52 protein-coding genes, 1 pseudogene and 1 riboswitch (2 of these 54 only partly in view) are annotated in these 57,671 nt (G+C 43.3%); of the genes and pseudogenes, 20 read left to right on the top strand and 33 right to left on the bottom strand.

What is annotated here, in order from left to right; all coding sequences use genetic code 11:
- Together guaC and MHH86_RS30515 are read left to right on the top strand one after the other, a co-directional pair.
- Positions 1-471, top strand: partial view of a GMP reductase gene (gene guaC / locus MHH86_RS30510; protein WP_036682307.1) — the final stretch only. The gene continues 513 nt to the left of window position 1, outside the view; the window shows 471 of its 984 coding nt (coding positions 514-984); its start codon lies off the left edge, out of view; the stop codon is at positions 469-471.
- 135 nt (positions 472-606) lie between these two features.
- Entirely contained in the window at positions 607-1,497 is an 891-nt protein-coding gene (locus MHH86_RS30515; protein WP_036682309.1) for a diacylglycerol kinase family protein, read from the top strand.
- A 106-nt stretch (positions 1,498-1,603) separates the two neighbouring features.
- On the opposite strand, the gene MHH86_RS30520 is transcribed toward MHH86_RS30515, so the two are convergent.
- The 3 genes from MHH86_RS30520 to MHH86_RS30530 all read right to left on the bottom strand — a co-directional run bounded on the left by MHH86_RS30520 (position 1,604) and on the right by MHH86_RS30530 (position 4,157).
- Complete coding sequence (locus MHH86_RS30520; protein ID WP_342479575.1) at positions 1,604-2,785, bottom strand: multidrug effflux MFS transporter; 1,182 nt, start codon at positions 2,783-2,785, stop codon at positions 1,604-1,606.
- Positions 2,786-3,057: 272 nt separating this feature from the next.
- Positions 3,058-3,594 (bottom strand): DUF2798 domain-containing protein, encoded by a 537-nt coding sequence (locus MHH86_RS30525; protein ID WP_036682312.1) that lies wholly within the window; start codon positions 3,592-3,594, stop codon positions 3,058-3,060.
- Complete coding sequence (locus MHH86_RS30530) at positions 3,591-4,157, bottom strand: TetR/AcrR family transcriptional regulator (protein ID WP_076222395.1); 567 nt, start codon at positions 4,155-4,157, stop codon at positions 3,591-3,593. The genes MHH86_RS30525 and MHH86_RS30530 overlap by 4 nt, the downstream gene beginning before the upstream one ends.
- A gap of 415 nt (positions 4,158-4,572) precedes the next feature.
- Between MHH86_RS30530 and MHH86_RS30535 the strand changes: the two genes are divergently transcribed.
- A complete protein-coding gene (locus tag MHH86_RS30535) occupies positions 4,573-4,974 on the top strand; it encodes a RidA family protein (RefSeq protein WP_036682315.1) in 402 nt (133 codons plus the stop codon).
- A gap of 137 nt (positions 4,975-5,111) precedes the next feature.
- On the opposite strand, the gene MHH86_RS30540 is transcribed toward MHH86_RS30535, so the two are convergent.
- Together MHH86_RS30540 and MHH86_RS30545 are read right to left on the bottom strand one after the other, a co-directional pair.
- Positions 5,112-6,524, bottom strand: coding sequence for an alanine/glycine:cation symporter family protein (locus MHH86_RS30540; protein WP_036682317.1), 1,413 nt, complete (start codon positions 6,522-6,524; stop codon positions 5,112-5,114).
- Between the two features lie 378 nt (positions 6,525-6,902).
- Positions 6,903-7,490 (bottom strand): NAD(P)H-dependent oxidoreductase, encoded by a 588-nt coding sequence (locus tag MHH86_RS30545; protein WP_036682318.1) that lies wholly within the window; start codon positions 7,488-7,490, stop codon positions 6,903-6,905.
- Positions 7,491-7,611: 121 nt separating this feature from the next.
- Between MHH86_RS30545 and MHH86_RS30550 the strand changes: the two genes are divergently transcribed.
- Complete coding sequence (locus MHH86_RS30550) at positions 7,612-8,049, top strand: MarR family transcriptional regulator (protein WP_036682320.1); 438 nt, start codon at positions 7,612-7,614, stop codon at positions 8,047-8,049.
- A 447-nt stretch (positions 8,050-8,496) separates the two neighbouring features.
- Here the strand turns inward: MHH86_RS30550 and MHH86_RS30555 are convergent, their stop codons facing one another.
- The 7 genes and pseudogenes from MHH86_RS30555 to MHH86_RS30585 all read right to left on the bottom strand — a co-directional run bounded on the left by MHH86_RS30555 (position 8,497) and on the right by MHH86_RS30585 (position 14,215).
- The gene (locus MHH86_RS30555; protein WP_036682322.1) at positions 8,497-9,378 is read right to left on the bottom strand and encodes an SMI1/KNR4 family protein; all 882 of its coding nucleotides are present in this window, start codon (positions 9,376-9,378) and stop codon (positions 8,497-8,499) included.
- Between the two features lie 222 nt (positions 9,379-9,600).
- The gene (gene hprK, locus MHH86_RS30560; protein WP_036682323.1) at positions 9,601-10,518 is read right to left on the bottom strand and encodes an HPr(Ser) kinase/phosphatase; all 918 of its coding nucleotides are present in this window, start codon (positions 10,516-10,518) and stop codon (positions 9,601-9,603) included.
- A gap of 118 nt (positions 10,519-10,636) precedes the next feature.
- The gene (locus MHH86_RS30565) at positions 10,637-11,713 is read right to left on the bottom strand and encodes an ankyrin repeat domain-containing protein (RefSeq protein WP_342479576.1); all 1,077 of its coding nucleotides are present in this window, start codon (positions 11,711-11,713) and stop codon (positions 10,637-10,639) included.
- Positions 11,714-11,961: 248 nt separating this feature from the next.
- Positions 11,962-12,198 carry a YiaA/YiaB family inner membrane protein gene (locus MHH86_RS30570; RefSeq protein WP_305953524.1) on the bottom strand — a complete coding sequence of 79 codons (237 nt, stop codon included), beginning with the start codon at positions 12,196-12,198 and terminating at the stop codon, positions 11,962-11,964.
- 27 nt (positions 12,199-12,225) lie between these two features.
- Positions 12,226-12,438 (bottom strand): annotated as a pseudogene (locus MHH86_RS30575) (YiaA/YiaB family inner membrane protein); the annotation flags it as partial.
- Positions 12,439-12,667: 229 nt separating this feature from the next.
- Entirely contained in the window at positions 12,668-12,952 is a 285-nt protein-coding gene (locus tag MHH86_RS30580; protein WP_036682328.1) for an alpha/beta-type small acid-soluble spore protein, read from the bottom strand.
- 75 nt (positions 12,953-13,027) lie between these two features.
- On the bottom strand, positions 13,028-14,215 hold the full coding sequence (locus tag MHH86_RS30585) for an MFS transporter (protein ID WP_051491242.1): 1,188 nt from the start codon (positions 14,213-14,215) through the stop codon (positions 13,028-13,030).
- Positions 14,216-14,508: 293 nt separating this feature from the next.
- Here MHH86_RS30585 and MHH86_RS30590 point away from each other — a divergent pair, with 293 nt between their 5' ends.
- Both MHH86_RS30590 and MHH86_RS30595 read left to right on the top strand, forming a co-directional pair.
- Positions 14,509-15,090, top strand: coding sequence for a TetR/AcrR family transcriptional regulator (locus MHH86_RS30590; RefSeq protein WP_036682330.1), 582 nt, complete (start codon positions 14,509-14,511; stop codon positions 15,088-15,090).
- An 81-nt stretch (positions 15,091-15,171) separates the two neighbouring features.
- The gene (locus MHH86_RS30595; protein WP_036682332.1) at positions 15,172-15,891 is read left to right on the top strand and encodes a DUF4386 domain-containing protein; all 720 of its coding nucleotides are present in this window, start codon (positions 15,172-15,174) and stop codon (positions 15,889-15,891) included.
- An 8-nt stretch (positions 15,892-15,899) separates the two neighbouring features.
- Here the strand turns inward: MHH86_RS30595 and MHH86_RS30600 are convergent, their stop codons facing one another.
- The 9 genes from MHH86_RS30600 to MHH86_RS30640 all read right to left on the bottom strand — a co-directional run bounded on the left by MHH86_RS30600 (position 15,900) and on the right by MHH86_RS30640 (position 26,914).
- On the bottom strand, positions 15,900-16,484 hold the full coding sequence (locus MHH86_RS30600) for a Crp/Fnr family transcriptional regulator (protein ID WP_036682333.1): 585 nt from the start codon (positions 16,482-16,484) through the stop codon (positions 15,900-15,902).
- Between the two features lie 14 nt (positions 16,485-16,498).
- Positions 16,499-18,925, bottom strand: a complete 2,427-nt coding sequence (helD, locus tag MHH86_RS30605) for an RNA polymerase recycling motor HelD (RefSeq protein ID WP_341070700.1) — start codon at positions 18,923-18,925, stop codon at positions 16,499-16,501.
- Between the two features lie 452 nt (positions 18,926-19,377).
- Positions 19,378-20,964, bottom strand: coding sequence for an ABC transporter substrate-binding protein (locus tag MHH86_RS30610; protein WP_036682336.1), 1,587 nt, complete (start codon positions 20,962-20,964; stop codon positions 19,378-19,380).
- Positions 20,965-21,018: 54 nt separating this feature from the next.
- Positions 21,019-21,900 carry a carbohydrate ABC transporter permease gene (locus tag MHH86_RS30615; protein WP_036682338.1) on the bottom strand — a complete coding sequence of 294 codons (882 nt, stop codon included), beginning with the start codon at positions 21,898-21,900 and terminating at the stop codon, positions 21,019-21,021.
- Positions 21,901-21,940: 40 nt separating this feature from the next.
- On the bottom strand, positions 21,941-22,861 hold the full coding sequence (locus tag MHH86_RS30620) for an ABC transporter permease subunit (protein WP_036682339.1): 921 nt from the start codon (positions 22,859-22,861) through the stop codon (positions 21,941-21,943).
- 195 nt (positions 22,862-23,056) lie between these two features.
- Positions 23,057-24,637: a response regulator gene (locus MHH86_RS30625; protein ID WP_326046188.1), complete on the bottom strand. Its 1,581-nt coding sequence runs from the start codon at positions 24,635-24,637 to the stop codon at positions 23,057-23,059.
- Between the two features lie 5 nt (positions 24,638-24,642).
- Positions 24,643-25,485 (bottom strand): histidine kinase, encoded by an 843-nt coding sequence (locus tag MHH86_RS30630; protein WP_342479577.1) that lies wholly within the window; start codon positions 25,483-25,485, stop codon positions 24,643-24,645.
- 39 nt (positions 25,486-25,524) lie between these two features.
- Positions 25,525-26,379 (bottom strand): cache domain-containing protein, encoded by an 855-nt coding sequence (locus MHH86_RS30635; protein WP_342479578.1) that lies wholly within the window; start codon positions 26,377-26,379, stop codon positions 25,525-25,527.
- Between the two features lie 100 nt (positions 26,380-26,479).
- Positions 26,480-26,914 (bottom strand): Lrp/AsnC family transcriptional regulator, encoded by a 435-nt coding sequence (locus MHH86_RS30640; RefSeq protein ID WP_076179256.1) that lies wholly within the window; start codon positions 26,912-26,914, stop codon positions 26,480-26,482.
- A gap of 158 nt (positions 26,915-27,072) precedes the next feature.
- Between MHH86_RS30640 and MHH86_RS30645 the strand changes: the two genes are divergently transcribed.
- The 5 genes from MHH86_RS30645 to MHH86_RS30665 all read left to right on the top strand — a co-directional run bounded on the left by MHH86_RS30645 (position 27,073) and on the right by MHH86_RS30665 (position 31,354).
- Complete coding sequence (locus tag MHH86_RS30645; protein WP_036682343.1) at positions 27,073-27,537, top strand: VOC family protein; 465 nt, start codon at positions 27,073-27,075, stop codon at positions 27,535-27,537.
- 386 nt (positions 27,538-27,923) lie between these two features.
- A complete protein-coding gene (locus tag MHH86_RS30650) occupies positions 27,924-28,511 on the top strand; it encodes a class I SAM-dependent methyltransferase (RefSeq protein WP_038573872.1) in 588 nt (195 codons plus the stop codon).
- A 224-nt stretch (positions 28,512-28,735) separates the two neighbouring features.
- On the top strand, positions 28,736-29,278 hold the full coding sequence (locus MHH86_RS30655; RefSeq protein ID WP_235219471.1) for a sigma-70 family RNA polymerase sigma factor: 543 nt from the start codon (positions 28,736-28,738) through the stop codon (positions 29,276-29,278).
- Complete coding sequence (locus tag MHH86_RS30660) at positions 29,271-30,425, top strand: DUF4179 domain-containing protein (RefSeq protein WP_076140594.1); 1,155 nt, start codon at positions 29,271-29,273, stop codon at positions 30,423-30,425. The genes MHH86_RS30655 and MHH86_RS30660 overlap by 8 nt, the downstream gene beginning before the upstream one ends.
- Before the next feature lie 23 nt (positions 30,426-30,448).
- Positions 30,449-31,354, top strand: a complete 906-nt coding sequence (locus MHH86_RS30665; protein WP_076140593.1) for a DUF5643 domain-containing protein — start codon at positions 30,449-30,451, stop codon at positions 31,352-31,354.
- An 87-nt stretch (positions 31,355-31,441) separates the two neighbouring features.
- Here MHH86_RS30665 and MHH86_RS30670 read toward each other — a convergent pair whose 3' ends face one another.
- The 4 genes from MHH86_RS30670 to MHH86_RS30685 form a co-directional block, all read right to left on the bottom strand.
- The gene (locus tag MHH86_RS30670; RefSeq protein WP_256718544.1) at positions 31,442-32,611 is read right to left on the bottom strand and encodes a HAMP domain-containing sensor histidine kinase; all 1,170 of its coding nucleotides are present in this window, start codon (positions 32,609-32,611) and stop codon (positions 31,442-31,444) included.
- Positions 32,612-32,980: 369 nt separating this feature from the next.
- On the bottom strand, positions 32,981-34,363 hold the full coding sequence (locus MHH86_RS30675) for an amino acid permease (protein ID WP_036682353.1): 1,383 nt from the start codon (positions 34,361-34,363) through the stop codon (positions 32,981-32,983).
- A gap of 147 nt (positions 34,364-34,510) precedes the next feature.
- A riboswitch (glycine riboswitch) is annotated at positions 34,511-34,593 on the bottom strand.
- Positions 34,594-34,837: 244 nt separating this feature from the next.
- The gene (locus MHH86_RS30680) at positions 34,838-35,545 is read right to left on the bottom strand and encodes a DNA alkylation repair protein (protein WP_038573880.1); all 708 of its coding nucleotides are present in this window, start codon (positions 35,543-35,545) and stop codon (positions 34,838-34,840) included.
- Positions 35,546-35,615: 70 nt separating this feature from the next.
- Positions 35,616-36,170, bottom strand: a complete 555-nt coding sequence (locus MHH86_RS30685) for a TetR-like C-terminal domain-containing protein (protein WP_038573882.1) — start codon at positions 36,168-36,170, stop codon at positions 35,616-35,618.
- A gap of 166 nt (positions 36,171-36,336) precedes the next feature.
- Between MHH86_RS30685 and MHH86_RS30690 the strand changes: the two genes are divergently transcribed.
- From MHH86_RS30690 to MHH86_RS30700, 3 genes are all read left to right on the top strand, one after another.
- Positions 36,337-37,809, top strand: a complete 1,473-nt coding sequence (locus MHH86_RS30690) for a DHA2 family efflux MFS transporter permease subunit (protein WP_038573885.1) — start codon at positions 36,337-36,339, stop codon at positions 37,807-37,809.
- Between the two features lie 267 nt (positions 37,810-38,076).
- The gene (locus MHH86_RS30695) at positions 38,077-38,652 is read left to right on the top strand and encodes a C39 family peptidase (RefSeq protein ID WP_076105127.1); all 576 of its coding nucleotides are present in this window, start codon (positions 38,077-38,079) and stop codon (positions 38,650-38,652) included.
- A 135-nt stretch (positions 38,653-38,787) separates the two neighbouring features.
- On the top strand, positions 38,788-39,447 hold the full coding sequence (locus MHH86_RS30700) for a hypothetical protein (protein WP_076105128.1): 660 nt from the start codon (positions 38,788-38,790) through the stop codon (positions 39,445-39,447).
- 153 nt (positions 39,448-39,600) lie between these two features.
- Here MHH86_RS30700 and MHH86_RS30705 read toward each other — a convergent pair whose 3' ends face one another.
- The gene (locus MHH86_RS30705) at positions 39,601-40,149 is read right to left on the bottom strand and encodes a pyridoxamine 5'-phosphate oxidase family protein (protein ID WP_076140589.1); all 549 of its coding nucleotides are present in this window, start codon (positions 40,147-40,149) and stop codon (positions 39,601-39,603) included.
- Positions 40,150-40,302: 153 nt separating this feature from the next.
- On the opposite strand from MHH86_RS30705, the gene MHH86_RS30710 reads away from it, so the two are divergent.
- Complete coding sequence (locus MHH86_RS30710) at positions 40,303-41,733, top strand: PLP-dependent aminotransferase family protein (protein ID WP_076140587.1); 1,431 nt, start codon at positions 40,303-40,305, stop codon at positions 41,731-41,733.
- 508 nt (positions 41,734-42,241) lie between these two features.
- Here the strand turns inward: MHH86_RS30710 and MHH86_RS30715 are convergent.
- From MHH86_RS30715 to MHH86_RS30745, 7 genes are all read right to left on the bottom strand, one after another.
- A complete protein-coding gene (locus MHH86_RS30715; protein ID WP_076140586.1) occupies positions 42,242-43,606 on the bottom strand; it encodes an MATE family efflux transporter in 1,365 nt (454 codons plus the stop codon).
- 75 nt (positions 43,607-43,681) lie between these two features.
- Complete coding sequence (locus MHH86_RS30720) at positions 43,682-44,341, bottom strand: dihydrofolate reductase family protein (RefSeq protein WP_036682374.1); 660 nt, start codon at positions 44,339-44,341, stop codon at positions 43,682-43,684.
- Positions 44,342-44,361: 20 nt separating this feature from the next.
- Positions 44,362-45,498: an extracellular solute-binding protein gene (locus MHH86_RS30725; RefSeq protein WP_038573897.1), complete on the bottom strand. Its 1,137-nt coding sequence runs from the start codon at positions 45,496-45,498 to the stop codon at positions 44,362-44,364.
- A 15-nt stretch (positions 45,499-45,513) separates the two neighbouring features.
- On the bottom strand, positions 45,514-47,454 hold the full coding sequence (locus MHH86_RS30730) for an alpha-amylase (RefSeq protein WP_342479579.1): 1,941 nt from the start codon (positions 47,452-47,454) through the stop codon (positions 45,514-45,516).
- Positions 47,455-47,490: 36 nt separating this feature from the next.
- On the bottom strand, positions 47,491-48,561 hold the full coding sequence (locus MHH86_RS30735; protein ID WP_339815205.1) for an alcohol dehydrogenase catalytic domain-containing protein: 1,071 nt from the start codon (positions 48,559-48,561) through the stop codon (positions 47,491-47,493).
- 242 nt (positions 48,562-48,803) lie between these two features.
- Positions 48,804-50,186, bottom strand: a complete 1,383-nt coding sequence (locus tag MHH86_RS30740) for an SMI1/KNR4 family protein (protein ID WP_342479580.1) — start codon at positions 50,184-50,186, stop codon at positions 48,804-48,806.
- A gap of 122 nt (positions 50,187-50,308) precedes the next feature.
- A complete protein-coding gene (locus tag MHH86_RS30745; RefSeq protein WP_051491236.1) occupies positions 50,309-51,052 on the bottom strand; it encodes a glycoside hydrolase family 16 protein in 744 nt (247 codons plus the stop codon).
- Positions 51,053-51,200: 148 nt separating this feature from the next.
- On the opposite strand from MHH86_RS30745, the gene MHH86_RS30750 reads away from it, so the two are divergent.
- The 5 genes from MHH86_RS30750 to MHH86_RS30770 all read left to right on the top strand — a co-directional run.
- Positions 51,201-52,121: an ABC transporter permease subunit gene (locus MHH86_RS30750; RefSeq protein ID WP_036682380.1), complete on the top strand. Its 921-nt coding sequence runs from the start codon at positions 51,201-51,203 to the stop codon at positions 52,119-52,121.
- An 18-nt stretch (positions 52,122-52,139) separates the two neighbouring features.
- Positions 52,140-53,024, top strand: a complete 885-nt coding sequence (locus tag MHH86_RS30755) for a carbohydrate ABC transporter permease (protein ID WP_038573901.1) — start codon at positions 52,140-52,142, stop codon at positions 53,022-53,024.
- Between the two features lie 8 nt (positions 53,025-53,032).
- On the top strand, positions 53,033-54,754 hold the full coding sequence (locus MHH86_RS30760; protein ID WP_143758639.1) for an extracellular solute-binding protein: 1,722 nt from the start codon (positions 53,033-53,035) through the stop codon (positions 54,752-54,754).
- A gap of 147 nt (positions 54,755-54,901) precedes the next feature.
- Positions 54,902-56,740: a histidine kinase gene (locus tag MHH86_RS30765; RefSeq protein ID WP_038573903.1), complete on the top strand. Its 1,839-nt coding sequence runs from the start codon at positions 54,902-54,904 to the stop codon at positions 56,738-56,740.
- Positions 56,741-56,743: 3 nt separating this feature from the next.
- Positions 56,744-57,671 carry the 5' portion of a response regulator gene (locus tag MHH86_RS30770; protein ID WP_038573904.1) on the top strand. Its footprint extends 644 nt past the window's final position, so the window shows 928 of its 1,572 coding nt (coding positions 1-928); it begins with the start codon at positions 56,744-56,746; the stop codon falls past the right edge of the window.

The raw sequence follows: 57,671 nt of genomic DNA on the forward strand, positions 1-57,671 counted from the left end.
GGGAAGGTATGTATCACTAAGATCAAAACTGGATTCGGTACAGGCGGCTGGCAGTTAGCTGCGCTACGCTTGTGTGCCAAGGCTGCAAGCAAGCCTATTATTGCCGATGGAGGCATTCGCACACACGGTGATATTGCTAAATCCGTACGATTTGGCGCTTCTATGGTCATGATTGGTTCACTATTTGCTGGTCATGAAGAATCTCCGGGTGAAACCATCGAAATCGCTGGGAAGCTCTATAAAGAATACTTTGGCTCCGCTTCAGAATACCAAAAAGGTGAAAAGAAGAACGTCGAAGGTAAGAAAATTGCGGTTGAGCATAAGGGGGCTTTAGCAGAAACCCTAAGAGAAATGGAGCAGGATCTTCAATCCTCCATCTCTTATGCAGGTGGCAATAAATTAGAGGCTATCCGTAATGTGGATTACGTTATCGTTAAGAACTCCATTTTTAATGGAGATAAAGTCTATTAATTGAATACACAGGTGGGCAGGATGACTTAGGTCAATCTTGCTCACCTTTTTTTATGAGAACGAGTTCCGCTGGCCTACTTTGGGGTAATGGTAAGAATAAACTTCTATTAGATCACAATAGAGAGGATTATCCTTATGCGGCAAGCTATGATTATTATTAACCCCTCATCCGGTAAAGAGGAAGCCAGCCAATATGTCAGATACGCAACAAGAGTCCTAAGTGACAAAGACTACTCCGTTACGATCAACGAGACGGCAAAAGAACTAGACGCCACTCGTTATTCCATCACTGCTTGTGAGGAAGGTTATGACCTGGTTGTCTCTATCGGCGGGGATGGCACGCTTCACGAGACCATTAATGGTCTTATCGATCAGGAACACCACCCAATATTAGGTGTGGTTCCTTTAGGAACGGCTAATGATTTCGCCCGTGCATTACAAATTCCACTGAATCCCGAAATAGCCATTCAAACCCTTGCCTCCTCTAACCTAAAAAACGTAGATATCGGTCGCTTAAATGACCGCCTATTCGGCAACGTTGTTGCTGTAGGTTCAATTGCCGGATCATTATCCTCTGTATCCTCCGAAGATAAAACCAAACTCGGCTCATTGGCATACTTGAAAGAAGGTCTTAAACAACTTACAAGCCCTACAGCCCACCCCCTTGTCATTCACCATGATGAACAAATATGGCAAGGAGACTCCTTACTCTTTCTCGCCGTATTAACCAACTCAGTCGGCGGGTTCGAGAATCTAATACCGGATGCTGCGGTTGACGACGGTCTGCTTCATTGTTTTATTATTTTGGACCTCAGTATATTCAATACCATTACAGCCAGTATATCTTTACTGCTGGGTACCCTCAAAGATCATAAAGACGTTGTCTATTTCACAGCCCACAATGTAAGTGTAAGCTCTCCAGAAACCGTAAGAACCAATGTAGATGGCGAAGAAGGTCCAACTTTGCCTATTACACTAAGTGTTCTCCCTCGTCATATCCAAGTCATTGTGCCAGAAGTGGACTAACAAACAAAAAGCAGTCCGGAACTCAAAAAGTTCCAGACTGCTGCCCTTAATTTATGGACGCCCCGATCCATATCTTCCTACTAATCAAATGACTAAGAAGTTATTTCTATTCCACTACAATAAATTTTTTGCCTAATAACCACATTCCGCCGCTAATCCCCAAGAAATAAATAGGCATCGTCAGTAATGAACCATTATGAAGAGCGCTCATTCCCCACGTCGCCAAGCTAACAAGCAAATAATAGCCCAAGCTAAATATTGCGCCTGCTGTTCCTACAACATCCTGAAATTGAACAAGAGCAAGACTTAGACAATTAGGTAAAGCAATCCCTGCACCCATTAATAGGACAAACAGCGCTATTAGAATACATACGATCACTATCATATCCGGCAGCGAGTCAAGACTGCTTGCGATTGTTAATAGCAAGGCTCCGCCCGCCATTACTAGACAGCCGATATGAATTATTTTTTCTGGGGCATAGAGGATTAATAACCTTTTGGAGATCATTGCTCCTACAATCGACGCCAAAGCCACAATAATGCCGAGAAAACCATAGACTCCTGGCGAAATCTGAAAGTGTTCAATAAATATAAAAGGGGCTTCAGCATAATAGCTGAACAAGATTCCGTTGATGCCTCCAATCAGTAATCCAAACACCAATACACGTGGCAATGCGAGCATTTTTTTGACTATAGGCAGAATAGCCACCTTTTTTCTCATGGAAACATCAGTGGTTTCTGGCAGCTTCCAAAAAGCATACATAAATAACAACACACTCATCATCACTAATGTAAAGAAAACCGCTCGAAAACCAAAAGCTTGATCCACCCATCCGCCAATTAACGGACCTACTGCGGGAGTAAAAGCAATGACCGCCGAGATTTGGGCAAACATAACATGCCGTTTATTCCCGGAGACACTCTCACGAAGAATGGTTTGGGTAATAATCGAACCTGTTGCTGCTCCAAACGCTTGTATAAACCGGCTGACTAACAGCAGATGAATGGATTCTGAGTAAAAACACATCAGGCTTCCCATACCGTATACAAGAAGTCCAGCCAGCATGGAAGATCTCCGCCCGATGAAGTCAGACAACCAACCCCAGCTAAAAACACCTAAAGCAAATCCAATAAAATATATACTTAACGTTAACTGTACAGAACTATTGGTGGCCCCAAGTGCTACTGCGATATCCGGTAACGATGGGGTGTAAATCGTCTCACTAATTTGCGGAAAAGCCACAAGAACAATCATTAAAAGTAACGATGGTGCTGCATATTTTTTCATCTTATTTTCGCCCTCCTACAAGCTTATATCCTCGAACAACTACAAGAATATGAGCCTAGCTAGGGAAATGGGGGCATCATTATGGCAAGACGACTATAGATCATCATGTCAGAAAATCACCTTTCATTGTTATGCTTTCATTGTTATATAGGAGGGCTTACCCGAAAGATATCGGGCAAAGATTTGAGTTTCAATTATTCAACCAAAACATCATTATACACGGTAATAGAAAAGCTCTCAAACGAATCGCTTCGCCTGAGAGCTTATTTAGGTTAGGAATTTTGTTCTGATAATCCATGTATAGTTACGCCAACAGCGCTGGATTTCTTTTTGTCCTGAGAAGCATGTAGCTTTACCATCACAAATCTTGCAAACGGCTGTATTAATATACTTTCAGCGAACAGTGCAATTAGGAAATTTCTTGGCCAATTGGCTAAGAAGTGATTAAACGTTTGAGAACTCAACCCGTTTCCGATAATGTCTCCAATAAACGTCATACAAAATGACATCCCTAGTACGGTGAACAAGATACGGAATAGGATTTTGGCGTTGAAGCTATCTGTGGGTTGTGTGAATGTAGCTGTCAGCTTTTCGGCAATACGGCCAATAACAACAGGCTCAATAATCATGACAATTACCCAAATGATCGGAAACACCTTAAGAATCGTTAAGGCAACCTCACCATTAAATTCTCCAACCCCTAAAATGATATTTATTGAAGACATAAACAGTACCGTCAGTGTACAAATGATTGCACCATATAATGCCCCCTCCTTACCGTTTCTTGGTAATCTTGCTTCTTGATTCATGATGTTCTTCCTTTCAATATTGTCGGTAATAGTTTGGCGATAGTTTTTAAGGGAGTTGTAGATTTTTGCGTTATGCACAACATCATCGCCCCTTCAATCGAAGCCGTCATCCACAAAGCCATATCGGAGGCTGATTCCTGCGAATAACCTTCAGTTACAAGCTTATCGCAGTAAATTCGTTCCATGTTCTCATAGAGCAAGCTACATGCCTGGCGAACAGGTTCACTCACCGTAGCCATTTCACTGACAATACTGCTAAAGGTATATCCGGTAATCGTGCCCTCAGTTTCTAAGTTGTGAACTAACTTGTCAATCATGGATTGTGTAGCTTCTAACGTCGATGAATGCTTTTTAAAAATATCCTCAATATCTATCGTAATTGCTTCATTTAAGCCCTTTAAACAAGCAATTAATAGTTCTTCTTTTCCATTTGGAAAATGATGATAAAGCGCTCCTTTGGTCACATTACAGGCTTTTAAAATTTCACTCACGCCTACATTTTTATATCCTTTTTGCTGAAAAAGAAGTGTCGCCGTCTCAATCATTAGCGATTTTGTATCCACAATAACGTACTCCCCCTAACATACCAACCGGTCTGTTTGTTATTATAACAATATAAAAAAGAATAATGTAAGTCTTTTTTGCTTTTTTTTTCAAAAAATATTTCATTATTTTCATTTATAACAGCAAAAAAAGCTTAGAAAATTGTGTCGAAAGTGGAATTGTTGCAGTATCACTTGGATTAATGATATCATTCTGAGGAAACTTATCTTACTTTAAATATGAAGGAGGAATACCCGGTGAAAAAGAGATCGCTAAAATATCTATCTTTTGGTATTGGGTATTCTACTGCTGTTTTTTTCTAGAATTAATTATTGATAGGATAGGTCTGTCAAAAATTAAAAGAAACTAAAAAACAGCGGAGATATATAACTTAGATATCGGTATGTATCTTCTATTTAAAGGAGAATTCACAAAATGAACTTAAATAATAATGTTATTACAAGATATAATCCAGAGAATATTGCTAAACCGGTTGGTAACTATAGTCATGTAACAAAAATAAGTAGAAATGCTGAAATGTATGTATTTTCTGGCCAAATTGGAATCGATCAAAACAATCATATCCCTACAGATTTTAACCAACAGGTAACAAATACGATGAGTAATATTGTTGAAGTCCTTTCTTCTCAAAGGCTAACACCTGATAATGTAATCAAAATCAACATTTGGGCTACGGAAGAAATCGATTGGAACCATTTCTATGAAATTTGGAATAAAGTATTCGGCATGACACCTCCTTCAATGACAATTGCTTATATTAAAGGATTAGGGTTACCTGAATTAAAAATTGAGTTAGATGTATGGGCTGCTGGTTAAACCCTAAATCAAGAGGGAGTAATTTAATTTTCTGTACACCAAACGAGCCTTAGAAGCGATTCTAAAGGCTCGTTTTTCTAACTACCCCTTTATACCAAAAAGGGCTCAGTTTCCTGAGCCCTCAAATACTTACCCTACTATGTTTTTATATCTGAAGAATTGTCCCAACATTCCACGTTCTCCAAACCCTCTATGCTATCTTTATAAAAGACAGGGTCCTTGCCTGCACGCTTCTGGCGCTTATAATCCTGTAGGGCGGCAAAGGCCACCTTAGATAATAGAAGAATAGCGATCAAATTCACGATGACCATGAAGCCCATAAATAAATCAGCCAAATCCCATACCAATTGAACCTTAGCTACGGAGCCAAAAATAATCATCGCCAAGACGCTGTATCTATAGAATAGTAATACTTTTTTATTGGAGTTCAAGAATTCTATATTGGTCTCACCATAATAATAATTTCCGATTAACGTACTGAAAGCAAACAACAAAATCATGATCGCTAGGGATCCAGAGGCCCACGAACCAATATGTTCGCTTAATGCCGCTTGTGTCAGCTTAATTCCATCCAGCCCTGGCTGTTTATACGCATCAGATAACAAGATAATAAAAGCAGTACTCGAACAAATAAGTAACGTGTCTGTAAGTACACCCAGCGCTTGCATCAGCCCTTGTTTCACCGGATGACTAGTTGTTGCAGTTGCCGCAGCATTTGGAGCACTACCCATCCCCGCTTCGTTGGAGAATAGTCCTCTTTTCACCCCTTGCAGAATGACTGCCCCAAAAGATCCCCCCGCGATTTGTTCAAATCCAAAAGCACTTTTCACAATAAGCGCCAGAATCGCCGGTATTTCCGTAATATTAATTAACATAATAATAACAGCGGCCCCAATATAGATCCCTGCCATTACCACTACAATATATTCGGACATTCTAGCAATACGTTTAACCCCACCAAAGATAACAGCCGCAAAAGCAGCAGCGACTACAAGTCCAAGAATCACCCGATTAGTGCCAAATGAATTCTCAAAGGCCACTGTAATCGTATTGGATTGAACTGCATTAAATACAAGACCAAAGGATAACGTGATCAAAACCGCAAATACCGCGCCCATCCAACGTTTTTTCAGGCCTTGCTCCATATAATAGGCGGGACCACCACGAAATCCAGTCTTGTCCTTCACTTTATACACCTGTGCCAGAGTACTTTCAATAAATCCGGACGCTGATCCAATAATAGCTATGACCCACATCCAAAAAACAGCTCCTGGTCCACCTATTGCGATAGCAATTGCGATCCCTGTAATATTCCCTGTCCCAACCCTTGCTGCCATACTGATACAGAAAGCCTGAAACGACGAAATGGAATCTTTTGACCTTTCATTGGACTCTTTAAGGACCCTAAACATTTCTTTAAACATGCCAAACTGAACAAACTTCGATCGAATGGTGAAATAAATTCCACAAACAATAAGCAGAACCACCAAAATTTTCGACCAAAGAAAGTCATTTGTTGCGCTAATCATACTGTCTAACATTTGTTGCATGTGAATCCGCCTCTCCATTGTGTCGATACCCAGTTGCTGAACCTTAAGTTACATAGTATTTTCAAATATAACAGCCCTTATTTCAAAAGCCAACAAAAAAAATTAGCCAGCGACACCATACCTTACACCGGTGTGAGAGCTATTTCTCCATCTTCATCTGAGTACACAAGCTCCTTTAGATTCATCTAGGTATTATAAAAAAAATGAAAAAGCATCCGGTGCAAGAAATGTATGACTACAATGTATGCGCGTATTTATATCGTGGAGAACATTTGGTTTGATCCCACCGTTGTTTTGAACCATCCAACTATGGGATCGCTTGAGACATCCACTTCCAGTGTTATCTTGAATAATCATAGAGCAGATATTTTCGAGGTATTAATTAGCCACAGCTTTAAAATATTGGTACACCTGATTTAACTTCTTATCATGTTTCCCTTTCGGACTCTCCATATTCCCAAATTCGAAAAACTTCACTTTCTTGATGCCACAATATTGAAATAATGCTTTTCTCATCAGCACTTTATGGGAATTATTCAGCCAATATAAAGGATAGAGGGTCGGCCCCTTCATGCTGGAAATGCAAACCACTGACTTTCCTTTCAGCAGCCCTTCGGGGATGAGGCCACCCTTTTCTCTGTAAGCGAAATTAGAAGCAAACATTTGGTCAATATAACCGAGCAACATCGCGGGGGGACGTCCCCACCAGATTGGATACACAAACACAATTTTATCGGCCTGACGAATCTGCTCCCGATACTTCTCGAGCTTGGGATCAATATGCATGTCTCTTCTACGTTTATTTTCATTAAAGACCAGCACAGGATCAAATTGCTCTTCGTAAAGATCAAGGACCTCTATCTTCGTGATCTTTTGATTCTCATTACTTCCCTGAATGACTTTATTGAAAAAAGCATAACTTAAACTTTTATGATTCGGATGTGTATAGATGACCAAAACGTTCATTGCTCCACCTCTTTAATTATCATTTGATAACAAAATGGTATCACAACCGTTATTTAGTTGTCAAATGATAATTGTATTATGATAATTATTTTGTTAAGGTTTACAATAAGAGGTGATCCTTATGGACAAACAAGCGTTTTTTCAGAAAATTGTTACCTTTACGACAGCAGTCCATGAAGTAACATTTGACTTTACCAAAGATGTTAGACCGGAAGGCATTACGCCCGTTCAATATAGTATTCTGGAATATATTGCGGTTAGCCAGCCTGTTACCCTCAGCCAAATCAGTGATTGTAAGAATATCTCTATGCCGAATACCAGCCGTGAGCTCAAGAAATTAACAGAAAAAAACCTGTGTGAGAAGCTTGATGTCGCCGAGGACCGGCGTAAGCAAATGATTCGGTTGTCTGATGCTGGACAAGCGATGATGAACGAGGCTTTTGAACGGATCGGTGAACGTTTTCTGAACCGGATTAAAGAGGTTCTCCCAGAGGAATTAGCCGAGATTAACCATGCCCTCGATATCCTGCAATCTAAGGTGTTTAGCACCCAGCAATGATCCGAGAAAAAGACAGCAGAGCAGCGGTTCCCCATTAATGGGGGCACCGCTGCTCTGTGTTTTGGGTCGTTGGTTAGCTGACTCAAGACCGATTATTGGCTAGTAAAACCCAACGACTTCGAATCAGCCCCACCTTCAGCTAAATCGCCGAATCGTATTCGTCCACTGAGGCTTTCGGACCCAGATGACGTTATTGGCATATTTTTAGCCTTTTGTGCGTAGTTTCGGACTCCAGCGACGCTATTCCTATGAATCGGGTTCATATTGGGTGTTTTTTATGCCAATAGCTGCTATGCGGTCCGTTGGCATTTCAAATATGCGAAAAAGCTGCATTTAAGGTCAGCTGAGTCCGAAAGACGCTCCCCTTATAATCACCTAATAGAAATAGGCACTCCTCTTAAGGAATGCCTTGATTTGATTATAAGTATTCTTAGCCAGCGAAATAGACTATTTCACCAGTCCGCTGATAAAGGTCTCAAAATTATCAGCCAAACGTGTGATTTTGTATTTGTTATCCCGATCTACATGAATAACCTCAGGTTCGCCATCATTCCCGAATTCGCGGTAATCCAGCATCACCACTTCATTCTCAGAAGGACAATCACAAATCACCACGCCAACTTCAGGATAACGTCCATTTTCAATCACAGTCCGGCTGCCTGAAGCTCCACACAGCGACTTATTCTTATCTCGTCCAATTCCGAGGATACCAGAAATCGTAATAAATTCTCCTGTTCCCGGAATCGGATAACGATTGTTATGAGGAATTCCCCCATTATGTAACTTCATCATATCCACATAGGAAGCAGGCAGCTTGAAGACCAGCTCTTCTTGTACTGAAGTAATCAACGCATCTGAAGGCGGATCAGAGATATATTCTGAGAACGCATACTCGCTGTCATCCCAGAAATTAGTGGTATCCAACGCTATTACAGGCTTCTTTGCAGGTTTGTTTACAGGCTTTCTCGCAGCTTTTTTAGCCAATTTACGTTTGATCCAGCCCAGAAACTCCAATGTGTCTTCATCATCAGGCTCCAGCTGATCGGCAATCGTAAACGCTTTTAAAGCTTCGTCATATCTTTTCAGATAATAATAAGAAACCCCGATACGGTAATGCCAGAGCGGGTCACCTTCACCCTCTTCTTCAATGCTCAAATACTGCTCTAAAGCCTCTTCATATTGACCGAGATTATTAAGCGCCCTGCCCAAATGACTAGTTAGAACATAATCTCTTTCCTCTTCAGGAATTTCCGCGATTGCATCCACGATTTCTTGAAATTCATCTTCCTCATGCCATTCATCCAATTTTGCCAATAACTCATCACTCATCATTAATACCTCCTATTAACGATCACTCAAAATACCTATTAGAAATTATACCATTTCTAACCTATGCCCAGCCAATAACGCATGTCCTAGCCATATCAATCAAAAGACAACTTCCCTTTTTGCTGTGAAAAACAGACCGCAGCGTTTATCTGCGGCCTGTTTTTCGTATACAGAAAACCATTTATTTATGGGTAACTATAATTGCTGCCTTCTATCTTGCCTTTACGACTGCATCCCGTTTTCGATCCTCTGCAGGAACTCTTCAGCGGCACTATAGCCAAGCTGCTTAAGGTACCAATTATTCGCAGCCGCTTCGATCAGGCCAGCCACATCGCGGCCAGGCTGAAGCTGAACTTCAATATGCGGAATTTGCACGCCAAGATAGTCTGTGAACTGGGGTTCGATTTCGAGCTCATTATTCAAGGAATTCTCCCGCCATGGTGACAACTCGATGTCGAGTACAATTCGTGTCTCTTCCTGAAAAGCTCTACGCCCGTACTGCCGTACAACATTGATTAGACCAATACTGCGCAGCGCTAGGAATTCACGGGTCGTTTCATTATGCGTGCCGAGAAGCGTCGCCGGTCCCAGCTTCTTAAGCACAACTACATCATCGGCCACAAACCGATGGCCTCTCCTAATGAGCGTGTGTGCGGTTTCGCTTTTTCCGATCCCGGACTTGCCTCTCAATAGGACCCCTATGCCGGACACGTTCACACACACTCCATGAATTGAAAGTTCAGGCGCCAGCGCCTTCACCAGATAAGTATCAATCTTTGCGATGAACTCTGACGTCGTCTCTTCCGTTCGAAGTAGTGGTATACCTTCTTGGTCGCAGAATAAAGTCAAATAAGGAATCTCCTGCTGACCCGTCGTCACAATAAAGCATGGGGGATGATACTTAACAATATTGCCAATATGTAACTTGCGTTGCTCAACGCTTAGCTTTAGCAGATAATTGATTTCTTTGCGGCCCAATACTTGTACTCGCTTCATGGGGAAAAAATCGAAGTAACCCACGAACTCCAGGCCAGGTCTATGTGTCTTTGAGCGAGTAATCTCACGGTCCATGCAGCTAGCACCCGCAAGCACTTCCAGCTTAAACGTTTCCGTAAGGCTTTGAACGGTAATCGATTTCAATGTTGTTCTCCTCCTGTGGCTACGTATTTTGAATACGTAATACGGTTACCGGGATATATTCAACGACGAATAGAATGATTCCTGCAAAAGAAATAGACAGATCAAGAGATATTAACAACTATGTTCCTTCAAGAAAATTAATAAGGTATTTCTCCGGCTGCGTGAGAAATTCTGCAAAACTACATAAATCCGCGTACGTCTGATGTTCCACGTCGTTACAGCCGATCAGGCCTTTTTTCTTCGGATTCCACATAAGCAGCAGATCAGAGTAATTATCTATATCGGCTGACAGACGGAGCAGCTTTTGCCGGCCGATTTTCATTTCAATGGTATCAGTTAATGTGAAAAAGTCGATATATCTAATTTCATATTCATTTTGTGTTAGCTCAAGACGCAGATTTTTTCCAGTAAGAAAGCTAACCAATTCATCAGACAATTTATATTTTCTCAGCTCAAACTTCTTGTTCTCGATATCATGAAATTCAGCCGGCTCTAACGATTTCAAATAGTCAGCCAAAGCTGTATTCTTATTACTCACTGCAATGGTGTACGGGCGATCGCCATCTTTTTCTGCCAAGGTAACGTCTGCGCCACGTTCAATCAAAAATTGTACCATCGCTTGATTACCAATTCTCGTGGCAACTGTTAACGGAGTCGCTTGATAAGGATAGACCATATCGGATTTGTTGTAATTAATGTCCACCCCATGATCCAGTAAATAAGTAACGGTCTTAAGGTCATGATCTGACACCGCTTTGCGTAATACGCCCCCACCATGCTGCTTAATATCTAATCCTAGCTCATGTATGAGCGGGATATTGTTTTTGTTGCCATAGTAGGCCTGCGAATATGCACCTGACTTGACCTGATTAAGCTTGTCCAGTTTAGCCCCTTGTGCTGCAATATAGCGGACGATATCTTCTTTGCAATAGCGAACCGCGAGCAAAAAAGCCGGATTATTCTTCACATTCAGATTTACACCGTGCTGTACCAGCAGCTTTATGACATCCATTCTCTCTGATATAAGCGCCAAATCTAACGGGGTTAACGTAGTATATTGGCTAAGGACGATGCCCTCTTCAATATCCCAGCCTGCTCTAATGGCAGCCTCTAATTCCGGAATGTTTCCATTGTAAATATGCATGGCCATTTGCGGCAGTTCCTGGAACTTCCCTATATCCTTCAGACGGATCATCCATTATCCACTCCTACTTCAAGTATTATGAAGAGTATAGAGAACCGTATAGTAAAAAACAATCCAAACTAAGGATGTTGTTCTAACAAATAGTCCTCATAATATTTAGATCGGCAAGATTATTGCTGCTATTCAAAAAAATAAAAAGAAGCTCCGTTAATACACGAAGCTCCTGTTTACAATTTATGATGGTAAGTAAAGTTGAAGCAGCTTGCTGTTGGCAGCGAGAAAGCTGGCTATATCCCTCTTTATCCTTGGATGTCCCGTCTCGCCTCTTGCTCGGCAAGAATCTCGTTATCTTCCGCGTTATCCCGCGTCACTTTCTGAACGCCAATAGCGCTATAAGAAATCAAGAGAATAACAGCTATGTAATACCCCTTTACATTTAATTCAAATGGAGCATTGTAAAGGCCAATAAAAAACATCGCATACCCGATAATCAAACCCACAAAAGCCATAATTGTGAAGGCCCCTGTGTTTCTCATCCTGTGTTTAGGGTTATCCAAACGAAATTCTTTATCCTCTGTATTGTCCCTGACCACCTTTTGCACAACGATACAGGAAATCGTAATTAACACCATACAGAGCAAATAATACCCTTTTACGTTTAGCTCCCAAGTGTCGTTGTACACTCCCAAACAGAATAGAAAAAGTCCTGCCCCCAATGCAAAATACGATGCCCCCGTAAAAGCAGCCGTGTTGCGTTTGCGATATCTCTGATTCATCTGATAATTCCTCTCCCACTACAGACTTGAATGATGATATATCCTTCTCCACTATACCGTGGAACATCGGTAAAATTCTACCATGAATCAGGTTGTTTTAGGGAATTTCAGGAATTTTTTTACTATACAAATATAAAATAACGCAAACACCGAAAGGACGGTCTCAGTCCCATACAATATAGGACAAAAACCGCCTCCCGCGATCTCAGCAACATATATTAGAAAAATGCTACTGCCTTTCCTGGTCCACCAATTGCTGCTGTGCGAGACGAATCATTTCGCGGACCATCGATCCACCAATTTTACCGCCGATCTGGCCCACCGATTCTGTGCTCAAATGACCATTTTGACCGTGCTCCAAAGGGACACCCAGTTCTTTTGCAACTTCGTATTTCACATCATCAGGCCGCTCCGGATCTACGTCATACCCCTCGCGGCGCATCACTTCCGCTTTAAAAATTTGCATTCCGCGGCTGGCTCCCGGCACTGCATATTTCCTGTTTCTTCTAGACATCCTTATCCCCTCCCAAACCTGTTTTAAATAACATGCCCGGAAACCGGAACCTCCACCCTTATTGACTTGCCCCGATTATTTCCAAGCAGGGCGCCGTTGCAACGCGGCATTCGTAGCACGCAAGGTTACAGCCCAAAATAAAAAAGCCACAGCACTAACAGAAGCTCCAAGCCAACATACCCCGTTCCAGCCATAGTGAGAATATATTTGAGTGGAAGCAATCGATCCGGTAGCACTTCCAATGGAGTAAAAAACCATATACCCTGCGGTGAGCCGACTACGTGCCTCCATGCGCAAGGTAAGTATGATACTTTGATTGGTGACATGCACCGCCTGCACAGCCAAATCAAGCAGAACAATACCAATGACCAATGCCAACAGCGACTGCTCCGTAAAACTGATAAACCACCATGAAATCAACAATAGAAGTAATGCTATGCCTGTCGTTCTCTGTCCATGACCCTGATCAGCTAGCTTTCCCGCCCGCGCAGCAGCTAATGCTCCCACAATTCCCGCCAGACCAAATGCCCCAATTGCAGTATGTGAAAGTGATAACGGCGGAGCACTGAGAGGCAAGACCACAGAAGTCCACAGAATACTGAAAGCAGTAAAAATCAGCAAAGCCAGAATAGCGCGGATACGCAATACTCTCTCTTGCACAAACAACATAAACACTGAACTAAGCAGCTGAGCGTATGACAGTGTTTTTACCTCACGTTCCACATTTGGCAACACCCTAAATAATGTACACACCATACAAAGCATTAAAGCAGCAGAAAAAAGGTATACGGAACGCCAACCTGCAAGATCTGTAAGTATTCCTGAAATGGATCGCGCAAGAAGTATTCCAATCACAATTCCACTTGTGACCATGCCTACGACTCGCCCGCGTTCGGCAGGGGCAGCCATTGTCGCCGCGAACGCAACAAGCGTCTGTGTTACAACAGCGAGTAGTCCCACTGAGGCCATACCTACGAATAGTACCGTGCTGGAAGAGGCAGTACCCACGATAATCAAAGCCACCACAGATAATAACATCTGGCCGATAATCAGGCGGCGCTGATTCAGTAAATCTCCTAGTGGCACGAGCAGTAACAGCCCCACTGCATAAAAGATCTGCGTGATAGTAATAAGAATACCAATGGTTGAATAATCAATACCAAATTCTCTCGACAAATGATCAAGCAATGGTTGTGCAAAGTAGATGTTTGCAACCGACATCCCGCAGACAACGGCAAACAAAAGTGTCATATAACGAGGCATCGAGGAAGCATGAATAGAATCAGATGGCGTATGCGTCTCTTGTGACGAAAGCTTCTCTTTAGTCCCTTGCATTTTGGACACACCCTTTCTCTGTTAAATTTAAATCGCAAACACTTTCCATACCGATCAGTATGTTATTGTGCTCAGTAAATTTATCTCACAAAACAAATGATGTCAACATAAATATTTGACGCCACCGACTTTCATTTGACAATTTATACGACTAGTTCTAGTATTATAAAATACTGTTCGGTAATCAATTATTGAAATCAAATATAAAGAGGGGTGTTATAATGGCTCGAACCCGTGAATTTGACGAGGAAAAAGTATTAGAATCAGCTATGGAGCTATTTTGGGAAAAGGGATATGAGGCTACCTCATTAAGTGATTTAACTTCCAGAATGGGCATTCAACGCCCCAGTATATACTCAGCTTTTGGAGACAAAAAAGAATTGTTCGAAGCTGCGCTACGTAAATATACGATGTCCCATGCTTCTCGTGTCCGAGCCCAACTTCAAAGCAATCCATCCGTGAAAAAAGCCTTTCGTAGTTTTTTTGAAGATGTGGTGGCGGAGGAGTATTCAGGCAGTGTGAACCGAGGATGTTTTTGCATCAATACAATGGTCGAGCTGGCACCTCATGATGAGAAATTCGAGATCCTTACAAGAGAACATCAAATGTATCTATCGGTCATATTTCAAGAAACTATTGAACGCGGTATACAATCAGGTGAGCTTAAGGGTGGTGTAAATGCGAAGGCCTTGGCACAAGCACTAATCGTATCGCTAATAGGGCTTACTGTACTCTTGAAATCTCGCCCGGAGCGATCCTTTGTTGATAACGCGATAACAATGATACTTACTTCGCTTGATTAAATTCAGAGTCTTGATTTAAGTCAATGCCCGGCATAGTACTCCTAATTACAATAAAATAAAAGTCCTTTAGGAGGCTATCTTATGGCTATCTCAGAAAAAGACCTGTCGAATCAGCGTAAGTCCGCTTTAACAGCTGGAATATCACTGATCATCATGACCCTCGCTTCATTTTTTTCATATGGCTTTGTCCATGGGACTCTTGTTGTGCAAGGCGATGCCAGTGCCACATTTATTAACATCGTATCTTCCAACAACCTTTTCAAAGGGGAAATCTTGGGCTGGATCATCATTATGATTGCTGACATTCTGGTCGCCTGGGCGTTTTATGTGTTTCTAGAACCCGTCAACCAAAATCTTTCATTACTCGGCGCATGGCTCCGTTTAACCTATTCCGCTATATTGGCAATCTCTATCTTAACCTTGATATTTGTGCTGCTGCTCACGGGAAACACAAATGGCTTTTCCACATTAACAATCGAACAAACTCAAGCATTTATGATGTTATTTCTGGATGCATTTCAATTCATTTGGTCTATGGGGTTAGTCGTTTTTGGCGGGCATTTGTTAATAGTGGGCTATGTGGCTTTAAAATCCGATGTCATTCCTAAAGTAATCAGCATCCTGCTGCTGCTTGCTTCAATAGGCTATATTATCATTCATCTAAGCAAAATGTTTCTCCCACAATATGAGGCAGTCATTACAACACTTAATTTTATTTTTACTATTCCTATGATTGTAGGAGAACTAGGCTTTGGGATATGGCTACTGCTTAGAGGTGGAAAAATCCCCAAAAGTGTATAACGATTTTGCTATTCATCACCGGAATGAACCCGCTTCTTAATTCTACTTAATGACTCTGGCGTAATCCCCAAATAACTGGCTAGTTGATGTTGGGGGACACGGGTAAGTAAATGAGGTCTTTTTTGTAACAAGGCTTTGTAACGTTCTTCAGGATTGGAAGCAATAAAGGAAGTCAACTCATCCTGAACCTCACCCAGGTTTTCCTCTACCATTTTGCGTATCATGGTTTCCAGCTGAGCGTGTTTATGGAGCATATCCTGTTCCGCATTAAGATCACCAACCACCAATATGCTGTCTTCTAGGCAGGTTAAGGTGTACGCTGAGGGTCTACTCTCTTGATGCCGATTAAAAATCGAAACCGCTTGCTCTTCCGTATAAAAATTAGATGTGACTTCTTTACCCGATTCATCTACCGAGGACTGCCTCACACATCCCTTTAATACAAAAAAACATTTTGAGGGAACGTCTCCTTGTCTAAGGAGTACCGTTCCCTTCTTGTATTCCTCAATAGGAATACCTTCAACAATATCCTGCTGTTCCATTTCATTAAGAGATGTAAATTTACTCATATACTTATACAATATGCTTTTCATTTATCTCTCCAATCTCATTGCACGACCTCATATAAAGATACCTCTAACGGCTGAATAAAGTGTGACCAATCACCTGTTGTGTACAGCAGAAGCCGATGCATCGCACGCGTACAGGCTGTATAAAAAAGCTTGCGTTCGCTTTCCCGATCATACGTCTGTGTGGAAGCATCATAAATCAGTACGGCGTCGAATTCAACCCCTTTTGCGAGATAAGCGGGAATTACTAAAATGCCCTTCTCAAAAGTGAGCGTCTCTTTCGTAATAAGCCGCAGAGCTTCGCATCCTTGTTTCTTTAATTCTTCATAGACCGCACGGCTTTCAGCTGCAGTCTTGGTAATAACGGCAATAGAGTCGAGCCCTTCAGCCATCAGCGCCGCGAGATCCTCTTTAATTCTTATCGCCCGCTCTACGTCGCTACTCGCCTTCACTAGGAACGGCTTCTCACCCTCTCTTTCAAAAGGTACGATCTCCTCATTAGGCAGCAACGCCTTCGTAAACTCCACAATCTGACGAGTTGAACGATAACTTCGAATTAGACGGATCAGGATCGTTTCATCTTCCCCATAAAGCCGGATCAAAGGCGAATCCACCTCGTGCAAATTCGTTGCTTGAGGGAAAATCGCTTGGCCGAAATCGCCGAGCACAGTCATGCGCGCGCGGGGAAACAGCTGTTTGAGAAACGCGTATTGGAACGGCGAATAATCCTGGCCTTCATCGATAAACAGATGCCGAACTTCTGTGTTCATACGAGTACCCTCGACAAGTTCTTTTAAATACAGGAATGGAGTCGCATCCTCGCAAAAGAGTTCATCGCAGCTCAGCTTTTCCTTCGTTTGCTTACAGATTTCCTGCCACTGAGCAGGCACCTCAGTCTCGTTTGTCATTCTCCGATAGATGGTTTCATCACTAAACAACTGATCGTATAACCCAATCGTATCTATGAACTCAAACCGTTTGACATCGCGTCTCAGCGGTTTAAAGTGCTCCTTCACAATCATGCGGCGCAGCAGTTCTTCTTCCTGCAGACCAAAGTCAAAAACATTCTCTTCCCCTTGGTCCTGATTAGGAAAATCCCCATAGTTCTCAAGATACTGAGTCGTAAAATCGAAGACGGCTTCCTCCCGCCGATATTTCTTAAGTATCTCACTGTAGGCTTCGGCATACTGATCGGTATCGAGGTAATCGAGTTCATCTTGAACCCAGAATACCTCCTGTTCCTGACGCTCCAGCGAAGCCAACTGACGCAGTAGCCATTCACGCAATAAAACGATGCGATTAGCCAAACGAATGGAGCTATCATAGCTGTAAAATTGCGATTTCATCTGCTCCGCAGTAATCAACTCGCGATCCCGAAAGCGGATACTATGAAACAACATCCCTTCCTTCCCTAACCACAACGCATAGTTTTGCAGAGCATGCAGAAAAGCTTCTGAAGCTTTATACTGCATGCCAGTTAGCCGCGCTTCATACTCTGGAGAAGCTTTGGACGTCAGTACATATTCAATCTGCTCGAACGGGTCCTCTAGACGAAGCGTAGATCCAAGCCAATAATCAATATACTCCTGAAAGGTAGTTTGCTGCATATTCTCTTCGCCAAGCTCGGGAAGCACCGTGGATACATAACTGTTAAACATCGGGTTAGGCGAAAAAAGAACAATCTGATCCGCCTTGAGCCTATCGCGGTGTTTATATAGCAAATAGGCTACCCGTTGCAGCGCTGCGGATGTTTTCCCACTGCCCGCAGCCCCCTGCACAATGAGCATACGACTACTATCGTTGCGGATAATAGCATTCTGTTCCTTCTGAATAGTCGCCACGATGCTCTTCATTTGTGAATCCGCACCCTTACCAAGCACCTGCTGAAGTAATTCATCACCGATCGTTAAGCTCGTATCGAACACGTTCTGAAGCTGACCCTGACGGATCTGGTATTGCCGCTTCAGCATCATCGTTCCCGAGATTTGTCCTCCCGGTGTATCGTAAGAGGCGGGGCCTGGCGAATGGTCATAATACATACTTGCAATAGGTGTCCGCCAGTCATATACCAGAAAATTCACACCTTCTGCATCGATGAAAGACGCCACCCCGACATAGATTTGCTCACTGGAGTTCAACCCATCTTCTTGAAAGTCCATTCGTCCAAAATAGGGCGACGGCAGCAGCCGTTTCATGTTCTTATAACGCTGCATCCGTTGGCGGTGGCTACGCTCCCGCTCAGACAACAATGCTTCCTGCTGTTTTATACTGTAAAAGGTCTCCTCGAAATCCTCATGTGTGCTCGTATTGACCGTAACTTCCTCCCAAAACTGCTTGCGGATGTCCGTCACCTGTTCACGTAATCCTGTCACTTCCGGTTCCAGCTCGCCAATCTTTGATTGCAATTCTTCCGTGACCAAATCTAGCCGTTTCTGTTCTCCCTGCCAATCTTTTTCGTTTAACATTTTTACTAACACGCTCCTTTTCAAGGTTGTTATCAAGAAGCAAAAATACAAATTTGACAAACTGCTAATCCGCATGGTATTATTAATGTATAAATAAGATGTAATAAATCTGTCTAAAATACACGTATTAACAGTGATCTTCTCATATTATCACGTTATTTCGTTGTGCGCAAATTATATATTAAGAAGAACCGGCAGCTCATGCTGGTTCTTCTTTTTTATTCCTTTTCACAAAGAGTATCCGTTCTCCTGAGTTTACTGATTTTCAGCCTTTAAAGCAGACTTTCGGACTCCAGTGCAGCTATCCTGAGCTTCATTCTAGGCATGTTTTAGGCTGATAGCGACTGTGGGGTCCGCTGTGTCCGATAGCGACTTCACCCGCGGATGAGTTCAATTAAACAGGGAGACCTAACAGCCATTTGATGACTGTTAGGTCTCCCTTATTCCTTATCTTATTTGTTTGCCAAAAAAGCATCAATTTGAGTTTGCAGTTCGGTTTGGATTTTATCAATGCCAGCGGACTTCAGTTGCTTGTTCAGATCTTCAAGACCTTTATCGATATCTTTAATTACGCCGTATTCGAGCGGAATCGCATAACGGAGCATTACGTTACCAATGTTGGCAATTTCCGTTTTCACTTTGCTGTTATCGAATACAAAGGTTTCAAGCGCGTAGTGATAGACATTTGCTTCCCAGCCTTTAGCCAGATCGTTTGCTTCTTGCGGGAATGCTTCATTGTCACGGTTAAGTGGCGAGTTGAAGTTCCAGTTAGAGAAGCCCATAAAGTTCGGATTCTTTTCAAGTGCTTTATATTTGTCATCGCCAACCGCTTCGTAATGTACACCGCTAAGGCCGTACATCATCAGGTCGTGCAGTTCTTTATCATTTTGCATCAGATCGAGGAACATCAAGGAGCGTTCCACATTTCTGGAAGTAGCGTGGATCGAAGTACCGTTTTGTGTTGAAATTGCCACTGATTTCTTCTTGCCTTGGTTGATGTCAGCCAAAGCTACTTCATAAGGGGAATTCTCTTGGCGCATCAAAGCCATAAGTGCTCCAAGTGTTCCGTTGTTGTGTGTAATCGATGCTGTTTTGCCTGCTTTAAAATCGGCCTGATGATCATTTTTACTGTTAAGGACGTTTTTCGACCATGCATTGTTATCAGCAAGATCTTTGTAATATACGAGTAGATCTTTAAACTCTTGGGTTTCATATACGTTAAATACTTGCCCTTTTTCATCCGTCAATTTGAAAGCAAACGGAAGGTCGAGATCAAACATATTCCATTCGTTTTGCTGCTTCAGCAATACACGGTCCAAATTATGAAATTTCCAGTCTCCTGTTTCCGGAGTGAACGGTGTAATTCCTTTTTCGTTTTGCGCTATGGTTTTCAAGTAAGTGGCATACGCTTCTGGGCTGTTGATCTCAGGAAGATTGTATTTCTTACGCAAATCCTCACGGTACAAAATCAGTTTTTCAACGGATTCCCCTCTGTTTTGTGGAACCATGTACAGTTTGCCGTTTACTTTAGCCTGATCCCAGCTCACATCAGACATGGCTGCTAAAGTCTGCGGCATATATTTGGTAAGCAGCTCATCAGTCAATTCCAGGAATCCGCCTTTCAACGCCTGGTCATTGTAGCCAGCCCAGTTTGCCGAATAGATGAGGTCAAAATCTTCATTTGCTGCCAGCTTCAACGGATATTTTTGCGCCCAGTCCGACCAATCCAGGAACTCGCCCTCTACAGTAGCATTAATTTTTTCTTTCAGCTTTTTATTAATCTCAGCAAAAACGCTATCATAGTCTATCGGTTTAGGGCCAACAAAAATCATTTTCAGCTTCACTTCTTTTGAGGTATCAAGGGTGTCTGAGGTAGTTGCAGGTTCTGAGGTGTTCGTAGTGTCGCTTCCCCCCTCTGACGCATTATTTGTAGCCTGTGCAGAAGTATTAGCATTGTTGTTTCCACCACCACATGCACTTAGAATCATTACGAAGGTTAAAACGAGCGCTAGCATTATCAATCTATTTCTCTTCAGCATCTCAAGCCTTCCCCCTTGTGTTTAATTATATTGATAAACCGAGTGTCCCCGGGTTCATCCTTTCACAGCACCAATCGTCAAACCTTGGACAAAATACCTCTGCACGAATGGATAAGCCAGCAAAATCGGGCCAGTGGCCACAACTGTCATCGCCATTTTCAAACTCTCGGTTGGGATCGATGTCGTTACGACTGCCCCTGCACCCATCATCGCTTTGCGCATGCCATCCATATTGCCTAGCATTTTATACAAATAATATTGAAGCGGCATCAAGTTTTCATTCGATACAAACAGCAATGCATTGTACCAGTCATTCCAGTAGGCTAGTGCTAGAAACAATCCAATGGTAGCTAACGCCGGCTTGGACAGCGGCAGGATTAGACGAGCATAGATCTTAAAGTCGCCTGCACCGTCAATTTTTGCTGATTCTACAATCGCTTCCGGAATGCTGCCCATAAAAGACTTCATAACAATGATATAAAAGACATTGAGCATCATCGGAACCACTAAGGCCATCAGCGTATCCTTCATATGCAGGTAGTTGACCATAAGCAGATACCACGGAACTAAACCGCCGCTGAACAAAGTCGTAAAGAAAAAGAAGAATGAAAATTTATTGCGCCACTTAAAATCTTTTCGGGATAGCGCATAAGCAGTCATCGAAGTCAGAAACAAGCCAAGCACCGTGCCGAGTATAGTAACCCCTATTGTCACTATATAGGCTTGAATCATCTGTTCGGGATACTTAAACAAAATGCTGTAGGCCTCGGTTGAGAAGGCCGTCGGTATAAATTGATAACCATCCGTTAGGATTTTGGTTTCTTCCGTAAAGGATGAAGATACGACAAGTATAAAAGGGAAAATACATAAAACTGAGAGAAAAATCAGGGACACATAACCAATACCTGAAAATATTTTACGATCGAGCTGCTTCATATCGTTACCTCCATTATGAAAGACTTAACTCCTGATACGATTAGAACAGAGCGCGGTCTTTGTCGTATTTACGGACAGCATAGTTCACTGACATGATCGTCGCAAAGCCAAGAACGGACTGGAAAACACCAGCTGCAGCTGACATGCCGATATCATTCGAAGTAATCAGTGACCTAAATACGAAAGTGTCGATAACGTCTGTCGAGGAGAACAGCAAGCCGTTGTTGCCGATCATATTATAGAACATCCCGAAATCACCACGGAAAATATTTCCGACCGCCAGCAGCACCAGAATAATAATCGTCGGATACAAATTTGGAATGGTTACTTTCATAATTCGCTGAAAAATATTAGCCCCATCAATTTCGGCCGCTTCATACATTTCTGTATCTATCCCCGTAATCGCAGCCAAGTACATTACCGTTCCGTATCCGAGACTTTTCCATGCAGAAACTATAACCAGGATATACGGCCAATAGGAAGGCGTATTATAAATATCGACAGGCTGGAGTCCGATACCTCTGAGCAAAGCATTCACGGTGCCAATATCATAATTGAGCAGGTTATAAGCAATCGCTCCGACAACGACCCATGAGATAAAGTAAGGCAGGAACAACGCCGATTGTGTGATTTTGCGGAACCATTTACCACCGACCTCAAACAACATAATCGCTGCAAAAATTTGCAAACTGTTATTGACGACGATAAACGCAATGTTATATAGTGCTGTATTTCGTGTTACCCGCCAAGCATCGCCTGATTCAAAGAAAAAGCGGAAGTTGTCGAGTCCGTTCCAGGCACTTCCAAAAATACCGCCCGCGTAATCGTAATGCTTGAAGGCAATAATAATACCCGCCATCGGGACGTAGGCAAACAGAAGGAAAAAAGCAACCGCCGGAGCCAGCATCAGCAAGAGAACCCTGTAATTTTTCAAATCGCTCCAAAATGTATGCCCTTTCATCTTTGCACCCCTCTCTTCTCTATATCTCTCATTATAAAAGGGCGAAGACGCTTAGATAATTCAGCGAAACAACTAAACATAATACTAATTCAACGATTCGACAAAAAAAGGTTAGCGGATAAACCAAAAACACCCGGCAGCGATTCTCCAATAACAGAAAAATCATCGCCGGGTTTTCATTTCACCGCTGTTTTGTTAGATTTTATTTTTCTTCCGGTACTCGCCGGGCGACATGCCCATGTAGTGCTTGAACTGTCTGTTAAAATAAATAATATTTTTATATCCGGCTTGTTCCGCAATCTCATACACTTTCTTAGTCGGATCTTCGAGCAGCTCGCATACCCGTTTCATCCGTAATTCACTTAAAAAATCGCTGAATAAACTGTTGGTTTCAAGCTTGAACAAATGACCCAGATAGTTAGGCGTAAAATCGAAGTGGGCGGCCACTTCGTTCAGCGTTAATTTTTGATCTAATCTTTCTTTCACATATTCCGTGATTTCATCAATTAACTTCCGCTTTTGTCTTTGCCGTTTCAAATAAAGCAGCTCCGACAACTCAAAGAACCTTCTTCTCAGCCACGAGAGAATATCATGCACCGTTTCGAACTGAAACAGCACAAAGGGATGATGCGAATCCCAATTTAAAATCTCGTATAGATGCTCGTTCATTTGCTGCAGATCGGCATGAAGCTTGGAGGTAATTCGAATAATGATATCGTAGATGTCGTTTTTCTGGGAGAGCGGACTGTCCCCGGCAAACAGCTTCAGCAAACAATCATCAATGGTGGTAAGGTCGTAGTCGAGCATCGCTTTAAGCATCCGGTCCACAATAACCTCTAAATCTGAGGCGATTTTTTCCTTCGGGCTCCATTCCGAAGCATCTTGGATGATTCTGTTTTTCCCAACAATCCATTTAATACTTAAAGCAGCCTGAGCCTGCCGATAGGAATCATGCAGCTTACCCAGTTCTGTTGTGTACATCCCTCTTCCAATCGTAATTGAACAGGAAAACTCCTGATAGAATGACCGAATGAGCTCTTCCATCAAAGCGGTAAAATATTGTTCCTGAACCGCAGCTAGGATCACAAAATGATAGTCATAGGTTGTGATGACCATGCCTAAATTTTGATCTTGCGCGAACCTCCGGATAAACTGATTGGCGGTGCTGCTCCATAAACTCCGCTCTTCTTCCGTCCAAGTTTGGATTTTCCGTGCCATATCGTCGATCTCGACGATGGCGACCGCCGACGCGCCTTGTAAGTATGACGTGAGAACGTTGTGAATGTGCGTCTCGACCTGCCCCGGGGCAGTCTCGTTAAACCAGCGCAGCAGCAGCTCCTGATTCACAAGCGTCAGTGTTTCCGACAAGGAAATATGCTGCTTCCTCTCCTTCTCAATCTTGGCGCAGAGTTCAGTCAGCGTCTTATTCAACTCGTCATCATCGACGGGTTTAAGCAAATAACCGGAGGCATTTAATTGAATCGCCTCTTTGGCATAGTTGAAATCCTGATGTCCGCTAATAAAAAGCAGATGGACCTCAGGGTTAATCTCCTTCGCTTTCCGGGCAAATTCCACACCTGACATAATCGGCATGCGGATATCGGAGAGAATGATATCAACGCGGTGCTGCTCCATCATTTTTAAAGCGGAAAAACCGCTCGTTGCCGTTCTCACGCTATGCAAAGGCAAATGATCACTGCCCGCCACCCGCCGTCTCAGCCATTCCAAATCGATCACTTCATCATCCACCAGCAGAACGTTGATCTCCATCGCCATACTATTTACTCCCCCATAACTTCCCGGATTTCCGCATTATCCACCGGTAAGATAATTTGAACGGTCGTTCCTGCCCCAAAGTAACTGCCGATATGAATGCCGAAATCATTGCCGTATCTCAGCTTGATTCGTTCCTCCACGTTTCTCAGTCCATAGCTGCTCGAATGGAATGAGCTCGAACGCATATTTCGCAGTGTGTCCGCCCGCATACCAATTCCGTTATCGATGACCTTAAGCTCGATGCGTTCACCCAGCCGTTTTCCGGTAATCCGGATCGCAATCGTCTCCCCAAACCAAGCATGCTTGAATATATTTTCTACAAATGGCTGCAAAATCAGCTTGATGATGGGAACCTGTAAAATATCAGGATCAATATCATAATAAACCTCAAAAGCATCGGCATACTTTACCCTCTGAATTTCAAGGTACATCCTTACCTGCTCCAGCTCTTTTTCAAGAGAGATATAGACATGTCCTTCATTCAAGGTGAGGCGATAGAATTTAGAAAGACCTTGTACCATCTGTGTAACCTTCTCAACTTCGCCCAAATTGGCCAAGCTGCCAATGGTCGACAATGTATTGTACAAAAAATGCGGACTGATCTGAGCTTGAAGCACATCCAGTTCTCCTTGCTTTTTCTGAATACCTTGCTCATAGACGTTCTGGATCAAGTCCTGGATGCTAGTCGCCATCTGATTAAAACTATTAGCAATGTAGACAAATTCATCGTTCCCGGCAAACCCAATTCTTTTATAAAAATTCCCTTCCTGAAACGACCGGACCAAATATACGATTCGCTTAATTTTTTTGCCTGATATGCGGGCAACGAGGAAGCCGATCACCGCCATGACTAAAAAGCTGATTAAACAAACAGTGGTGATCACCTTCTACATTCGGCTAGCATCTTTATTTAAGTATGCATGCGGCACCCGTACCTCGATAGCATAGTCAGACAACGGAATATCTTCACTAATGATCAGATAAGCATCTTGCTTCGCATGTTCATCGACAATACCTTGTTCATAAAGCGTTAATCCACTAACCATATCCACTAGGCGAAGGTCTATGCCCTGTTCAATTGGAAAGGTATCGAAATTGCCAAAAAGCTCGTCAATTCTCGCCGTGACGCGAATATAACCAATAATCGACGGGCCTCCCTTGGAAGAAACCAGCTTGCGGAAATACGAAATATTGCTTAGTTCACTGTCGCTGTCCGCCTGAAGCCACAAGCTGTCTTTGTTATTGGCAACGATCGACTTGAACCATTCCTTATTTTCAATAACCTGATCAGAAAGAATATAATAATCGCTTCTACCGATAGGTACAGACATATCATCACCGGGGATTTCAAGCATCGTCTCATTCGCGGTATAAAGCACAAGTCTCAGATTGTTCCCATACAATTGCAGAGGGGCTTTCATATAAGGAACGATGTCATCCCTCATTTTGAGCATGTTTTCCAATGCATCTCCCCTAAACTGCAGAGCATTCTGAAAATTCGTATTGAGAAACAGCGAGTTAGTCATTCGTTTGATTTCATCTGTCTGATATTCGATATTGTTCCTCGTCTGCTTCAAAGCTGTCCGGACATTCGTTTCCGCCATTTCCGTTCTGGACTCTACGAGCATCGTATAAGCTATATAACCCACCAATACATCTGTCAGCAATACTAGAATGAGGTACGGTATCATCATCTTATAGGTGAACGGAATATACTTTTTACTAAATAAAAACCTCTCCATACCCATGCTCCCTTGTATCCGAGTCAATGCTAACGTTGTTTTCATCCATTCTACAATGGAATGAAAGCGGTTACTAGATATTGTGTTTGGAAAATGGGCTTTAGAGCAACACCCTGTTTTCCAATATATTTTTCAGACTGATATGAGATTTTGAAGGTCCAAACTTTATAAGGTTGTCTTGGAATTCAGCTAACTCCTCAATCGACGCGGTTTGCACCTTTATGAGATAATTATATTCACCGCTAATCCGATATAAATCGGTAACTTCCATAGCATTTTTGCAAAAATCCGTAATCTCTTGGCAATGTTCTGTTTTTAATAGAATAAACGTAGTTGTGCCCCGATCCAGATCTCGTAGATTAAAAGCTGTATGATACCCAGAAATGATATTCCTTTCCTCCAGCTTGATCATTCGTTCTTTAACAGAGGGTTGTGACATCGAAACCTCTTTGCTGATTTGTGAAATAGACATTCGGGCATTGTACTGAAGTAATTGCATAATCTTTTTATCAATCTCATCCACAAGTTGTTCCATAGCAAGCGCCTCCTAGACCCATTTTATAAAATAAACTGATTCCACTAAAATACCTTAAATTTAATAACCATATTACTACAAAACACTTATCTTATATATATATCTCATATTTTAATACAACTATAATAAGTATATATTAAAGTTGGGAGCGATTATAAATGAGTGTAAAAGGCCTTGCACATGTAGCGATTCAAGCCAAAGACTATAAAGCAACTATTTCTTTCTATATTGACGTTTTAGGATTTAAGCTAGGTCATCATTGGAGTCTGCCATCCTTTCAGATCAAAGAAGCCTCCATGCTGATTTCACCTGACCGCAGAACCTGCATTGAGATTTTTGATAATGATGCAGTCATCGCCGCTCAAGGAAAAAAAGCCTTGTCTGATGAAGATATAGCGCACGGAGCGTTATTACATCTTGCCTTCTATGTAGATAATGTAGAGGAGATGTATCAAAAAGCCCTGGCACATGGGGCAAAAGCTTTTATAGCACCGGACTCTCTGTCTCTGGGCGAACCGCCTCTTCTAATAAAAAACGCGATCATTCACAGTCCCAATGGAGAAGTTATTGAATTTCTTGAAGAGGTTGATTTTGATATGTCCAGCAAAGTTCATGTAGAATAAACGCTAGGGAGGGTTATGAATTATAAAACATACCATTCTCAGTAAAAAGTCGCTTTTCCTCTTAATTTTTTTGATATTTCTTATAGGAGTCTACTTTTTATTCTTTGGACTTCCGTGGAAGTCTCTGGCTTTAAAAAAGCAATTTGAAATCTATTTAGAAGATAAATATCAAATCGATTTCCAGCTGGGTAAGATGGATTTTGATTTTATACATCGCACTTACCTTTCTTATGCCCATCCAGTAAATGATCCCACTCTGATTTTTTATGTAGGTCAAGATATTGAAAGCAAGGAAATTCAGGATCTTTATAAATATCAAGTTGATAAACGAAATGCTGGGAGAAAGTAAGAGAATTTGAAGCCAACTTCTAGCAGATGAAGAAGGAATGATCGTATTGATTGTGATTCAAGCCATCGCTTGGCTCATCGCCTTCGCAGCCTTGTTATCCATGGTGTCGATTGTGCTGGTGAGCTGGAGGAACGGGATATCGCCGATGCCTACGTCAAAATCTGTACGCTCGGCTGTTGCCGTTGAGGTGAATCGGATTCCGGGATATAGCAGCATTGTGGAGGCGGGATCGGGTTGGGGAACACTTGGTATGGATGTTATTCGCCAATGTCCAGGCAAAAGGCTGACAGGCATTGAAAATTCCAGTATTCCCTTATGGACATCCCAGTTGCTTACTAGGTTCGGCACACGTATGCTGCGAGCAGCCAAAGGCCAGAATCTGCTCCACGGAAGGCTCCGTTATGTACGTGGGGATATTTATAGCAGTTCTTACGAGCATGCGGATATTGTTCTTTGTTACTTATTTCCCGGAGCGATGAAACGGCTGGCGGAAAAGTTCAAGCGTGAGCTACTGCCGGGTGCGGTGGTTATTAGCATTTGTTTTGCCCTTCCAGGCATGCAGCCTGTCCGTACCATAACATGCACGGACACACTGCGTACCAAGGTATATGTATACACTTTTTAATTCAGGATTACCCCACTACTTCTTTTCAGTTAAGGTGGTAATTCTGGATTTTTTTCAGTTTATCCACTTGAAACTCCCCTTGCCAAAAACAATGAATTGCACGGACTTTATACCACTACCGAGGTAAGTGATTTGTCCAGGAGAATGAATTTTATCCTAAATATAACTTTTTGTATGTCTTCTCCATCTAATTATACAGAGGGCCCTCAAGGAGGAAAAATCATTTGCTGGAAAACGAACTGGATATCAAAAAAGCGCAGAAAGGCGACCACGAGGCGTTTACCCGTCTTTTCAGGCAACTGGAATCCCAGTTGTACAGATTAGCCAAAACCATTCTGCTAAAAGATGAAGATTGCGCGGATGCTCTTCAGGAAACAACACTGAAGGTGTATAAAGGGTTGGCCAACCTTAAGCAGCCTAAGTTTTTCAAAACCTGGGTTATACGCATCCTGATTAATGAATGCAATCAGTTACTTCGTATGCGAGAACGAACTATAGCTGTGGCGGAAATTCCCGAGGAACCGGTCGTTTCCTATGTGCATTTTGAAGATTCAGGCAACGTAGACCTGCAAAGCTTCATTAATCAGTTGGACGAATCCCTGCGGCTTGCTATCGTGCTTTTTTATTATGACGATTTATCCATTAAGCAGATTGCAGATGTGCTCGACATCTCCGAGGGAGCGGTCAGGGCACGACTCCATCGCGCACGGAGATTGTTGTCCAAACAGATACATCCTGTGCCGGAGGAGGGTCTTGCTAATGAATAATAACAATTTAGAAAAGCAGATCAGGGAGCTAGGGAAAGCTAATATACAGGAGCTTCCTCCTTTACTACGATCACGGCAGGATTCGATTTATGCATCGCTGGCCACCATTGTCCAGGATCCTGTGGAAAAGGAAAAGCGGATATATCCAAAAATCACAGCTGCTGTGACTGCAGCGATATTGTTAAGTGTTATGCTAACGGCTATCTATCCGCCTACGTTGGCCAATGCGCTCAAGCAGCTTCCCTTGATAGGTGGTATTTTTGAACGGGCAGATGATATAGGATTACAAGCGGCCCAGCGTCTGGGACTGACTTCCCGTCTAAACAGCAGTGATACGCATGAAGGGATTACCTTGTCTGCCGAAGAGGCTGTATTTGATGGCAGCCGGTTGGCATTCTCGGTGAAGCGTGAGGGAGAAGAACTGGAAGGTAAGCTAGCCGGAGTAACGATTGGAGCGGATGGGAAGCCTTTTCTAGCGGAAGGTGCGATAACCTCTGCAGAAGTATTGATCGACGGGGCTTCCCTGGAGCAATTTTCAGAAGGTCTCTGGAAAGCTATGCCGTTTCTAAGCTGGATAGAAGGTGCTGAAAGCAACACAGCTATTTTTAGACTAGTGGATTCCTCGAATTCGGGGATCTCCAACAAACCTTTTCCTGATCGATTTGTATTGACCGTAACCCTTGACTTAAACGGTATTGATGAACCGTTTGTTCTCCAAATTCCTGCGCGGAAGGCTACGATTAATAAAATTTCCACACCTGATATACGCGCACAAGTTGGAGGATGGAGTTTGATCCTGAAAAAGCTGGAATATAGTCCATTAACGACACGCCTGTCGCTCATGCTGGAACAGGATACAGACGAAGATCATACAGCATTGAGTTTAGTGGGCTTTGAAGTAAAGGATCAACAAGGACAGGTGCTGAAAGATATTTCGCAGAAAGTCCTCTCGACTTCCAATAGGTCACTTAATGTCGATTTGCTTACTGAGCCATTTGAGAAACACCCTAATATGCTCACAATCCGTGGCTATCTTTATGAGTTTGAGAACCCACAAAGTAAGAATGGAGCATTTAAAACAGACAGTTCTGGAAACCCAGTGAAGCATTATATTGACGGTCTAGAGATAAACGTGCTAGTTAAATAAAAATTAAGGAGCTTGATAATATCATGAAAAAAATGACTAAGAAGATGTCTGTAATTTTAAGTGCTGCTGTATGCCTAGGAGCGTTGGGAATGCCAGCTTTAACTCAAGCATCCAGTGCCCAACCCGCTGTTGAAGCTTCCCTGAATACAACAAAAGTGGCCGATTCACACGATCAGCTTACTTTAAAGGGCAGTGCGCAGTTTGATGGTAACTATATTAAGATCGACCTGAGCCGTGAGGGATCGCTATTTTCAGGAATGCTCGCAGGAGTAACTTTAAATGATAAAGGTGAGCCCTATCTTGCAGAAGGTACTATTGTGGGAATAGACGCCAAGCTCACTCAACCAGGAGGCATTGATTTAAAAACACCACGCTGGATCAGTGACGGTGATGCCAACAAGGCGGTTGTTGTATTGCAGACCGAATGGCTAACTGAGCAACAAAAGGCAAGCCTGGCTTCCTCTGAATTGAGTATCCATGTGAAGCTTAACGGAATCGATGAACCGTATGTACTTAAATTTTCTCTCAAGCAAGCAGGATTAGTGCGTAACATTCAGCTGCCTGCTATAAAGAAAGACAACCAATTTGAAATCAAAACCACCCGTGTTGCTGCGGGAGAGACTTCTGTGCGTATCGCTTTAGCGGTTAAAGGGGTTGCCACCCAAGGCCAGGCTTTAGGATATGACATTTATGATAATCTGGGCAATAAATTAGAATCTATTGCAAGAGATTCTATTGCAGCAACTCAAAATACGGTTTCTGAAGATTTATTGTTCGAAGCGCCTCGCTCAGCCGCTGAATATCTAGTTATCAGACCTTATCAAGCCGTATTTGAAAAAGGCAACACCGGGGCTTATAAATTAGATGCCAAAGGCAATGTAGTTAAAAATTATAACAAGCAACTGGAGATCAAAATCCCTCTAAAATAATCGTTAACGCAGCTAGGAAAAGGGGATTACCTCTCCAGCCGAAGGCTTGAGGTAATCCCCTTTGTTCAATTGAAAGAAGGCTCATTATTACTGATCATTTATAGCTAAAAAGCGGATAGTAGCTGTTGTCCCCTTACCTTCAGAGCTACTATAATAAATTTCCCCGCCGTATTTTTCTACGATATTAAAGCAAATCATTAATCCTAAACCTGTTCCATTACTTTTTAATGAATAAAAAGGAGTGCCTAGCGACTTAACCTCAGCTTCCGACATCCCGCTTCCTTCATCGATGATTGTTATCTCAATAAAATTATTGTTCCTATTCGCCATAATAGAGACAGATTTACCAACTTCCGAAGCCTCTAAAGCATTTTTTATTATATTAATAAGCAGCTGCTTAAATTCAATTTTATTAATAGAAATCATGCAATCTTCTTCTACGTAGGTAACGATTTGATTATCAGATAACATTGCGTAGGAATGGAGCAATCCTGTAACACTTTCAAGTACATCCTTCACATCTACTTTTTCTAATTTTTGCTCTCCATTTGGCTTTGAAAGGGTTAGAAATTGCGAGATAATCTGTTCTACTGTGTTTAATTCATCAATCATTAATTTAAATTTTCTTTTCATAGGATCATCAAATGAAGGATCCTCATCAAAAAACTGCAAAAAACCTCTAACCACTGTCACTGGATTTCTAATTTCGTGCGCAACGGCAGCTGTTAATTGTCCAACCATCTTTAAACGCTCAGATTGCTGTAATTGTTCATAATAAAGCTGCTGTTTTTTCATCCGTTTAAATGATATTTGAAAAATGAAAAATAATAACACTTGAACCGCTATTATATTAATGAAATTGCCTAGCATATCATAATGTAAATATGTATATAAATCCCCTCTATCAATCAAGAGGATATAGCCAAATGTAACTACCATTAGTACCCCATTTATAATGAAGGAAAAATAGAACAATTTTAAATCAAAAAATAGAATAGACAGTGCAGGAATAAGACAAATGAGGATATAGGTAGTCCATGTTTGAGGATATAAAAAGAATAGCGTATAAAAATACGCAAATCCAAATAGAATGATAATCTTTCTAAAAGTATGTGTCTCATGCTCAGGGTAAATCCATAAACAAACCGTTAGAAACGCCACACATAAAAAATGAATGATATAACCAAAATCAATCCCATCTAACTCTAGGGTAGATAGTATCAATCCAAACATCATAAGAACGATGATCATTAACATTAATATGTAATAGGTTTTTCGATTCACCCGACTGTAGAACTCTCTCATGAATTCACCACTTTTAAATTGATTTTACCATTACGATAGTTATCTTACTTGTAAACTTATTGTCGAAATAAGAATTATATCAGTTGAAATAGTAATAAACAATAACTGAAAAAAACTGTAAACTCGATGATATTATAGTTTGTAAAAAACTAAAAAACCGGGAGATACCATTTTAACAGTATCTTCCGGTTTTCTGTTTAACTTTGCATATTCTTTAAGCAAACGTCCATGTAGGAACGCTTGAAACCGGCAAGGGCTCCCTGCCCAGTCGCGGTTGAATATAACCACGGCTTCTGCGCCGGTTAAAGCTTTCCTCATAAACTAGAGAGGTGTTTCGGTCCTGATTATTTTATTATCTCTTTCCCTCTTTCTTCTATTTATCGAATACAAAACAAATAATAAAATAAACCATAAAGGCGTCAACAATAATGCCGGACGAGTTTCATCAGCAAACAGCATAATTATGAGTATGATTGCAAACAAGGCTAGAACAACATAATTCACAAAAGGTGTGAACGGTGCCTTGAATTTTGATTTGGCCTGCAATTCCGGCTTCGTCTTTTTATATCGCAAATGGCAAATTAGAACGACGCCCCAAACCCAGATGAAACAAATGGCACTAATCGTTGTCACGATGCCAAAGGCCGTCTCCGGAATCAGCTTACTCAACAAAGCCCCTACAGATAAGACAAGCGTGGATATGAATAAAGCATTACTTGGTACATGATTTTTATTAAGCTTTGCAAAGTTGGCTGGAGCCTGGTCATTTCTGCTTAGATTGTATAGAATCCGGCTTGTTGAGAACATCCCGCTGTTACAAGCAGAAGCAGCTGAAGTTAATACAACGAAATTAATAACCCCCGCGGCAATCGGAATCCCCACTAAACTAAATGTTTTAACAAAAGGACTTTCTGCCGGGTTTAGTTCTGTCCAAGCGTTGATGCATAATAAGGCAATAATAGCACCCACGTAGAAAAATAGAATTCGTAAAGGTATTTTATTAATCGCCGATGGGATAGTTTTTTCTGGATTGGATGTTTCCGCTGCTGATACCCCCACCAATTCCACACCCACAAAAGCAAACACAACCATTTGAAATGAAAGTAAGAACCCGGAAATCCCGTTTGGAAATACTCCCCCATGTGCCCAAATATTACTGAGCGCAACCGTTCCGGTAGTTGTTTTGAATCCAATCACCAGTAAAACTACCCCTATGGCAATTAACGCGAGAATAGTGATTACCTTAATTAAAGCAAACCAAAATTCCAATTCGCCAAAGCTTTTTACAGTTAATAAATTGAGTCCTAATAAAATAATTAAACAAATGACTGCGGGTATCCATTGCGGGATATCAAACCAATATTGTACATAGACCCCAACAGCTATAATATCGGCCATAGCCGTCATGATCCAGCAAAACCAATAGGTCCATCCAGTTACAAACGCCGCCCGCGGTCCAAGATAGTCTTCGGCAATGTCTGTAAAAGATTGATAACCTGCTTTTGACAACAGAAGTTCTCCCAATGCCCTCATCACAAAGAAAATAGCGATACCCACGATTAAATAAGCAAAAATGATCGATGGTCCTGCCAGCTGTATAGCTTTTCCAGATCCTAAAAATAATCCGGTACCGATGGTTCCACCAATCGCAATGAGCTGAACATGTCGATTCTCTAAATCTCTCTTTAATTCTTGTGCTGCCATTTCGAACTCCCCCTTATGTGAAAAAAATAACAAGTGAAAATGATAACAAAAAAGAGATTGGATACGCTCCAATCTCTTAGGTATAAGAATAATAAATAAAATACATTTATTTATTCTGACGATGATCAGAATAACAAATGAATTATCTAGTACTCTTCTGTCCTTTTGCCTGAGATTGTGAACCCTTCGGCGCCGGGGGATTCCCCCACGGTCTCTCCAGAAGCTGCTCCTGCTATAGTGTGATCCATAGCAATCATAGCTTGCGAATTATTTAATTTTTATGTCGCTAACTTCATTTTTAATATTTTTCAATACTAATCATTGTCAAATATTTTGTCAATAACATTAATTACCGCTTTATTATTGTTCCATTAACTTTTATTGCACACAATTAAGGGCTTGTCAGCCAAGCCCCCAATTCTTCTGTCTGCAGGCACAACCTTCAATACGCTCTCCTTAGCACTCCATGACTGACTAACACCTTACATGTTTTCGTTTGAAGCCCAGCTGCGATTTATCAACTGCCTTTTGAATATTAATTGAAGCATTCAAAATCTTGCTTTTTGCACTACCGGTATGGACTTCCACCGGACCAACTTCCTTTGCAATCTCAACCGCTTTATCATGAAGCGGCAGATAGGATACGCCCACAGTGTAGATGAAATTGTTCATTGCGTATTTCGTTCGTTCAGGGGCATCATGAATCGTATTTTTAGCAAGCTCCAACATAGCGGCCAATTTTTCTGCGGAAAATTCACTGTCCGGGCGATTTCCGAGCAGCCAGCAGTAACAGTTCCAGCCCGCCGACATTTTCAACTCTATCTCACTTGCAATCCATTTATCAGAAACCTCTTGTGCAATATCCGTCTCCGCCAACGTTACTGCCACCACAAAGTCCGATAGCATATAAAAATAAGCCCCAGCAATCCACCGCTCAAAATCCGACTCTGTCATTGCTTTAGGCTCCGCGATCACCCCGGCAAAATACATAGCGTCATAATTTCCTGTAGCATAAAGCTGCTCGGCCAAGGGTTGATTATGTTTTATTTTTCTGAAGATAGGCTTCATCTGGCCTGTGGCCACACCAAAAAGCGGTTCGTGCGCGCCATTGGATAGATATATTTTCTTGGTGCGTTCCTTGCCGAGAGCTTCAAGCTCTTGCATGACCGTTTCTAAATCCATTGTTCGCACTTCCTTTTTTATGAATATTGGCTAGGGACTCAAACTTTACTTGAATATATCATAAAAGCCCTTATAAATATCTTCTTTTATACATCAAGGTAATTTGCCCCGCTATGTATTCAGCGCTATATTGGTTGCCATCCTTAATCCACCACATAATAATCCCCAGTAGTGAGGCTGCAATAATATCAACGGAGACTACCTCCTTAGTAGAGTCAATGTTCCTCGCGTTTCTTCGTTTTTCGACAGTATTTTTTAACAGGTTGGTCAAGTGGTTTTTGAAGCCTTTATGCTCAATCAATACAGCAAAAACTTTCCGGTATTCAAAAAAATAATTTAAAAAGGTGATCAGCTGCTCCTGTTCGTTGTTGCTCTTCATTTGTAATAGCGGTTCAACCTTCATGGATAGGTCATCGAAGATTTCATGTACGATCTGGCGCAATAAATCGTTAATATCCTCATAATGCAAATAAAACGTTGCGCGATTTAGTTCCGCGCGGTTGGCGATTTTTTGGACGGTCAATTGCGAAATCTCCACATTGTCGGCCAATAATGAAAAAACAGCGTTTTTCAACATCTTTTTTGAGCGAATGGCTCGTGGGTCAACTCTTTTATGTTCAGTCATTTCATCCCTCTATTATCGTTTAAATGGCCTTTCATCAACTAATTTGCCTATTCTGTCGATTAGTCGACATTTTCAATAAAATTGCAAATAGGAATACTTTTTAAATCCTGATATGATTTATTTTATTGACACTATGTCGAAAAAGCAATGAAGAGAGGACTGCAACATGCAAGAAGACACTAAGAACATAAATAAAGGGATCTTACTAACCATCTTAATCTTTGGTTGTTTCTTATCCACACTCAATCAGACGCTTTTAAATGTCGCCTTAAGTAGTTTGATGGATGTTTTTGATGTCACAGCAACAACCGTACAATGGATTTCAACAGGATTTATGCTGATCAACGGGATTTTGATTCCGATTACGGCCTATTTAATGAAACGTTTTACAACACGGCAATTATTTATAAGTGCCATGTCATTTTTATTAATCGGTTCTATAATTTGTGCAGCAGCGCCGAGCTTTAGTCTACTCTTAATCGGACGGATGATCCAAGCTGCCGGTGCTGGCATTATAATGCCGCTCATGATGAGTGTTGTGCTCGCGATCTTCCCCGTTGAAAAACGTGGCAGCGCTATGGGACTGCTTGGGCTGGCGATGATATTCGCTCCTGCTATTGGGCCGACCCTTGCGGGATTTGTTGTCGAATACCACTCTTGGCGCTGGTTATTTATCGGGCTTATTCCACTTGTCCTCATTGTTATAGCGTTGGCGTTCAAGTATTTAGTGAATGTATCTGAGACGTCTAAGTCGAAGCTTGATGTGGTAAGTGTTCTTTTATCAACCGTCGGATTCGGCTTAATTTTATACGGCTTCAGTAGTGCAGGAAGTAAAGGCTGGGATGATGTAATCGTGATCCTAACCTTAGGGATTGGGGTCGTGGTAACAGCCGTATTCTGTCTTCGACAAATCAAATCGGATGATCCACTGCTAAACCTGTCGGTCTTCAAAAATAAAGTGTTTACGATGACATCTCTTATTAACGTATTAATCACAATGATGATGTACGCAGATATGATCTTATTGCCTATTTATCTGCAGAATGGTCGCGGGTTTACAGCATTTGATGCAGGACTACTATTGTTGCCGGGCGCACTCGTAAATGCGTTCATGTCACCCGTCACCGGTAAATTATACGACCGTTTCGGTGCAAAACCGCTGTTCATCATTGGCCTATTGTTTATTATTCCATCTATGTGGGCGGTAACAGATTTATCTGAATCGACCACGTATACTTATCTAATGATTCGTACCATAGGCCTGCGAATTGGATTAAGCTTCATTACTATGCCACTCAATACAGCCGGACTAAATGCGTTGCCCAAACAACTCGGCACTCATGGTACAGCTGTGAATAATACCGTTCGCCAAATTGCCGGGGCCATTGGTACTGCTGTCGTAATTACAATTTATACAGTGCAGGCAACCAGTCATGCAACTACACTGATGCAGAATAATCCCTCCGCTACTCCTGAGATCCTTAAATCCCTTACATCGATTCTTGGGGCAAGTGACGCCTACTACTTCATGATGATTTTATCCATTGCCGCATTTGTTATAACATTATTTATGCCCACGAAAAACAAGCTCATGATTGAAAAGAAAGCAAACCTAGTTAGCAAGGAACCTCAGTTGTAACTAGTAATTGCAGAGTAAATGAAGAAAAGCCATTCCTTAGCGGAGTGGCTTTTGTTATGAATGGCTTGCTTTGGATCATTGGAGCACGTATTCCTACGAGCATCAATATTTCCTTATCCATATCAGTATCCCCCTCTCCATATCAAATGTGTAGAATCTATTATAAAAACGAAAAAATATTTAAACTTTACACATAAGTTAATATATGGTATTTTAATAGTGTTATTAAAAGGAATATTAATCCATAATAAGGAGCTGATTCCATTCATGAAACTATCTTTAAAAAAGAGATTGATGCTTGTTGGAACCTTTGTTTCAGTCTTTCTTTTTTCTTTTGTTTCCCAAGCATATGCGACTAATTTAATTGGCTACCCTACAGCTACACAAGCTAAGAATAATTGGTGCTGGGCTGCGACCAGCGTTACCATACTTCAATATTACGGAATCTCTGTAAGCCAATGTTCTTTTTATGATCATGTGAAGGGAACCTCCGGCTGTACAACAGACGAGAGTGAATCTTATGGAACTGTTCAAGAAGGCATTCATGATTATGGTGTCTCCAGTTGGAATCATACAGGAGCACTATCTTACAGCGATGTAAAAAACCAGATTGATAATGTTGGCAGTCCTATATATGTAAGCTGGAAATGGAATAGTGCTACCGGTGGCGGGCACGCAGTAGTTATCTATGGGTACGACACATATAGTGGAAATGATTGGATTCAACACATGAACCCGAGTGGGGGCACAAAAACCTCCATGTTATACACCAACATTAAAGGTGGCTCCAGCTACGATAGAACCTGGAGATGGGGACTTCATGGCTTCAACAAATATATTTAAGGAGGGCTTCCCATTAAGAAAACGCTGCTGTTAACTGTAACTTCATTCGTTTTATTTCTGACTTTTTTCTCACCTGTATGGGCTCAGACCGTAACTGAAGATGTTGTTTCTTTTGCAAATACAGAAGGATTAACATTGATTAAAGAAGGGCTATCTAAAGATCCTGAAGGGTATGGTTACAAGAATGAAGCAGAGATTAGTGAAATTACCGTAGGTCAAGGAATGCAGATTCATTTTATTGATGGTGCTAAGCTTAGGGCGGCTTCCGATAGTCTGATTGAAACGGTCACACCCCAAGACAACTGGGAGTTTCTTATTTTATCGGGCGGAATACCCAAATCTAAAATGATCATTCAAAAGGATTCAAACGGGTCCTATCAAGTTACTGAGTTTGGAGGAAATCCTAATACTTTGGCCTATGCTATTCATTCACTAGAAGCTGAGGGTGAAGTGAGTGAGCCTACACTTATCCGTGAGCGGGACGAATATATAGCTGCCTTCAAGAAAGACAATCAGGAACTAATCATCGCCCCACAACAAGCCTCATCAGCAGAAACAAAAGGACTAAGCAATATTTCGGAGCCTCAAGCACCCGGGCATTTAATTGATGTGTTACAAACGATGCAGAACGATTCTTCCGATGACGAGCAGGATGGGTCGGGAACCATTGCTTCCGCATATTATGCGGACGATAATAATCATCTAACAAGGTCTATCACCATTAGCGCCATTATTGCTCTAGTAGCGGTATTTGTGTTCTGGGCCTATCTCAGAAGACGTAAACAACCTAAATAAATGTAAAAATAAGTAGGCCGCCCTCCTTCATTGGATTGCGGCCTACTTTGATAGATAGTACCTCTAAAAAGCCTCCCTCTCCCCATATGATTAGGACATAAAGGCTGCCAAAGACCTCGTTAGCATAACACCATTTGTAATGGTATCTTGCGGCTAAACATCTCGTCCAGTACCCATGCCACTTTTATACATTTTTTCTGCTTCAATAGGACTTTCTTTTGCCGTGATATGATACGGAATTACCCGATAAACTTGAACCGGACCGCCAAATACAGCCGATCTATACTTTTCCACATGCTGCTTGGACAAGGGGCGATTATAATAACCCGGTACGTATTTATTGATCAATTCCTGAAGTACGTGTGTGGCTTCATCCAAATCTGAAATCGGTTCTGCTTGTCCAAAAATCATTACGCTCATGTAAGCTGTATCCGTTTTGGCTGGTACCGGGTCTGTAATAGTTCCGTATTCCTCACATACCGTAAAACATACCTCCGGATTATCACGCATGACCTGATTACGTCTTCCATCTCCAGCCCCGTGAATATACAGTTTCCCTTCAGTCCATACATAATTAAGTGGCACAACATAAGGGAGGTTCCCATCAACCAACCCCAGATAACCTAATCTCGTTTGGTGAAGGAACCTTTCAATCTTCTCTTGATCTAGGCATTCCCTGGTCTTGTAACGAACCGAATTCATATCGAATCTCTCCTTTTATTTAAATTGCGGATACCAGCGTTGTTACGGTAGTATATCAATGAATGGATTGCATTAAAATATCCAAAATTCGCTGTTTAGAACAATCCATAATTCGTTTTTTATGATTGGAGTTTCTATTTGGAGGTATGTACGATGATGAAAGTAATTCGCAATGATAAGAGACCGATCTGGCAGCAATTGCTTGATCAAGCGATTCATAATATTACTAGCGGAGTCTGGGCACCAGGAGAATTACTGATTCCTACCCGCGAACTTGCGCACATCGTAGGTGTCTCCCGCTCAACTATACAGATCGTCTATGAGGAATTGTTAAGTCGAGGTTATACAGTTACCTCCCGCCGGGGAGGGACGCGAGTTAGTACGTGGAAGCAAGTCACTATGTCCACGAAGGAAATAGAAACAGAGGGCCCCACACCTCCGTCACTCTCCTTGCTAGACTCAGCTGTTGATCAATTACATGACTGGTTCAGAGGTAAAGAACAGCTAGAAGTGGATATTGATTTCAGTCCCCATGAACCCTATTTGGATGAACAATTTCAAAAAAACTGGCGGCAATCGCTGCTCCAGGCATCCGCTGAAATGGATTTATCAAGCTGGGCTTACGGTAACTGCTACGGGTACACACCATTACGTGAGCAAATACAGCGTTATTTATCACTTGAACGGGGCATACATGTCCAAACCAATCAGATTCTGTTGACCTCAGGAGCTCAGCATAGTATTGACTTAATCGCACAGTCACTTTTAGCTGATGGGGACACTGTCTCAGTAGAGGATCCAGGTTTCCCAGCTGCTTGGATGGCAATGAGATACCGCCGTATGAATGTGGTACCCGTTCCCGTTGATGAGTATGGTCTAGTGGTTGAGCATATTCACCCGCAATCCAAGCTGGTCTTTGCCACCCCTTCCCACCAGTGCGCAGTAGGGGTCGTTATGTCGGAGCCCCGCCGGCAACAATTGCTGTATAAGGCCGTTCAAGAACGATTTTGGATCATTGAAGACGATTATGATAGTGAATTTCGATATCGCGGGGAGCCGCTGCCAACGCTGTTTAGTCAGGTATCTAATAATACTTTGTACCTCATGAGTTTCTCTAAAATGATTGCACCAGGCATTCGTATTTCGGCTATTGTTGGATCAGTCGAGGCAATTGCTCAGCTAGCGAAGGTGCAGGAACTGACTTACCGTCATCTTCCGATTATGGATCAGCTAACACTAACCCACTTCATTAAAAATGGTCATTTTATGCGCCATATGCGAAGAGTCAGAAATGTGTACCGGCGAAGACACGAGGTCATGGCAAAAGCTATTATGGCTAGCGGATTAGGGGAGCGCTTCACGCTCAGTGGAGTAGAAACTGGATTACATATGTTATTAGAAGCTGAGGAAACATTCGACGAAGAAGCTGTGACAAAGTTAGCCCTACAACATGGAATACGTGTGTACCCTCTTGGGCCCTATTGTTTGAATAGCAAAAGAAAAGGATGGGTATTAGGGTTTGCAAAAGTAGATGAGGCAGCGATTGAGCAAGGCATTCATCGTCTTGCGGAGTTGATCCTATAAAATCACCTCCGCAGCACTCACACAATTTGTTGAACAGTCCATAGACTATTTTAGATTTATGAAACCATTGAAACTTCAAACAAAAGTTAATATATGGTAAATTTAAACTATGATAGAACCTGGAGATGGGGACTTCATGGCTTCAGCAAATATTTTTCAGGAGGGCTTCCCATTAACAAAATGCCGTTGTTAACCATAGCTTTATTTTTATTATAAGCGGTATTTGTGATCCGGTCCTATCTCAGAAGACGTAAGCAACCTAAGTAAAATAGAAATAGACGGCTCTCCTTAAAATACCCTCCAATTTTGCACACCAAGATTTCTCGCCCTACTTATGATATGGCTCACCGCGCTGTCCGTAATCGCAAGTTTTAGGACCATCTTTTGTGGGCTGGCCCTTTTTCACCCTTTTTCTTTATGAAAATCATATCGGTAGCTAAAAAAACTCCCGATGCATCCCCTTATCGGGAATACATGGGAGTCTTGAGCGATTCAATCAGGTCCTACATTACATAGCTTTTTCAGCCAGATCACTAACTAAATTTCTCATCCACTTACGGGAGTAAATCCGGGCGTAGCCGAAGCCAAAGCGGACAACCTCCTCCAGCGAGATGACGAGATACACAAGGTAGACAGGTTGCTTCCAAATGTATGACAGCAACAGCCCGGATGGGACACCTATCAGCCACGTTGCGGTAGACTCCATGCCGAATACGAACTTGCTGTCTCCTCCGCTGTTTAGAATACCGCCGGCTATAATCATATTGGATACTTTGACCCAAAGAAATCCAGCAAACACGATAACGATATACATGCTCATTTGTTTAGCGTCCTCGGAGATATTGAACGCAGAGACATACAGCTTCGAGCCTGCCGCAATAATAACCCCGACGATCAGAGAGATAATGATGCCTAGACGAATGAACTTTTTCGCGTGATCGAGTGCGATATCAGATTCATTCGCACCCAAACGGTTGCCGACCATTACCCCTGCTGCACTAGCCAGACCCGATAATAGGCCAATGCAAAGACCCTGAAGTGGGAAGGTAATGGTCATCGCAGTCATTTCCATCGTCCCCATACGGCTATAAATAATCGCATATGCTGTTTCGCCCAATACCCAGATTAATTCAGTCAGTAGCAGCGGATAGGTCGTTCCAAAAAACTTGCGAATGAGCGGTTTAGGAACAATGAATAAGTTCTTTAACCCGACAGCTCCCGGTAAACGATACCGGTACACGGCACCAATGATCAACAAGCATTCGAAGACCCTAGAGATAAGAGTAGCAATGGCAGCGCCCTTCAGACCAAGCGCAGGAGCACCGAAATGTCCGTAAATAAGTACGTAATTCAGTATAATATTCAAGCCAACTGCAATTAGACTTACATACATCGGCCATTTGGCATGGCCAGTACTGCGTAAAATCGCGGAATACATCATCGTGAGCATGACAGGCACAAAACCGATCGACATTATCTGGAGAAAGATATAACCCTCATCTATTACATTCATGTCTGTAGTGAATAGGCTCAGAAAGAGCGGCGAATCGATAAAGACAGCCGCAGAGAACAGGAACGAGAACGCAAAGCCAGTGATCAGTCCGAGACCCAGTACTTGAGAGACGCTTTTGGAATCTTTATTTCCCCAAAACTGGGCTGCATATATGGATACACCCGTCGATAAACCGGCCAAGACAACCGCGATGATCCCGTATATTTTGGTCGACATCCCCACCGAGGCAATTGCCACATCTCCCAGCTGCCCAACCATCAATTGATCCGTCAAATTAAGCAATGCCATCAGCAAGCTTTGAAGCGTAACGGGCACAGCGATTTTATACACACTTTTGTAGAAATCTTCTTTCTCTGACATGTATCGTTCACAACCCCCATATTCTCGATTTTTCCAGAACTTATAGCCATTCGCAGTCTATGACTTAGTTTGAGGTTAGATCACCTTTTTGTAGCGCATGAGCGTGTAGTTATCTTTTGGTTGAATTTCTACAACCTTGAACTTTTTCGCAAAGTTCAATTGCTGATACCCGTCTCCATCCACTAAAGTAATGTTTGTGGAGCCGCCTATGATGATTGGAAGCTGCATTAGAATAATCTCATCGACGATATCCTGATTGAAAATATGCCAGTTTAAGAATCCGCCGCCTTCGACCATCAGACTGGTAATCCCATAGTTCTCCTCCAACTGACGTTCAAGCTCCACAAAATCTACTTTATCCTCGCCGCAGATAAGGCACTCCTTTCCTCTTTGCCGGATCTGTTTGATTTTTTCTTCATCCCGTCCTTTCTCGGTCGTGACAATAATCGTCTTCCCTTGGTCCGAGAGTACATTGCAATCTAGCGGAATATCCAAGGTAGTTGTCGGAATGATACGAATTGGATTTTTATTTTCCTCATACCGATTAGTAAGAAAGGGATTGTCCGTCAAAATTGTATTTTTGCCGACCATAATTCCCTGCACCTTCCCCCGGAATAGATGAATAAATTCCATATCCTCACTGGAAAATAAAGAAAAAAGCTCTTTACTCGAATTACCAGCGCCCATAGTGAGCTTTCCATCAATAGAAATTTGGCTGAATATCGTTGTTTTCATTTGGCTCTCCCCATCTCTAATTAGCTTTTAAATGCGCCCCAAGAGGCTTGAATAGTCTGTTCTATTTTGTTCAATGCTTGTTCAGGATTGCTCAAGGGCAGCTCGATAAGACCCGCATTTAACGCCTCCCATACATGGATCATGAAGGGATAAGTCGGCATCGGCCGTGAGTGATCCAAAAGCGATAAAATCATCTTTCTGTTAGGCGCAGCAGAGGCAGCTAGATGGTTCAGCACCTCTTCCTGAGCCGGAATCCGCTGTACACCCAGCGTCCACATAGTTTGGCATTCGTCACTCAGCATAAAGCGCGTGAATGATAAAATATCTTCCCGCTCCTCGGACGTTAATGAATGATTAGGGTAGATCAGGCCAATAGAAGAAGACATGGATAATGATTGCCGCCCTTCGATGCTCGGAAGCTGGCAAACCGCAAGCCTATTGTTCATATGTTTATCTAGATGGTTATAAATCCACTCGCCACAAATAATGGCGCCGATCTTACCGTCAATGAACTGCTCAAGCAGTCCTGTGGAGCCGTCGAGACTAACGAGCACGCCTTGATCCATCTTGTCGCGAATAAACTGAAGCGCCTGCTTCATTTCAGAGGTGACGATATTCGGCTTTCCATTCTGTACAGGCCAACCGCCGAAAGCTGTAAGGAACGGAATAAACCAATAGCCTTGCTGTAAGTCTGCTCCAATCGGTATGATACCTTGGGCGGATAACTTTTCTGCTGCCTCTTCGAACACGTCCCATGTCGTCGGCGCACTAGGGTAAATCAACGGGTTGTAATACACAACCAGATGATTACCCCGCAATACAGGGATACCATACTGAACACCATTCATTTGCATCGTTGAAAGGGCTCCCTCAGTCAGCGTATCGTCAAATAGCCCGCCCGGTACTTCGGAGTAAAGACCGTTCTCCACATAGGAGGACATGTCAGCAGGAACCATCGCCAGATGCGGACCTTGCTGGGTGTCCTTAATTTGGTTCAGGCGCGCAGTCAGCTCCGTAATATTCATCACTTGTGGTGTAATTTGTACGCCGAAGCGCTCTGTATACAGCTTACAAATTCCCTCCAGCACCTCAATCGAGGTATCTCCTGGACCATCAAACTCATGCCATACCACGACTTCCTTATTGTTCTTTTCCATTGCAGCCTCTCTCCCTTACCTAAATTGTCTATGATTGTTTACGAGCACTAAAGCCTGATTAGGCGCAAGCAGCAAGCAATCGAACGCCTGACCTACGCTGCTACCCGTTAAGGAACTATCCAGTGTTACCGTCATTGGGCATCGGCCAGGTACGGCAACCTTCAAATCAACTTGGCAGAAAGCATCAGCACTCAAGTTAAAGCAGCACAGCAGCGTTTCATCCCCTTGCATATACCCGTACAGAACAATACCTTCCGGGGATTGAGCCACGAAAAAGTTTTCCGGCTTCACTAGGTGGCGCCAATCTTTCTTGAGTTCACTTAGCTCCGCCAACAGCGGCAGCATCGGTGTAGGATTGGTCCAATTAATTTGCATAACGTTAAAAAAAGCTCGGGAAATCTCCTTTCCGTTCGTGTTGTCTCCAAGACCACAGTTGAGCGGCTGCTCCTCATTCATTTCATAACCCGTCGTCACGTATGGAATTGCGTTCGGAAGAAATTGATTAAATACCGCGATCATCCGAGCAACCTCTACACCGCCACGGCTGGTGATCCGAGGAGTATCTGCTGTTTCTGCACAGGCAAATATATGAATATTCAACTCAGGCAGCTCTTCTAAGAATGAAATGAGATTCTCTTTAGTAATTTGTGTCATGACGTTCCATCCACTGCCAAGCATAATGTTATAGCCGGTGTTTGCTGCCTTCTTGTGGTTGCGATTGAACAAATCTTCGCTGATTAAGATCGCATTTGGATTCATCTCTTTAATCGTGTCAAAAATACGAGTCAACAACGGAATAGGAAGCACGTGTCCGATGTCGATGCGGAAGCCGTCAATCCCATATTTTTCGAGATTAACCCGTACTGCCTCCTCCAGAACATCCCACAGCTCCAGATTCGGCTCCTCTCCCGGGTAGTCATTGCATTTAATCGTATCAAAAAGGACATATGGCGCCTGATCCGGACTTATAAGATGTCTCACTTGCGGAGAGAAATCCTGGTAGAGGCGTAAGAACGTAATGTCTGTCCAAATCGGCTGCACATCATTTATCCAATCCGAATGCGCTGGAGCAGTCGTTATCCCCATCTCTTGCTCCACCAAAGTTAATAGCTCCTCTCCTGTTTTAGCAGCTTTCTCTTTCAAGTGCTGCCAAAGGATTGGATGGAGTTCATTGGGCGGTGGCGTGAACTTCCGCAGAAATACTGCTGTCTCCTGGCTGCGGTAGACCGTCTCCAGTTTGTCCGGCGTACACTCCTCAAAAAATCCAAGCTGGGGAATCGCGGGCGGCGCAAAGCCTTCTAATTCATCCATTTTGATCCAATACACCCATTCAGGATGTTCGGTAATGAACGCACTGTTTTTCGCCGTCACACGGGGAATGAAGTCAACAACAGTCTTAATATCAAGTAAATGACAAGCCTCTACCAAAGCGCTGAGCTCATCGTGGATCGTAAACTCCTCCATATCATCCAATAGGCTATCGTGCAGGTTCTCGTCCAAATGGAATAACGATTGCACTGCGTAAGGGGACCCAATATCCCCCTTCAGATTCAACTTGCTGTACTGGTTAACTGGAAGCATGTACAGAATATTGATGCCCATTTTCTTTAGCAGAGGCAGAAGAATAAAGAATCTTAAAAAAGTACCCGATTCAATTTTTCCGTCATGGTTGTAATCCCAAGCCGTAGAATAGCGAATAAGCGAAGAATAGATCGCGCTATCGTCCAGATTTGTGCGTTCCTTAAGCAGATATCTCCACGAAAGCCTGTCCAGATAATTCAAATGATCTGTCAAAAAATCATACGGGTGTACACAAATTTCACCCTCTTTTTCTAAGAGAACACGCTCATATTGGCACTCATTCCACACTGCGGGCATCCAAATTGGCTCTATGTCTTTGGCCTTTTGTGTAGACAAGTAATCTTTAATTAATCTGAATTTGCTATCATTGCTCATCAACAGTGCCACCTCTCATTGATTGTAGTCTTACGTTTAGGGAACAAAAACCGTCTTTACGGTTTCACTCCCAACCACCTTCAAAGAGTTCAATTCATAGCCGATCAACTCGTCTATCGCTGCTTCATGCTCACTGAGCTTAACTTTTCTAGTCACTAGTTTCTCCATTTCAGGAGTTTCAGCGGCAAACTGCAAAGCTTCCTCGAACATGTAGCGGTATTCACCTGCTGCTATAATTTTTATTGCATGCTGCACGAATTTAGTAGGGGAAAAGGTGTAGCGATACTTCGCATTAATTCCAAAAGGAACGATGCGGCCTCCACGTTCAATCCACTTTTCCGCCATTTCGAGTTGAGTGCCCACCGTATCGATAATCACATCAAACTTATGTCCCGCACAGATTTTGTCTACGGTAGCTTGATTTAATTGGGCAGGGGTTAAAGCAAAATCTGAGATCTCTCTGGCAAAAGCTAGCCGATAGGGATTAACTTCAGTCGCTACCGTGAGCGCAGATTTCGACTTGCTCACAATTTGGCTTAACAGTCCCATTGGACCCGATCCAAGAATGAGTACCTTGTCGTCTGCTGTGACATTGGCTTCTTTGAAATTGTGCAGTACACAGGCAAGCGGCTCAATCAAAACCCCCGTCTCCCAGCTCATATGATCGGGAAGACGGTGTGCAAACGTTTGTGCAGTTGAGTAAAAAAAAGTGAATGTCCCATTTCGATTCAAACCCGCAATAGGCATCCCATTTCCATCGATGCCCGTACAGAGGTGCGGCTGTTTCTTCAAGCAAAAATAGCATTCATCACAGCTTTGATTCGGATCGATAACTACGCGGTCGCCTACCTTAACACGGTCAACGTTGCTGCCGATTTGGATTACAGTCCCTACTGCCTCATGACCACGAATGACCCCTGGAACCCCCTCCTCTTTCCCAGTTATGACTGCTAAATCTGTTCCACATACACCTGTCATCTCAATCCGGATCTTGACTTCATCCGGTGCTGCAATCTGCGGCTCTTCCCATTCGCAAAGCTCCAGCTTATGATTAGATGTCCACACCAACGCTTCCATACTCATTCCCCTTTCTTTTTTGTTATCCATATTCGCCCAGAATATATCATAACTACCATGTAAAAGTAAGGTGAATGTTGTCGAAAAATGTTAATAATTACATTTATATATAAATACTTCACGAGTAAGCGCTTTAATTTTCTTTCGCTTATTATGCGGAGTGCACTGTCTGAAACGGCAAGTTTAAGGGCCATCCTTTGTGGGATGACCCTTGAATACGATTGTGATCAACCGAGCTCCGTGCGGGAGAGTAGCCCCCGAATCAACGTCTCCTATTTTGCAGCTTCCGCTTCCAGCCGTGCAATGACCTCAGAGCGGGCTTGATCTGTGAAGCGAAGCACCCCGTTTTCCTGGACGATTAGCTCTTCCCGTATTCGCCCATCCAGCCAGTCGCTGATCCATCCCGGAGCGTATCCTCCTTGCCCGAACTCGCCGCCAAAAGCGATCATTTTCTCATATACATCCAGATATTGTTGACGGCTCGTATTTGGATAAGAGCTTGTGTACAGCCAGAACTGCACATCGTACATCAGAGTAGAAAGCTCATCCGCATGAAAGGAGAAGTGTCCCTTCTCTTCAACGATTCGGGTACAGACTTTACGGATCTTCTGCTCAAGCTGATCTACCTCAGACACATCGCTGCACAGCTTCGCAAGCAAAGGTGAGAATTGGCCTACGGCTACTTTGCGCAAATCCTCCTCTTTATCTTCTTCAGAGGTGTCGTATTCCTCATCACTCACCAGGCCGCGTATAAACGTCTCGAAGTCTTGGGCCAGAAACGTAATCTCATAATTATCTTCCTGATCCACATGAATTACCTCGGGTTCGCCGTCCCTCCCGCAATTGCGGTAATCCAGCATCACGACATCATGGCCTGCCGAAGGGCAATCACAAATTACCACGCCGATGTCGGGATACCCCCACTCCTCAATCATGAACGGGCTGCCGAGATCGCCGCAGATGGAATAGCTTTTCTCGCGTCCGATGCCCATAATGCCCGTAATCGCAATATGATCCTCAGCCCATGAGGTCGCGTCCTCGGTCGGAAAACAAGTATTATAAGGCACTCCCCCATTGTGCTGCTTCATCAGACTGATATAAGAGGCAGGAAGCTTGTAACCCAGTTCTTCTTCTACAGAAGCAATCAGCTCATCCGTAGGCGGAGAAGAAACATATTCTTTTAGCGCATAATCGCTATCGTCCCAAAAGCCGGAGAGATCCATCCCGTCAAAAGGAGCTGCAGTCGTCCCCGAATCATTATGCTGTTCTCTGATTGCCCGTCTGGCTGCGGCGTCTTGTTCTTTGCGAAGCTTGCGCTGGCTGAATTTCAAAAACATGGCCGTGTTCTCATCATCCGGATCGAGGTCATGGGCAATACTCAGCACTCTCACCGCTTCCTCATATCGATTCAAATAATAGTAGGAATATCCCACACGAAAATGCCACAGATAATCATTCTGCCCTTGTTCCGCAATCATCGCGAAGTGTTCAAGGGCTTCTTCATAACATCCCACATTGTTATACGCTCTTACCAGACTGCTGACTACCTCGTAATCTCTGTCCGCTGGAGGAATCTCCATCAGAGTGTCTACAATCTTCTGGTGTTCATCATCTTCATGCCACTGTGTCAGCTGTGCCACTAGTTCTTTGTCCATAGTCTACCTCCCCAAGCTTATAATTAAGTTACTAGAATATAGAGAAATATGGTTTTCCCTATTCTACCAGATGGGATGTAGGTATTGAAAATCGAAAAAGAGGGCATCTCCAAAATTTTTAATTATGGATACAGCCATATCCCTGAAACCGTCATCACCGCTGGCAGTGCAGTCTCGTCAACCGCTACATTGTCATACCAGCCGCCCACTGCAAGGTTCAGCACCAGATAAAATGACTCGTTAAAGGGCATAATGCCTGGCTCCAAGCAACGCTCGGCAAAGCAATGTCCGTCTACCAGCCATCGAATCGAACTGGCATTCCATTCCAGTGCATAATCATGGAATTCATTAATGGTTCCGCTTTCAAAATGGTGCGAGAACTCCTCAACGATTTGATGTTCCCAATTCTTTCCGTAGTGCAGTGTTCCGGATATTTGCTGAGGCAAGCGGCCTTTGGCTTCCATGATATCAATCTCGCCGGAAGCTGGCCAAGGCCCGTAAGCCTGTTCCTGCGGAAGCAACCAGATGGCAGGCCATACCCCTTGCCCTACCGGCAGTTTTGCACGCACAACCAACTTGCCATAACAAAAGGAAAAATGGTCCTTTGTATCCAAACGAGCCGAGGTATATGCAAAATTGCGCCCATCCTTTTCAATGGATTCGCTGCGCGCGCACAGGTTTAAGCCAAATTCATCGATATACAGATTGCTGGAATGATCCGTGTAATACTGCTGCTCTCCGTTGCCCCAACCTGGGTCTATGGGATTACCCTCATTATCTAACAAGTCGTTGCCAAGGCGGACATTCCATAGCTTTAAATCGGCATTTCTATCTAAGAAATTCTGTTCCCATATAGGTTTATTCATCCTTTGCACACTCCCTTCATTTAATCACAGCATACTTAATTTTTGCGGCTGGTCAAACAAATCTAAAAAAATGGGATAGGGTCGATAATCATGGGCTTTTTTTCCTATACGCTTTTTCATACGATGAAATAGAAAGGGGGCACGGAAAATGTTCCAATACAGAACGGAACAAATGAAAGCGCTTTTTAAGCAGTGGCAATTGCAAAGCATGGTTATCCCGGGAATCATCTGGATGTTTATCTTTTGTTATATCCCTATGTTCTGGCTCATTATTGCATTTATGGACTACAGCATCGCCAAACCCTTACTAGAATCACCGTTTGTCGGGCTGAAGCATTTTCAGGATTTTTTGACGGATGAGCGTTTTTGGCGTTCGATTCGCAATACTCTGGGAATGAGCAGCATCAAGCTGGTCTTGGGTTTTCCCATTCCTATCTTGTTCGCCTTGCTGCTGAATGAAATACGGAGTCTTCGATTTAAGCGAACGGTACAAACCATTTCGTACCTGCCGCACTTTATTGCCTGGACGATTTTTGGCGGCATTGCGCTCAATTGGCTGGGCGAGGGCGGTGTGATCAATCAGTTGATGATGGCGTTCGGGTTCCAGGAACGCGAAATCCTGTTTAACAGCGACCCTAAGTACTTTTGGTGGATCACCTTTTTCACCGATACGTTAAAAGAAACCGGCTGGAGCGCCATTATCTACATAGCGGCAATATCCGGCATTGATCCGGGGCTGTACGAAGCGGCTGAGCTGGATGGCGCAAATCGGCGGCAGCGGATGTGGCATATCACCATTCAGAGCATACGCCCCACCATCGCTATTTTGTTCATCCTCGCTGTCAGCGGGATACTCGGCAGTAACTTTGAGCAGATCTTTATGTTGAAGAACAATATGAACATGAGGATGGCGGAAAGCCTAGACTTGTATATCTACAACATGGGGTTGGTCTCCGGGCGCCATTCCTTCTCAACAGCCGTCCTGTTCGCCCGCTCTATTGTGGCGCTAGGTTTGTTGTTTTTGGCCAATCACACATCCAAAAAACTAACCGGCGACAGCATTTTTTAGAAGGGAGAGGACAGAGGTATGGAAAGACGCAAAAGATTTCGGCAAATTGGAGTATTTGAGGTCTGCAACACCCTGCTGATGCTGGCGGTTTGCTTTTTAACACTGTACCCGATGTGGTTTGTATTCATTAACTCGCTTAATGCTCCGCAGCAGGCATCCCTGGGCACCGTCAACTGGTTTCCCAAAGAATTATCGCTGGCCAGCTATAGCGTTGTGTTCAATGATAAGACTATGATGAACGGTTTTTACATTACCACTCTGCGCACAGTGATCGGGACAGCAACGCATGTGTTGTTTACCGCCATTATTGCTTACGGAATGAGCAAGTCTAATCTGATCGGACGCAAGCTGTATCTTAAAATCGCATTGGTTACGATGCTGTTCTCAGGCGGGCTGATCCCTACATTTATTCTGATGACGAAGCTGGGCTTATATGATAATTTTTGGATATTCATCATTCCCTCTATGTACACTTTTTTTAATATGGTCATTTTCATGAGCTTCTTCCGCACCATACCCGATAGCCTGGAGGAGTCTGCGAAGGTAGACGGTGCTTCAGACTATGGCGTCCTGTTCAGAATCGTATTGCCCAATAGCATGGCTGTCATTGCGACTATATCGCTTTTTTCAGCCGTTTATCATTGGAATGATTATTACCAGGGGGTCATCTACATCCGTTCGCAGGAATTACTGCCACTGCAGACCATGCTGTACAAAATCATTGCGGAGAACTCTATGTCCTTCATGCAGCAGCAAGCTATGGCGCAATTCGGCGCAAGACTTCCCGGCAACTCTATTAAATTTGCATCCATGATGGTGGCCACACTGCCTATTCTGATAGTCTATCCTTTCATTCAACGCTATCTGGTCAAAGGCGTGATGATTGGCGCCATTAAGGGATAAGAGTGTGAGTGTCTAGAAACTGGTATTCAAAAATTCAGAAGCAGCAAAGAAAGGATGATTATGTCATGAAACGTAATCTCATTAAGCCGGGGTTGACCCTCGTTCTGGCCGCAAGCCTGATGCTAGGCATAGCCGCGTGTTCCAATTCAGCGAATAGTGAAAATAAGCCGACACCACAGCCTACAGATAGTACACAGCCGCCCCCGAGTGAAGCAAAGCTCAATCCCGATGATCCGGCATGGAAGCTGGATACCAGCCCTGTTGATTTAACCTGGTTCGTAGGTGCTAACTGGTATGCCCACACTTGGGGAGACAGCTTGACCTCCAAGTACGTAACGGAAAAAACAGGCGTAAACATCAAGCTTGAAGTACCTTCCGGTGAAGCCAATGAACATATTACCCTGATGATGACCTCGGGCAAGCTGCCAGACTTGATATCAATGGGTTCGTGGGAAACCGCTGTCAAAAAGCTGTGGGAAGGCGATCATGTCTACGCCTTAAATGAATTAGCTGACAAGTATGACCCTTACTTCTTCAAGGTGGCCGGGGACGGTACACTGAAGTGGTATCGTCAAGAAAATGGCAATACCTATGGCGTTCCGAATGATTCATATAGCCCCAACCTGATGCATGAAACTGGCATGACGGCGGCTAACCAGACTTTCCTGGTGCGGAAAGATCTGTATGAGGAGATGGGCAGCCCGGACCTTAGCACTCCAGAGGGCTTTCTGAACGCACTGCAACTGGTAAAGGATAAGTACTCCCAATATAAAGGCCAGCCCATCAGTCCCTTTTTTGCACAAGGGAACGTCCCTTACGGGATGACCGAATATCTGCAGAACCTACTGGCCGTTCCGCATGAGAAAGACGGAAAAGTATACGACCGCATTACCGATCCCGATTATATTGCCTGGCTAAAAACCTTCCGTACGGCTTACGAGCGCGGGTTGATTAATGTGGATTTCCTGGTGGATTCCGATACTCAGGTAGAGGAAAAAACAAACAACGCCCGCTATTTCATGATGGTCCGCGAGTGGACCGGTATGTCGGCTGTCAATCCTATGCTGGCTGCTAGCGGCAACCCGGACTCTTACTACATCGCAGTCGATGGGCCAAAGAACAGCAAGGGCGATAACCCTAAGTTATTCCCTGGCAACATGGACGGCTGGATGGTGACGATGATTAGCAAATCAACCGAAAACCCTGAACGAGCCATCCGCTTTTTGACCTATCTGGCCAGCGAAGAAGGCCAACGAGATTTGTTCCTTGGCAAGGAAGGCGAAACATGGGAGATGGTAGATGGCAAGCCGCAACTGAAGCCTGAAATGGTAAAATTACTCGACACTGATATTGAGAAGCTGGAGAAAGAATACGGCATCATGGATACCTATTGGATGATGCGAAACCCTGTAATCGTCAACCAGTGGAGACCGGAGAAATCTCCTGTCATTAAGCAAATGGAAGACTTCGCCAATAAGCAGGCCGATATTGATAGCGGTATCTATAAGGGCTTAGATCCACAGGGCGATTCTGATGTGTCGGTAGCCTGGTCCCGTATTTCGCAAAATTGGGAGGAAGTACTCCCTGAGCTAATTACGGCCAAAAATGAGGCTGAATTTGATAAAATCTTCGACAATTTCCTTGACCGCCGCGAGAATTACAACTTTGGCAAGGTGATGGAATACCGCCAGGCTGAACTGGATGTGCGAAAATCCAAAATGGCAGAGTAATAATGCCCGTATTAAGATTGCTGCCGGCCACCGAAAGGGTGGCCGGTATTCCCTTTTTCGCTTCTTTAACCATTTAACAAAACAGCCTAGTTACCTACCGGGCAGTTTGTAATATATGGTATATTACAAGGGTAGGAGGCTACTTAAATGAAGTATCTGCTGACTAAAATGAGGAAGCTGTACCGTAATTCCCGAATCTCCCAAAAGTTGTTTCTGGCTTTTAGCATGATGATTGCCATCCCTGCGATTGTGGTATCCTTTTTATTTATCCGCACACAGGAAAGTCAGCTATACAAGGACGCTATGGCTACCGGCAGCAGCCATGTCTCACGAATTAACGAACAACTGCGCAGCAAAATGGGCATTATTGAGAACGCTTCCTCTACTGCGCTGAATCAAAAGGCATTTGTAGATTTTATTCACTCCAATATGCGCGGGGATGGCCTGCGTCTCGTAAAATTTAGACAAAATCAATTTGAGCAAATGCATAATATCATTCAAAGCTACGAGATGATCAGCGAGCTAAGTTTCTATGTCGATAATCCAAACCTATTTGAGATTTGGCCTGAAATCTACCATTATGACAAGTTCTGGCCGAAGGACTACTGGGTGACACTTCGGGAGGAAGGCGGTGCGGCATACCGCTTATTTGCTTTTAAAGATGGAGAGCATACGCTATCCTATTACCGGCTGGTACGCCTTCAGGGGCAACAGCAGAAACTCCCTACCATTATGGAAATCCGCGCCCAGCATAGCGTCTTTTTCAGTGACCTGCTTGAGGATAGCGGGGGGGATTTCTTTTCTGTAGTGATGGATGGAGCCGACTCTTCCCGATCTGTATACAATCCTGAGCATATCTTTTCACAAAATGCCGGTGAGGAATTGGATAACATTCTAGGTAGCATTCACCAGCGGCTGGATGTGCTGCAGCAGAGTAGCCCCATTAAGGTCAAGGTAGGCGACCATACTTACTACGCGTTGTATCGCTACATCGCCCCACTGAACGCCTATGTAGTGGATATTGCCTCTCATCAAGCGCTGATGAAAGGCCCACGAAGCTGGTATTTGCTCGTAGTAGCGATCACATTGTGTGTATTGCTGCTAATGTTACTGCTCGTTTCACATACCACTCGGCGCATTTTCCGCCGGCTCGACAGGGTGCTGGCTTCTATGCGCAAGGTGCGGCAAGGCCAACTGGATGCGAAAATTGATACCGGCCTGGATAAAAACGAAACCGGTGACGAAATCGACGAGGTGGCCGTCAGCTACAATAATATGTTGGACGAAATCAAACATTTGATGACCCAAGTGGTAGATAAGCAGCTGATTGCCAAAAATGCACAGCTGCACTCGCTGCATTCGCAGATCAATTCACACTTTTTATATAACGCGCTGGAATCCATCCGTATGCTCGCGGAGGTTCAGCGACAGCCCGCTATCGCCGAAGCGTTGGTGTCTTTAGGCTCACAACTGCGATACAGCATGCAATGGCGCAGCGATACGGTTGCGCTTAGCGAAGAACTTGCCAACATACACAGCTATGTCCGATTCATAAACTTTATGGAGGGTGGCAGCATTGAGTTGACGGCGGATCTCCCGCAGGAGGTACTGCGTTATACAATTCCTAAAATGTGCATGCAGCCCATCGTCGAAAATGCCGTTCATCATGCAGCGCCCTCGGGCGGCAGCGTACGTATCCATATTACCGTATCGGTAGAAAATGAAAGCCTTCTGCTAATTGAGATACGAGATGATGGCGCAGGTGTTGACCCGGAAATGCTGTCCAGTCTGCAGGCTGTGCTGCGGGGCGACTCAGATTCACCGATTGTTACCAGCAAAAACGGACTGGGCTTGGAGAACGTGCATAAGCGCATACAGCTTCATTATGGTAAGAACTGCGGTCTTTGGATTGACAGTGTGCAGGGTGCCTATACTTGTGTAACCATACGTTTGCCTTGGGAAAATGTGAATCTTGGAGGATGGTAGGGCATGATCAATATTCTAATTGTGGACGATCAAAAGCACATTCGTGATGGGCTGCAGGCGATGCTGCGTCAATTTCCGCTGCAGCTGGACAATATTTACTGTGCAGTAAACGGAATTGAGGCCTTAGATATATTGAGTCAGCACAACATCCAACTGGTGATTACTGATATCAGGATGCCCGATATGGATGGACTGACGCTGATGGCGAAGAGCAAACAGGAGCATATTGAGGTAGATTACCTGATTATTAGCGGCTATAGTGATTTTGCCTATGCTCAAAAAGCCATCGAACTTGGAGCAAAAGGCTACCTGCTCAAACCTGTGAAACGTGAAGATCTGCAAACCGCAGTAGAACATGTAGCAAATGAGATAAAAACACGGCAGGCGCTCTCGCGTAATATGGAGCATATCTCCCGCCGCGCCCGGGAGACAGACCGCAAAGAACTGAGTATGTTCATGCAGGGTGCAATGATTGATGAAGCGTGGGTTCTCCAGACCCAGCAACAGAATCCAGAGTTGTGGAGTAATTACCGCCTGTGTCTGCTGCGGGAGGAATTATGGATTAACCAACCGGGGGCCGACAGTAGCCACAGTATGGAATCCCTTGCCTACCGTGTGTATGGCAGACGAGGGTGTATATGCCTGCAACACCGCCCGTACCTGATTCTCGCGGTTGATGCAGCCGTAGATACGGGAGCCTTCCCGGCCGCCCTCAAAGCAGGACAGATAGATGCCATTACTGCCATGACCAGCCCGCAGCAAGGATTGAAGGAGTTGCCCCGCAGCTATACACAAGCGCTAGAGCTCTATCGCCACAGTTACCTGTTTCCAGAGAAGAGCTGCATCTTGCCAACACATATTGAGCGACTGGAGCAGCAGTGGGAGCTTCCCTATGAGGAGTTATATGCCCTGTTCCAGTTAATCGGCACCA

Source organism: Paenibacillus sp. FSL F4-0097 (assembly GCF_038593125.1).
GTDB lineage: Bacteria > Bacillota > Bacilli > Paenibacillales > Paenibacillaceae > Paenibacillus_AQ > Paenibacillus_AQ odorifer.

What these genes read in the sequence shown, in the direction of transcription:
- MHH86_RS30515 (WP_036682309.1), top strand. Translation starts at nt 607, where the DNA reads ATGCGGCAAGCTATGATTATTATTAACCCCTCATCCGGTAAAGAGGAA.
- MHH86_RS30520 (WP_342479575.1), bottom strand. Translation starts at nt 2,785, where the DNA reads ATGAAAAAATATGCAGCACCATCGTTACTTTTAATGATTGTTCTTGTG.
- MHH86_RS30525 (WP_036682312.1), bottom strand. Translation starts at nt 3,594, where the DNA reads ATGAATCAAGAAGCAAGATTACCAAGAAACGGTAAGGAGGGGGCATTA.
- MHH86_RS30535 (WP_036682315.1), top strand. Translation starts at nt 4,573, where the DNA reads ATGAACTTAAATAATAATGTTATTACAAGATATAATCCAGAGAATATT.
- MHH86_RS30540 (WP_036682317.1), bottom strand. Translation starts at nt 6,524, where the DNA reads ATGCAACAAATGTTAGACAGTATGATTAGCGCAACAAATGACTTTCTT.
- MHH86_RS30545 (WP_036682318.1), bottom strand. Translation starts at nt 7,490, where the DNA reads ATGAACGTTTTGGTCATCTATACACATCCGAATCATAAAAGTTTAAGT.
- MHH86_RS30550 (WP_036682320.1), top strand. Translation starts at nt 7,612, where the DNA reads ATGGACAAACAAGCGTTTTTTCAGAAAATTGTTACCTTTACGACAGCA.
- MHH86_RS30555 (WP_036682322.1), bottom strand. Translation starts at nt 9,378, where the DNA reads ATGAGTGATGAGTTATTGGCAAAATTGGATGAATGGCATGAGGAAGAT.
- MHH86_RS30565 (WP_342479576.1), bottom strand. Translation starts at nt 11,713, where the DNA reads ATGATCCGTCTGAAGGATATAGGGAAGTTCCAGGAACTGCCGCAAATG.
- MHH86_RS30570 (WP_305953524.1), bottom strand. Translation starts at nt 12,198, where the DNA reads ATGAGAAACACAGGGGCCTTCACAATTATGGCTTTTGTGGGTTTGATT.
- MHH86_RS30580 (WP_036682328.1), bottom strand. Translation starts at nt 12,952, where the DNA reads ATGTCTAGAAGAAACAGGAAATATGCAGTGCCGGGAGCCAGCCGCGGA.
- MHH86_RS30585 (WP_051491242.1), bottom strand. Translation starts at nt 14,215, where the DNA reads ATGCCTCGTTATATGACACTTTTGTTTGCCGTTGTCTGCGGGATGTCG.
- MHH86_RS30590 (WP_036682330.1), top strand. Translation starts at nt 14,509, where the DNA reads ATGGCTCGAACCCGTGAATTTGACGAGGAAAAAGTATTAGAATCAGCT.
- MHH86_RS30595 (WP_036682332.1), top strand. Translation starts at nt 15,172, where the DNA reads ATGGCTATCTCAGAAAAAGACCTGTCGAATCAGCGTAAGTCCGCTTTA.
- MHH86_RS30600 (WP_036682333.1), bottom strand. Translation starts at nt 16,484, where the DNA reads ATGAAAAGCATATTGTATAAGTATATGAGTAAATTTACATCTCTTAAT.
- helD (WP_341070700.1), bottom strand. Translation starts at nt 18,925, where the DNA reads ATGTTAAACGAAAAAGATTGGCAGGGAGAACAGAAACGGCTAGATTTG.
- MHH86_RS30610 (WP_036682336.1), bottom strand. Translation starts at nt 20,964, where the DNA reads ATGCTGAAGAGAAATAGATTGATAATGCTAGCGCTCGTTTTAACCTTC.
- MHH86_RS30615 (WP_036682338.1), bottom strand. Translation starts at nt 21,900, where the DNA reads ATGAAGCAGCTCGATCGTAAAATATTTTCAGGTATTGGTTATGTGTCC.
- MHH86_RS30620 (WP_036682339.1), bottom strand. Translation starts at nt 22,861, where the DNA reads ATGAAAGGGCATACATTTTGGAGCGATTTGAAAAATTACAGGGTTCTC.
- MHH86_RS30625 (WP_326046188.1), bottom strand. Translation starts at nt 24,637, where the DNA reads ATGGCGATGGAGATCAACGTTCTGCTGGTGGATGATGAAGTGATCGAT.
- MHH86_RS30630 (WP_342479577.1), bottom strand. Translation starts at nt 25,485, where the DNA reads ATGGCGGTGATCGGCTTCCTCGTTGCCCGCATATCAGGCAAAAAAATT.
- MHH86_RS30635 (WP_342479578.1), bottom strand. Translation starts at nt 26,379, where the DNA reads ATGGAGAGGTTTTTATTTAGTAAAAAGTATATTCCGTTCACCTATAAG.
- MHH86_RS30640 (WP_076179256.1), bottom strand. Translation starts at nt 26,914, where the DNA reads ATGGAACAACTTGTGGATGAGATTGATAAAAAGATTATGCAATTACTT.
- MHH86_RS30645 (WP_036682343.1), top strand. Translation starts at nt 27,073, where the DNA reads ATGAGTGTAAAAGGCCTTGCACATGTAGCGATTCAAGCCAAAGACTAT.
- MHH86_RS30650 (WP_038573872.1), top strand. Translation starts at nt 27,924, where the DNA reads ATGATCGTATTGATTGTGATTCAAGCCATCGCTTGGCTCATCGCCTTC.
- MHH86_RS30660 (WP_076140594.1), top strand. Translation starts at nt 29,271, where the DNA reads ATGAATAATAACAATTTAGAAAAGCAGATCAGGGAGCTAGGGAAAGCT.
- MHH86_RS30665 (WP_076140593.1), top strand. Translation starts at nt 30,449, where the DNA reads ATGAAAAAAATGACTAAGAAGATGTCTGTAATTTTAAGTGCTGCTGTA.
- MHH86_RS30670 (WP_256718544.1), bottom strand. Translation starts at nt 32,611, where the DNA reads ATGTTAATGATCATCGTTCTTATGATGTTTGGATTGATACTATCTACC.
- MHH86_RS30675 (WP_036682353.1), bottom strand. Translation starts at nt 34,363, where the DNA reads ATGGCAGCACAAGAATTAAAGAGAGATTTAGAGAATCGACATGTTCAG.
- MHH86_RS30680 (WP_038573880.1), bottom strand. Translation starts at nt 35,545, where the DNA reads ATGGATTTAGAAACGGTCATGCAAGAGCTTGAAGCTCTCGGCAAGGAA.
- MHH86_RS30685 (WP_038573882.1), bottom strand. Translation starts at nt 36,170, where the DNA reads ATGACTGAACATAAAAGAGTTGACCCACGAGCCATTCGCTCAAAAAAG.
- MHH86_RS30690 (WP_038573885.1), top strand. Translation starts at nt 36,337, where the DNA reads ATGCAAGAAGACACTAAGAACATAAATAAAGGGATCTTACTAACCATC.
- MHH86_RS30695 (WP_076105127.1), top strand. Translation starts at nt 38,077, where the DNA reads ATGAAACTATCTTTAAAAAAGAGATTGATGCTTGTTGGAACCTTTGTT.
- MHH86_RS30705 (WP_076140589.1), bottom strand. Translation starts at nt 40,149, where the DNA reads ATGAATTCGGTTCGTTACAAGACCAGGGAATGCCTAGATCAAGAGAAG.
- MHH86_RS30710 (WP_076140587.1), top strand. Translation starts at nt 40,303, where the DNA reads ATGATGAAAGTAATTCGCAATGATAAGAGACCGATCTGGCAGCAATTG.
- MHH86_RS30715 (WP_076140586.1), bottom strand. Translation starts at nt 43,606, where the DNA reads ATGTCAGAGAAAGAAGATTTCTACAAAAGTGTGTATAAAATCGCTGTG.
- MHH86_RS30720 (WP_036682374.1), bottom strand. Translation starts at nt 44,341, where the DNA reads ATGAAAACAACGATATTCAGCCAAATTTCTATTGATGGAAAGCTCACT.
- MHH86_RS30725 (WP_038573897.1), bottom strand. Translation starts at nt 45,498, where the DNA reads ATGGAAAAGAACAATAAGGAAGTCGTGGTATGGCATGAGTTTGATGGT.
- MHH86_RS30730 (WP_342479579.1), bottom strand. Translation starts at nt 47,454, where the DNA reads ATGAGCAATGATAGCAAATTCAGATTAATTAAAGATTACTTGTCTACA.
- MHH86_RS30735 (WP_339815205.1), bottom strand. Translation starts at nt 48,561, where the DNA reads ATGGATAACAAAAAAGAAAGGGGAATGAGTATGGAAGCGTTGGTGTGG.
- MHH86_RS30740 (WP_342479580.1), bottom strand. Translation starts at nt 50,186, where the DNA reads ATGGACAAAGAACTAGTGGCACAGCTGACACAGTGGCATGAAGATGAT.
- MHH86_RS30745 (WP_051491236.1), bottom strand. Translation starts at nt 51,052, where the DNA reads ATGAATAAACCTATATGGGAACAGAATTTCTTAGATAGAAATGCCGAT.
- MHH86_RS30750 (WP_036682380.1), top strand. Translation starts at nt 51,201, where the DNA reads ATGTTCCAATACAGAACGGAACAAATGAAAGCGCTTTTTAAGCAGTGG.
- MHH86_RS30755 (WP_038573901.1), top strand. Translation starts at nt 52,140, where the DNA reads ATGGAAAGACGCAAAAGATTTCGGCAAATTGGAGTATTTGAGGTCTGC.
- MHH86_RS30765 (WP_038573903.1), top strand. Translation starts at nt 54,902, where the DNA reads ATGAAGTATCTGCTGACTAAAATGAGGAAGCTGTACCGTAATTCCCGA.